Below are 57,671 nucleotides of genomic sequence, written 5' to 3'. Positions count from 1 at the left end.
GGCCGTGGTCGGGGTCATGGACCTGCAGCACCTGGCGCTCGTTGCGCAGCACGGCCAGGGGTTCCAGGGGCTGGGCCTCGAGCAGACCCGAGATCAGCTGGCGCATCTGCGCCGGCAGCCGGTCGGCCGTGCGCAGCAGCGGCACGTGGACCTCGTGCTTGACGCCGTCGGCGCGGAACTTCAGGTGCCACCCCTCATCCGGGCCGCCGCGACGACGGCGCAGGGCCAGTCCGAAGTCGGCCAGGCTGCCTGCGGCGGTGTCGTAGTACGTGGCTTCCAGGGAGCGGACGGTCGGCTCCGGCTCGACGCGCAGGCGCGGCAGGTCCGCCCACACGGGTTCGGCTCCTGCGGGCACCTCGTACTTGCGCTCGATCTCGGGCTGGGTGCTGGGGGTCATCGCCGGATCTCCTCTCGGGAGGTCGTGGAGGTGCTGAGGCTTCGGTGGCGGGAGGACGCAATGTCAGCGGCCGCCTCGCTCGATGGCGATGCGGCCGATGACGTCCTCGAAGGTGTGCTGGGCGGCGATCAGGCTCGGCGACGCGACAGGACGTCGTCGAGATCGATCGAGGCGGCAGGGCGCTCGGTCTGCGGCTGCGGGGCCTGGGCGGCCTCGCGCAGAGGGCGCCCGGAGGACTTGGGTGCGACCGGGGCCTGCATGGGCTCGACGCTCGGACGCGGTGCCACGGCGACGCGGGTGTAGGTGGGCTTGGGCACCGCGACGGGCTCCCAGGTCTGCCCGCGACCCTGCGAGGACTCCTCGGCCACGCGACGGGCGACGGCACGCAGCTCCTCGTGCGTGGGCACGAGCGGGTCAGATGCCGCGGTGCGCACGCCCGCCGGACGGTCCGCGGGGCGCTGCTGCGGCGCGCGCGGCGGGACGTACGCAGCGGCCGCGGCCGGGCGGACAGCCGCCTGGCGGGACTGCTCCTCGTCCTCGAAGCGCAGGTCCTCCAGGAACTCCTGGTCCTCGGGAAGATCCAGATCCTGGCGATCCGCACGCACGCGGCGCTCGGTCTCCCGGGCCACGTGCTGCTCGTTGTCGAACAGGGCGAGGTCGCCAGCGGCGGCCTGATCCGACGGGGTCTCGTGCGCGGCCCGGGCGGCGACCCGGCGGTCACCGCCGTGGGCCGTCGCTGCGGAGGCAGGCGCGGCGGCGCGCTCCTGATCCGCGACGTAGACGAGCGCTGCGATGCTGCCCGCGCCCAGCAGGAGCAGGAAGACCGGCCAGGGCCAGGCCACGGCGGTGAAGGGGCTGAGAATCCCCAGCACGACAGCCAGGGTCAGGGTCACGACGCCCAGGAGGAACACGGAGGTGCGATCCCACCTGATCTCCAGGCCGTCGAAGACGCCGCCTGAAGGCTGGGTGTCGCTGCTCGGCATCTTCCGGGCTCCTCGGCTCACTGGTGCTGTAGCGGTTCATCTGGCGCCGATTCCGCTGCATGGCGACGCGGTCGGACGGCACTGCCAGGTGCTGCGGACCATGGTCCCATACTCCGCCCGGAATGTGTCGCAGCGAAGCGCCGTGCCAGACAGCTTCAGCTCTCCACGACCAGCGGCTGGGCGGTGCCGGTGAAGCGCCCCACCAGGCCCTCCGACGCGAGCTCCGGAGCCGTCAGCGCGAAGCTGCGGTGGTCGCTCCACCGCCCTGCGATGTGCAGGTAGTCCCGGCGCAGCCCCTCGTCGCGGAAGCCGAGCTTCTCCACGATGCGCAGCGATGCCGCGTTCTGCGGCCGGATGTTGATTTCGACGCGATGGAGTCGGCGGTGCTGGAAGCAGTAGTCCACCGCCATCGCGACCGCCATGGGCGCGATCCCGCGGCCCGCGCACGAGCCGTCCACCCAGTAGCCGATCGAGGCGCTTCGAGCCGCTCCGCCCGTGATCGACGAGACGGCGAGCTGGCCCACGAGAGGCCAGGTGCCGTCGGGGCGCCGCTCCGTGATGACCCACGGAAGGCTGCGCCCCGCCCGTGCCTCCCGATCCTGCTCTCGCACGAAGCGCCGGAACGACGGCAGCGGCTGCGAGGGATCCGGGCTCGTGGCCTCCCACGGCTCCAGCCAGTCCTTGTTCTCCCAGCGCACGGCGTCCCACTCGCCGCGATCCCGCCTCAGGAGCGGGCGCACGCGCAGGTCGCCCCAGCGCAGCCGCACGGGCCATTGAACCCGTGAGCTCACGCCCGGTCGGCGTCGTTGCCCTCGAGGCCCTTGGCGAACTCGATCAGCCATGCGCGCAGGTCCGGGCCGAGGTCCTCGCGCTCCGAGGCGATGGTGACATTGGCCTTGAGGTAGGACAGCTTGTCGCCGGTGTCGTAGCGGCGCCCGCGGAAGACGACGCCGTACACGCCGCCGCCCTCGCCCTCCTGGGTGGCCAGCTCGGCGAGGGCGTCGGTCAGCTGGATCTCGTCGCCGCGGCCGGGCTCCGTGTGCTCGAGCACCTCGAAGACGCCCTGGTGCAGGACGTAGCGCCCGATGATCGCGAGGTTCGACGGCGCCTCGGAGGGCTCCGGCTTCTCGACCAGGCCGTTGACCCGGACGTAGTCCTCGCCCTCGACCGCGGTGACATCGGCGCAGCCGTAGGCTCCGATGCTCTCCTGCGGGACCTCGAGCAGGGCCACGACGGAGCCGCCGGTGCGCTGCTGGACCTCGATCATCTCGGAGAGCAGGTCCTCCTTCTCGTCGATGAGGTCATCGCCGAGCAGCACCGCGAACGGCTCGTCGCCCACGTGGGTCTTGGCGCGCAGCACGGCGTGGCCCAGGCCCTTGGGATCGCCCTGGCGCAGGTAGTGCAGATCGCCGAGCTCTGAGGCGTGCTCGACGGCTTCGAGCAGCTCGTCCTTGCCGGACTCTTTGAGCTGAGCCTCCAGCGCCGGGATGCGATCGAAGTGGTCCTCGAGAGCGCGCTTGGACCGGCCCGTGATCACGAGCAGGTCACTCAGCCCGGCGTCGACGGCCTCCTGCACGACGTACTGGATCGCGGGGCGATCCACGACGGGCAGCATCTCCTTGGGAGTGGCCTTCGTGGCGGGCAGGAAGCGGGTTCCCAGCCCGGCGGCGGGCAGGACGGCCTTGCGAACGGTGGGCTTGGGGTTCTCGGTGCTCATGCAGGAAGGCTACCGGAACGGCGTACGCAGGCCTCGGGTGGGCAGCATCACCCCGAACGACGTGTCCGCCGCCCGGTGTCCCCAACGACGGGGTTCAGCGCTCCCACCTGGGGCAGCCGCGCCCCCGCCTCCTGTGTCACCCCGCGCCCGAGGCGGCGCCCCGGCAGTCAGCTCCATATCGGATTTCATGGAGGTCGGCCCCAGAGTGTGGACACGAACGAGGACTTCATGAACTGCCATGATGAGCCCATGACCGGCTCCGTCACTGCTCAGGCGAGCGACAGCGCAGCCCGCGAGGCCAAGCGCGCGCTGCGCCGACGGCTGCGCGAGGACCGTGCCGCGACCTCGCAGCTCACGCGCGACCACCAGGCCGCCGGGTTCGCCGCGGCGCTCGATCGGCTGCTCTCCCTGCACCCCGAGGGCCCCGTGCTCGCCTTCCTGCCGCTCCCCCACGAGCCCCCGCTGACGGAGGCCCTGCGCGAGCTGATGACGCGTCGCAGCGTGCTGCTGCCGGTGACCCAGCCGGAGCGCAGCATGCTGTGGACTCGGTGGCTTCCCGCCACGTCGTTCGCCCGCTCCGGCCCCGGAGGCCTGCCCGAACCCGTGGGTCCGATGGCGCAGCCTCCCGCCGATCTCGGCCTGGTCCTGGTTCCGGCTCTGGCCGTCGATGCCGGCGGCCTGCGTCTGGGCATGGGCGGCGGCTTCTACGACACCTTCCTGCAGCGCCTCGGCCCTGAGGTGCCCGCCGCGGCCTGCGTCTTCGCCCGCGAGGTCCTGCCCCTGGGCTCGGTCCCCGTGCAGCCATGGGATGCCCGGCTCCCGCTGGCTCTGACCGAGACCGGACTGATCGAGCTGAAGGGCCCACGCGGCGGCGAGGACGGCGCGGGCACATAGAATCGAGGCCGATCCGAGGCCGCAGCAGCCCTCTGAGCGGCCGTCGCTGCGGTCCGCGCCCTCGGCACGCACCGTGCCCCACTCCGTCCGGAAGGTCTTCCCATGCCCGTCTATGCCTACAAGTGCAAGAGCTGCGGCCACCAGCTCGAGGTCCGCCAGTCCTTCTCGGACGCCCCGCTGAGCGAGTGCCCGCAGTGCGGCGGCGAGCTGCGCAAGCAGTTCAACTCGGTGGGCGTCGTGTTCAAGGGATCGGGCTTCTACCGCAACGACTCCCGCTCCGGCGGATCGTCGCCCTCGGCCACCTCCGGGTCGGGCTCCGCCGGCTCCAGCTCGTCGGGATCGGGCTCCGCCGGATCCGGCTCCTCGGGATCGGGTTCGTCGGGGTCGGGCTCCTCGGACTGAGCCCTGAGCGGATCTGGACTTCGCGCTGCCGGTTCCACCAGCCGCGGGGGCTCCACAGCCTGCGCATCGCAGCCCGGGTCCGGTCGGCGGTGCACGAGCACCGCAGCGGTCGCCGCGCTGAAGACGAGGCACCGCCTACCGTGCCGGCATGACGACTCGACGGGGCACGGCCCCCTCCCCCGTCCGCCGCGCCCGAGGCGGCGGACGCGCCACGGCGCGGACACGGCCCCGTGCGATTCCACGGCGGGCGCGCTATCCGCTGGGCGTCACGGTGCGCACGGCGCTGTCGCGCCGTCGGCGCCTGATCGCCGCGGTGCTGTTGAGCGTCGCCGCAGCCATCGCGGTGCTGCAGCTCAGCCCCGCCTCCGAGCGCACCGCGCCCACGATCGTGGCGGCTCGTGCCCTGGGGGCCGGCACCGTCCTGTCTGCCGATGACCTCCGCGTGGCCGACTACCCGGTCGCGCTGGTCCCGGGGGGCTCCTCGGCAGAGCTTTCGGAGACCGGACTCGCCGCGGCCGACGACACCCTGGACTCCGCCGGGACCGACCAGCCCGGCGCGCTCGCCTCACCCGTCGAGACGACGGTCCAGGAGCCGGCGGAGGCGCACCAGCAGATCGAGGCATGGGTCGGGCGCACGCTGGCCGTCGCCGTCGTCGAAGGACAGCCGCTGACCGGTCCGTCGGTGCTGGGACCGGACCTGCTCTCCGGCCAGCCGCCCGGCACCACCGCCGTCACGATCCGCGTGGCCGATCCCGCTGCGCTGACCCATGTGCGCCCGGGCCAGCACGTGGACCTCATCCGCTCGGACTCCGATCCGCTGGCCATCCAGCCGAACGCCTCCGGCGACGAGGACAGAGACGCCGACCGGACCGACGACGACCCGGCCGGGGCAGCTGGTCGCGCAGCCGAGGAGCCCGAGCAGACCGATGCCGGCGAGAGCACCCTGCGGGTGGCCGCGCAGCTGCCGGTGCTGTGGGTGGCCGATCCGGCAGCCCCGGCCGAGGGCCTGCTCGCCTCGACCCCTCAGGTGCAGGACGACCTGCTGGTCGTGGGCGCAGACCCTGCCACGGCCGAGCGCCTCGCTGCGGCCGGGGAGGGCCAGCTCGTGCCCGTGCTCGTGGCTGCCCCCTCTCAGGCGGCGCCGCTCAGCCCCAGTGAGGAGGCCGCTGAGCGCTGAGCCAGTCCTCGCGCCGGGCGTCGTCCGAGACCTCGTCCGGGGTCTCGGGAGTGGGCTCCGGCGCTCGGAAGGACGAGGCGCCGCGCTGCTGCGGGCCGCCGCTGCCGGAGTCCTGCCCGTGCACCGGGCTGCCGCCGACCGCCCGGCGTGTGCCGCGCGCTCGGCGCTGCGGAGGCTGCTGTCGACTCACGGCCGAGCTGCGGGCCCGGAGCCGGTGGAGCCGTCCGACCCGGAGGCGCCTGAGGTGTCGTCGCCGGCCGGCAGCCCCAGATAGCGGCAGATCAGCCCGGCCACGGCATCCGGCTGGGTGAAGACCTCGATGGTCCACAGGGTCAGGTGGTTCCAGCCGCTGCGCTCGAGCTGCTGCGGGCGCAGCCGCGAGCGCTCGCGCACGGACATGCGGGCCACCTGCTCGGTGCCGTCGGAGACCACGGCCACGGGGATGCGCACCGGATCGCCGCTCGGGCGCTGCCCCACGACCGCACCGGCCGACAGCGATTCCGAGGTCTCGGACCAGGCGACCAGGTCGATCGCGTCCTCATGGTGGTGGCGCACCGCCGCACCGCGCTGCACCAGGCGCCGGGAGAGGTCCTGGACCAGGGCGTCCTCGTGGACGGCGGCATCGGCCAGCTCCATGGGATCGTGCACCAGGACCGGCTGTGCTGCGGGCTCGCCCGCCGCCGCGCCGTCCTCCTCGGCACCGGAGGTCTCGGTGTGGTCGTCCCTGCGGGAGGGCTCGGCGGCCCCCACGAGCGAGAGGTGCGGGCGCTGGGGACGATCCTGCACCTGCTGCGAGGACTCGTCCGCAGCAGCGCTGCGCGGCTCGTCGTCCGACTCGGTCGAGTCCGTTCCGGGCTCCTGGCGACCCGAGTCCGCCGGGGAAGCTTCCTCCGCCTGGGCCTTCTGGGCGAGCAGCGGCTCGTCGGCCGCGCCGACGCGGACGTGTCCCGCCTCCTCGATCCGCAGCAGCAGGCGGTGCAGATCGCGGGCGCCGTGGTGCAGCGCACTGGGTTCGAGCTCCTCGGGGCGGATGGAGGAGACCACGATCGTGTTCAGCCGCGAGCGCGTCAGGCCCAGCACGAAGCCCCGGCGGCCGTCGCGGTCCGAGAGCTGCCCCAGGTAGGGCAGCACGCGATCATGATCGGTGCGCCCGAAGCCCAAGCTGAAGATCACGGTGTCGCGCTGCAGCCCCACGGCCCGGTGCAGATCCACCACGCGGAAGGACTCGGGCCCCGGGCGGAAGAACCCCGCGAGCTCGGGGCGCTGACCCAGCACGGCGCTCACGCCCTGGGCGACCCGCGCGGCATGGCGGGCGCTCGGGGTCACCACGGCCAGCGAGCGCTGCGGGTGCAGGCGAGCATGGCGGATCACGAGCTGGACCACGCGGCGCACCTCGGCGTTCGGGGACTGCACGCCCTCGTGCCCGGCTGCCAGCTCCCCGTAGCCGTCGGCGACGTACTCGACCTCCAGCCGGGAATCGCCCTCGGTGAGCGCACCGCCGGCCGGCAGGCGCGTGAGCCGGCCCTCGTAGAAGTCCTCGTTGAGCTGATCGAACAGGCGGGCATCCATGTCGCGGTAGAGCACCCGCAGCTGACGGCGATCGACGACCCGCGAGAGCGCGTCGAAGGCGGAGTCCACCTCGGCCACCGGCCCGGAGGCCTCCCCCGTCATGGGGGCCACCGTGAAGGGCTGCGGTCTCCCCAGCGCGGGATCGCCGAAGACGATCACCTGGCTGGCCCGCGTCACCGCGGGCAGCACGGCGGCCAGCGGGGTGGACTCCCCGTCCAGGACCACGACGGCGTCGATCTCGAGGTCATCGGGAAGCGCTGCCGAGAGCACGAGCGGGCTGGCCGTCCACACCGGGGCCAGTGCCCGAGTGAGGTCCCCGCAGGCCTTGAGCAGCTGCGGCAGAGGGGCGCTGCCCTGGCGCAGCATGTCGCGCAGCTGCCCGGCTGCCTCCGGCTGCTCCTGCAGCAGGGCTCGCCAGCGCTGGGCCTGCGCCCAGATCAGGCGCTGCGGCCCGGAGGAGATGTGCGCCGAGTCGGCCCGGCGGAAGTCCTGCTCCGCCCGGCGCAGGCTCGAGCCGTCGGTCATGGGCAGCAGGCCGTCGTCGGCGGCCATGGCCTCCAGCGAGGACTGCCACCAGGCCAGGTCGAACTCCTCGGCCACCCGGTGCCCGGGCACCCGCCGCGAGGTCAGGTCCTCGACGAACTCTCCGAGGCCGCGATCGCGCAGCCCCTCGAGCAGAAGGGTCCGCTCGGGAATGGTCTCCAGGTTGGCCTCGTCGTCGATCAGCGCGGTGAGCACCTCACGCAGCTCGGCGACGTCGAGGTCCATCAGCCCGGCACCGGTGCGCGAGCCCTCCAGGGCGATCATCAGGCCCTCGAGATCCTCGAGGAAGCGCTGCTGGATCTCGGCGACGTCGTCGACCGCATCCGAGACCTCGGGCTCGTCGATCGTGGTGGACCAGGAGCGCCAGCGGTCGCGCTCGGACTGGACCTTCACCAGCGAGGCGTGCAGGTCCGAGAGGTGGACTCCCGGCCGGATGTACTCCTTGGCCGCCTTGCGCAGCCGCGAGCGCTGAAGCCCGGACATCTCGATCGCGTGGTCGCGGCGCCAGGACGAGGCCGCCGTGGCCGCGATCAGATCAGTCACGGGCCGGTCGAAGATATCGGGGGTGAAGGAGCGCAGGGAGGACTGGATCTCCTGCAGCAGTCGCAGCTGCTGGCCCCACTCGGGGATCGTGGCCCCGGCGCGCATGCCGGAGACAGAGAGCACCGTGCGCATACCGGTCTCCAGGGTGGTCAGCTCGAGCAGCAGCGATTGGGCCAGGTGCCGGGCCTGGCGGGTCTCCTCGTCGTTGACCAGGCGCGCGCCCTCCCAGGGCCCGTCGAGGGTCGCAGCGTCGAAGGCCCCGAGCTCGGCGGCGCGCTCGAGCTGGCGGGTGATCTCGGCGCGGTGGGCGGCGGCGTCGAGCACGCCGCGGGAGAACCGCACCCGGGTCGTGGGCCCGTCCGGGCGCGAGGTGAGCTCGGCCAGTGCCTGCATGGCCTGATACGCCGAGGCCTCCACGCGCGGGCGCTGGCGGTGCAGGGCCTCCATGTGCCCGGCCAGCAGGTCGCGCACGGAGCGCAGCCGGTTGTGCAGGGCCCGCAGGTCCGGCTCCTGGGCGCGCTCGGCGCGGGTGATCGACTCGACCAGCTGCTCGGCGACATCCTGGCCCGTCAGGTGCGAGCCCAGCTGCAGCACTGACGACGACAGCCCGAGCATCTCGAAGCCGCGGTGGAAATCGGCCAGCGCGGCTCGTCGCTCCCCCAGCACGAGCACGGAGCGACCCTGGGCCACGAGCGCGCCGACCGTGTTCACGGCGGTCGCGATCTGGCCGGTGCCGGGTGCCGCAGTGACCACGAAGGAGTCGCCCTGCGTGGCCAGGTCCACGACCTCCTGCTGCGAGCTGTCCGCATCGAGCAGCAGCAGCTCGGAGTCGGGGTCGCGCTGATCCAGCGGCGCGGAGCGGTTGTGCAGCGGCCGCGGCTGCGGGATCTTGCCCACGGCGGTGGACTTCAGCCGCGCCAGATCGCGGATCACCTCCGTGCGCACCGGCACGTGCTCATCGGCGGGACGGTCGTGCAGGTCCGCGAACGTGGAGACCAGCAGGCGGTGCTCCACATGCATCCCCGGGACCTCCGAGGCGACCATGCGCAGAGACTCGAGCACCGGCGCCGGATCCAGGCGGCGCGTGCCGTAGGCCAGCCGGGAGATCTCCCCGGTGGACAGGTCCACCCCGTGATCGGCCAGCAGCCGCCGGACCATGGCCGGATTCAGCTGGGCCGGCCCGACGAGCTGCAGGTCGAAGTCATCGCCGTCCGCGCGCGGGCGGATGGTCACCGGGGCCAGCAGGACCGGGGCGATGAACCGCCGCTGGCTCGCCTGCCGATCACCGTGGCCGCGCTCGCCCGTCTCATGCGCGCCGTGGGCCTCCTCCGCGCGCTGGCGCGGCTCGGCCTGCAGCCAGGACGCGGTGCCCGCGGCCAGGTAGGCGGCATCGAGTCCGTGCTGGGCGGAGAGCTCGTGGATCTTGGTGCGCAGGATCCGCGCGGCGCGCGAGGCCCGCTGCAGCCCCGCTGACTCGCGCATGATCGTGGACAGGCGCGTGGGCCGGCCCATCATCAGCTGCGCCTGCCCGGAGGAGTTGGCCTCGGTGAGGTCGATGCAGACATTGTCGACCTGATTGAAGTCCAGCAGCGTGTCCGGACCCGTGTAGGCATCCATCTGCCGCGTCCAGGCCTGCAGCGAGACGGTCTGCTGGTCGCTGCGGGGGGAGGCTGCGGAGCCGTGCGGACCGGGGGCTCCGGACTCGGACGAGGGGGACATGCTTCTCCTAGTGGATGACCGCCGCGGCCCGGACGGGCCGCGGCGTCAGGGGACTGCTCAGCCGACGCGGGAGACACCGGCTGCGGGGGTCGGCAGGACCGGTGCGGTCCCGCCGCTCACTCCCACTCGATGGTTCCCGGCGGCTTGGACGTCACGTCCAGCACCACGCGGTTGATCTCCTGGACCTCGTTGGTGATCCGGTTGGAGATCCGCGCCAGCAGGTCCTCGGGGAGGCGGGACCAGTCGGCGGTCATGGCGTCCTCGCTGGAGACCGGGCGCAGCACGATCGGGTGGCCGTAGGTGCGGCCGTCGCCCTGCACGCCCACCGAGCGGACCTCGGCCAGCAGGACGACCGGCATCTGCCAGACCTCGGCGTCCAGGCCGGAGGCGGTGAGCTCCTCGCGGGCGATCGCATCCGCGCGGCGCAGGATCTCCAGGCGCTCGGCGGTGACCTCGCCGATGATGCGGATGCCCAGGCCCGGACCGGGGAACGGCTGGCGCCCCACGACCGACTCGGGCAGCCCGAGCTGGCGGCCGACCTCGCGGACCTCGTCCTTGAACAGCTCGCGCAGCGGCTCGACGAGCTCGAACTCGAGATCCTCGGGCAGCCCGCCGACATTGTGGTGCGACTTGATGGTGGCTGCGCCCTCGCCGCCGCCGGACTCGACGACATCCGGGTAGAGCGTCCCCTGGACCAGGTGGCTGACCTTGGCGCCCTCGTCGGCGGCGGCCACGAGCACCGCCTCCTCGGCGGCCTCGAACGCGCGGATGAACTCGCGGCCGATGATCTTGCGCTTGGTCTCGGGGTCGCTGACGCCCGACAGGGCATCGAGGAAGCGATCGGCTTCGCGCGCCACGTGCAGGTTGATGCCGGTGGAGGCCACGTACTCGGTCTCGACCTGCTCGACCTCGTCCTGGCGCATCAGCCCGTGGTCCACGAGCACGCACGTGAGGCGGTCCCCGATCGCACGCTGCACGAGCGCCGCTGCCACGGCCGAGTCCACTCCGCCGGAGAGCCCGCAGATGGCGCGGCCGTCGCCGACCTGCTCGCGGATGCGCTCGACCTGGGCGTCGATGATGTTGGCGGTGGACCACGTGGGCTTCAGCCCGGCGATCTCGAAGAGGAAGTGCTCGAGCGTGGCCTGGCCGTGCTCGGTGTGACGGACCTCCGGGTGCCACTGCACACCGGCCAGGCGCCGCTGCTCGTCCACGAACGCCGCCACCGGAGCACCGCCGGAGGAGGCCAGCACGCGAAAGCCCTGGGGGGCCTCGGTCACGGAGTCCCCGTGGCTCATCCAGACCTTCTGCAGGCGCGGGGAGCCGGTGAGGATCGAATCCGGTCCCGGCACGTCCTGGCCCTCGGGCGCGGTGTCCGCGACGCCCAGCGAGGCGTCGACGATCGTGGCGCCGTACTCGCGCGCGCCCGTCTTGGCCACCGTCCCGCCCAGGGCGTTGGCCATCACCTGGAAGCCGTAGCAGATGCCGAAGATCGGGATGCCGGCCTCGAAGAGCTCGGCATCGCGAACCGGGGCGCCCTCGGCCCACACGGACGACGGCCCGCCGGAGAGGATCAGCGCGGACGGATTGCGCTGCAGGATCTCCTGGGTGGACAGCGTGTGCGGGATGATCTCCGAGTAGACGTCGGCCTCGCGCACGCGGCGGGCGATGAGCTGGGCGTACTGGGCTCCGTAGTCGACGACCAGGACCGGGCCCTGAGGACCGTGGGCTGCGTCGACGGCGTCGGATGCGGACGTGGTGCTGGGCTGTGATGTCACGGCCGACAGTCTAGGTCACCGCAGCGCCCGGGCCGGTCGACGGCTCAGTACCGCCTGGCCGCCTTGGGGAACGAGGCCAGCTCCTGAGCGGTCGAGCGGTGGATCTTGCGCTCCACGATGAAGGACAGGAACGGCACCACACCGCCCAGGGCCATCACGATGAACTGCGGGAAGGGCCAGCGCATGAGCATCCACAGGCGGAAGCACGAGAACAGGTAGACCACGTAGAACCACCCGTGCACGATCAGCACCCAGGTGGAGATGTTGACGCCGCCGTCGATGTCCATCAGCTCGTTGTCCCGCAGGCCCAGGGCCACGGACTCCCCCGTGGCCGCCATGGTGCCGCCGGCGATGACGTCGAAGCCCAGTCCGTAGCGCAGGATCATCTCCGCCACGAGCAGCAGCAGGAACGTGCCCGAGATCCAGGCCCAGACCATGTAGAAGTTCAGCCACCACCGGATCTGGGACTCGGTGCCGCCGAAGCGACGGCGCGTGCGCAGCGCCGAGTACTGCGGCAGCTGGCCCGGCTCGCGGGCCTTCGACGGGTCCGCCCCCTCCGGCGCCGTGACGCGCACGCCGTCAGTGCGCTGCCTGGGCCGGGGTGCGCCCTCCTGAGGTGCTCCCTGGGTCATCGCTGCTCTCCGCTCTGCGGGTCGGCAGACCCGCGGTCCTGCGTGTGGTCATCGGAGCCAGCCGGAGCCGAATGGTCCGCGGCCGGCTGGTCGTCGAAGTAGAAGTACTCCCCGGCCACCGGATCGTAGTAGTAGAAGCGCTGAGCCTCCTGATCCCAGGCATAGGCCAGGGACTCGCCATCGAGCTCGAACCAGGCCGCGGGATCCTGCCTGCGGCGGTGGTCATCGCGCACGGAGGAGTACCAGATCCACAGCGCGAAGCCCGCGAAGACCACCCACTCCACCGCGTAGAAGATGTTCAGCGGATCCAGCGAGGTGTCCGTGGGCTGCTGATCGACCGAGACGGCCTCCAGGTCCGAGGACATCAGGCTGGCCGGCTCCGGCAGCGTGGCATCGTCGTCGGCCAGTCCGGTCGACCCGTCCTGGGGCGCGGGCTGGGCGGCAGGGGCCTCGGCCACGGCCGTGACGAATCCGGAGTAGATCGGCACGTCCCACACGTTGGACAGCTGGGCCGGAGACAGGCTGGCATAGCGACCCGGCTCCTGGTCCTGGGTGGAGACCGGGGCCTCCTGCGGCAGCAGTCGCCCGACCACGGAGATCTCTCCCTCGGGCAGCTGCGGGATCTGCTCCGGGTCATCGGACCAGCCGCGCACCACGGGCAGCACGAGGTCTGCGTCCGCATCCCCGTCCGCCCACTGCTGCTGGGTGCCCGGGATCTGCAGGCCGGCCACGACCCACCAGCCAGTGCGTCCGTCCTGCAGGCGGTTCTCGATCAGCACCGTGGAATCCGGCAGGTAGGTCCCGGTGGCCTCCACGGCGGTGTCGACCTGCTCGAGGGTCGAGACGGTGCCGGGATCCAGGGTCTCGTCCAGGGGACGGACGATCTCCTTGCCGGGGTCGTAGACGGTCTGCGCGTCCCGGCTGGATTCGAGCTGCCAGCGGCTGAGCAGGACGAAGACGAGGGCGACGCCCAGGCAGAGCGCCAGCACGAGCAGCGATCTGGGTCTGAGGGCGGTCCGAAGCACCGCTTCAGTCTAATGACGCACTGGGACGCCGCCGAATCGCGCTCGGGAGGATCGAAGGGGCGCGCACCGCAGCGGTGCGCGCCCCTTCCCTCGGGTCTCGGCGGGCTCAGCCGTGGACGACGACCTCTGTGCGCTGGAAGGACTTCAGGTCCGTGTAGCCGGTGGTCGACATGGCCCGACGCAGCGCGCCGACCAGGTTGGAGCTGCCGTCGACCTGGCTCGAGGGACCGTGCAGGACCTCCTGCAGCGGGCCCGCGGTGCCCACGCGCGTGCGCACGCCGCGCGGGACCTCCCCGTGATGGGCCTCCGCACCCCAGTGCCAGCCGCGCCCGGGGGCCTCCTCGGCCCGGGCCAGCGCGGTGCCCAGCATCACGGCGTCGGCGCCCATGGCCAGGGCCTTGACGATGGTCCCGGAGGTGCCCACGCCGCCGTCGGCGATGACGTGGACGTAGCGTCCGCCGGACTCATCCAGGTAGTCCCGACGAGCCGCCGCCACGTCCGAGATGGCCGAGGCGCCGGCGGCGTGGATGCCCAGCACCTGCTCGGTGCGCATGGAGGCCCCGCCGCCGAAGCCCACGAGCACGCCTGCGGCGCCGGTGCGCATCAGGTGCAGGGCCGGGGTGTAGCCGGCCGCCCCGCCGACGATCACGGGGACGTCGAGGTCGTAGATGAAGCGCTTGAGGTCCAGCGGCTCCTCCGCCTGGGACACGTGCTCGGCCGAGACCGTGGTCCCGCGGATCACGAACAGGTCCACGCCCGCCTCGAGCACGGTGCGGTAGTGCTCCTGCGTGCGCTGCGGGGTCAGGGCCCCGGCCACGATCACACCGGCCTCGCGGATCTCCCCCAGGCGCTGGGTGATCAGCTCGGGGCGGATCGGGGCGCGGTAGATCTCCTGCATGCGTCGGGTGGCGGCCGGAAGGTCCTCGCCGGACAGGGAGGCGATCTCCTCGAGCAGCGGCTCGGGATCCTCATAGCGGGTCCACAGGCCCTCGAGGTTCAGAACCCCCAGGGCGCCCATGCGCCCCAGCGCGATCGCGGTGGCCGGGGAGGTCACCGAGTCCATGGGCGCACCCAGGAACGGGGTCTCGAACGTGTAGGCGTCGATCCGCCAATCGGTCGAGACCTCCCGAGGATCGCGCGTGCGCCGCGAAGGCACCAGGGCGACCTCGTCGAGCGAGTAGGTCCGACGGGCCCGCTTGGCGCGGCCGATCTCGATGTCGTAGTTCTGGTTCACGTCAGCGTCCTTGTCTTCGGCGCCAGGTCGGGCGGATCAGCGCTTGTAGTTGGGGGCCTCGACGGTCATCGAGATGTCGTGCGGGTGCGACTCCTTGAGCCCGGCGGAGGTGATCCGCACGAAGCGGCCCTTGTGCTTGATCTCCTCGATCGAGCGGGCCCCGGTGTAGAACATGGTCTGGCGCAGGCCGCCCTCGAGCTGGTGGATCACCGAGGACAGCGGTCCGCGGTACGGCACCTGGCCCTCGATGCCCTCCGGGATCAGCTTCTCGTTCGATCCCACGTCCGCCTGGAAGTAGCGGTCCTTGGAGAACGACGTGTTCCCGGCCCGGGTCTGCATGGCCCCCAGCGAGCCCATGCCGCGGTAGGCCTTGAACTGCTTGCCGTTGATGAAGATCAGATCGCCCGGGGACTCGTCGGTCCCGGCCAGCAGCGAGCCGACCATCACCGAGTCCGCACCGGCCACGAGCGCCTTGCCGATCTCGCCGGAGTGCTGGAGGCCGCCGTCGGCGATCAGCGGCACGCCGGCCGGGATCGCGGCCTTGGCGGATTCGTTGATCGCGGTGATCTGCGGGACGCCCACGCCGGCGATGACGCGCGTGGTGCAGATCGAGCCCGGTCCCACGCCGACCTTGATGCCGTCGGCACCGGCGTCGATCAGCGACTGGGCGCCCTGGCGGGTGGCGGCCTGGCCGCCGATCACGTCCACGTGGGCGGCCGACGGCTCGGCCTTGAGCCGGGCGATCATGTCCAGCACGCCCTGGGAATGCCCGTTGGCGGTGTCGATGAACAGGGCGTCCACGCCGGCCTCGACGAGCGTCATGGCCCGCTCCCAGCCGTCGCCGAAGAAGCCGACGGCCGCACCGACCCGCAGGCGGCCCTCGTCGTCCTTGGTGGCGCGCGGGTACTGCTCCGCCTTGGTGAAGTCCTTGATGGTGATCAGCCCGCTCAGCGCGCCCTGATCATCCACGAGGGGCAGCTTCTCGAGCTTGTTGGAGGCCAGCAGCTGGAAGGCCTCCTCCTTGGGCATGCCCACGCGCCCGGTGACCAGAGGCATGGGAGTCATGACCTCGCGCACGGTGCGGGTGTCGAAGTCCGACTCCGGCAGGTAGCGGGTGTCGCGGTTGGTGATGATGCCGACCAGGCGGGTGCCGTCCTCGACCACCGGCAGGCCCGAGACCTTGTAGTAGCCGCAGAGGCGGTCGAGCTCGCGCAGGGTGGCCTCCGGGCCGACCGTCACGGGATCGGTGATCATGCCGGACTCGCTGCGCTTGACCAGGTCCACGTTCTCGGCCTGATCGGCGATCGACAGGTTGCGGTGCATGACGCCCATGCCGCCCAGGCGGGCCATCTGGATCGCCATCTTGGCGGTGGTCACCGTGTCCATGGCGGCGGAGATGATGGGCGTCTCGAGCTCGATGCGCCGCGACAGGCGCGTGCTCGTGGAGGCCTCCGACGGGATGACATCCGTGCTGCCCGGCAGCAGGAGGACGTCGTCGTAGGTGAGTCCGACGAAGCCGAACGGATCCTCAGACAGGGCGGTCGGGACGGGGGCTTCTGACACGGGGAGGACCTTTCCATCGACGGCACGGCCGACGCCCCGGCGGCTCCCGGGCGCGGTGCGGTTTCGAGAGGACAGTCTAGGACCCTTCACGCGACCTCGGCCCCTCCGCCTGCCGAGGCAGTCCTCACTGCAGCTGCGGCAGAGCGGGCTGGTTCTCCACGGCCACGCCGTCCTCGGCCAGGGCTGCGGCCAGGCGGTCGCCGAAGGTCCAGGCCAGCGAGCGCGAGTAGGGAATGGACAGGTGCCCCATGTCCCACTGCACGTACATGTTGCCGATCACCGGCGGGCAGACGCCATCCGGGCAGATCTGATCGGTCATGTCCATCTCGGCGTACAGCGGCAGCTCCTCGGCCAGCGGCTGCATGGGATCGGGCTGTCCGAGCATCGGATGGGTCTTCTGGCACTGCGGAGCCTGCGCGGAGCCCTCCTCCATGACGCATTCCGGCGGGGCCTGATCGAAGCGCGGGATGTCGCGCACTCCCAGGACGCGGTAGCCCTCGCCCGTGACCTCGCGCACGCGCTGGTCGTAGTCCGGCTTGTAGTACTCGCCCTCGGCGTTGGTGAAGGTCGACTGGGTGATGATCAGGTCCGGGTCGATCTGATGCACCAGGGGCATGGAGCCGTCGAGCCAGGGGCCGCACTCGCCATCGAGCTGGTCCTCGTGGCTCGTCCAGTAGCAGCCGGGCCTGATGTAGCTGACCACCCGCCAGCCGTTCGTCTCGGCCACCGGCCGCAGGGCGTCGAGCCAGTGCTCGGAGTGAGAGTTGCCGATCAGCAGCACGGTCTGCGACGGGTCCTCCGCGGGCACCGATTCGCGGCACCACTGCTGCGATCCGACGGGGACGTCCCACTCGCTCGGGCACGCCGCGCCCCGGTCCGGCGCCTGGTCGTCGAGCTGGGCCGCCAGCGGAATCGTCGGGGCGTCGGGATCAGGCGCGGTCTGCACGTCGTCGCGCAGCACGAGCGCACCCGGGTTCGAGGCCGTGGGGCCGTCCGGGGCCTCGGCGACGTCCGCGCGCAGGCTCTGCTGCCAGGCCAGGACCGGCCCCAGGCCGACCGCCAGGCACACGACAACCGCTCCGGCCAGGCGCAGATTGGTGGCTTCGGGCCACTTCCAGCTCTTCAGCGGCGCCTCGATGAGCTTGGTCGCCAGGATCGCCAGAGCGAGCGAGACCAGGATCAGCACGACGCCGGAACGGGGACCGGCCTCCGGGCGGTCGCGGACCACCAGGTAGGTGATCAGCAGGGGCCAGTGCACGAGGTAGAGCGCGTAGGAGGAGTCCCCCATGCGCACCAGCGGCTTGGCGGCGAAGATCCGGTCCAGACCGACGCGTGAGTCCGTCTGCCCGGCGACCATGATGGCGGCCGCCGAGAGCAGGGGCCACAGGGCGATCCAACCGGGGAAGGCTCCCTGCACATCGACCAGCAGGCCCACCAGCACCATCGAGACGAACCCCGCCCACCCCAGCACCACGCGCAGCCACCGCGGGAGTCGGATGTAGGGCAGCGCGAGGGCCAGCAGCGAGCCCAGGGCGAACTCCCACAGCCGGGTGCGGGTATCGAAGTAGGCGAACTCCTGCTGGGTGGCGGTCGTGACGATCGAGAACACGAGCGAGGCGGCGAAGATGGCGCTGAACAGCACCGCGAGCACAGGCACGGGCCGCAGGCGGGACCGGCCGCGGGTCAGCAGCCAGGTCAGCCCGAACAGCAGCGGCCACAGCAGGAAGACCTGGCCCTGGACGGACAGGGACCAGAAGTGCTGGAACGGGCTGGCCGTGGAGCGATCGGCGGCGTAGTAGTCCACCGAGGTGAGAGCCAGGACCCAGTTCTCGGTGTAGGTCAGGGTCGCCGCTGCCTGACGCAGGGCCTCCTCGACACGGTAGGCCGGGAAGAACAGGGCGACCAGCGCGAGCGTGCCCAGCACCGTGAGCACCGCCAGCGGCAGCAGCCGCTTGAAGGTGTGCAGCCAGTACCGTCCGATCCGCAGCGGGCGCCCGCCCTCGAGCTTGCGCACGAACGACAGCGTCATGAAGAACGCCGAGATCAGCAGGAAGATGTCCACGCCGCCCGAGACCCGCCCGAGGAAGACGTGGTAGAGCACGACCATGATCACGGCCACGGCGCGCAGCCCCTGGATCTCCGGGCGGAAGCCGGAGTACCTGGCCACGGACTCCCGGCGGCGGGCGTCGTCTGCGGCGCCGCCTGTCTCCTGCTGCTCGGTCATGCTTCTCCTCCGTGCTGCGGCCAGGGCAGCGGGTCATGCGGGAGCCTGCATGCCTGCGCGGCCTCCGGGGAAGTACGGGCGGCAACCTACCAGCGCTGGCTGTCAGCCCGCGGCATCGTCCGGGGCGCGCAGAAGGCCCGGCTCCCGCCGCGAGTGCGACGGGAGCCGGGCCTGTCCTCGGCCTGCTGCGGCCGTTGTCAGCGCCGCAGCGTCCGGATCAGTGCTGGTGGCCGTGGCCGTCCTGATCGTCCTCCGCGGGCTTGTCGGTGACCAGGGTCTCGGTGGTCAGCACCAGGGCCGCGATTGAGGCCGCGTTCTGCAGCGCCGAGCGGGTCACCTTGACGGGATCGATGATGCCCGCCGCCAGCAGATCGGTGTACTGATCGGCCTTGGCGTCGTAGCCGTGCCCGAGCTCCATCTGCTCCACGCGCGAGACCACGACCCAGCCGTCCTGGCCGGCGTTCTGCGCGATCCAGCGCAGCGGCTGGCGCAGGGCTCGGCGCACGATGTCCGCGGCCACGGCGGCGTCGCCGTCGAGCTGGGTCTTCACGTCGTCGATCGCCGCGGAGGCGTGGACCAGCGACGAGCCGCCGCCGCCCACGATGCCCTGCTCGAGGGCCGCGCGGGTCGAGGAGACGGCGTCCTCGATGCGATGCTTGCGCTCCTTGGCCTCGACCTCGGTGGCCGCGCCGACCTTGATCACGGACACGCCGCCGGCCAGGCGCGCCAGGCGCTCCTGCAGCTTCTCGCGGTCCCACTCGGAATCGGTGCGCTCGACCTGCCCGCGGATGTAGTCCACGCGCTCGGAGATCGCCTCGGCGGTGCCGCCGCCGTCGATGATCGTGGTCTCGTTCTTGGTCACGGTGACCGTGCGGGCCGAGCCCAGCTGCTCGAGCGAGACCTGGTCCAGGGCGATGCCCAGCTCCGAGGTCACGACCGTGCCACCGGTGAGCACCGCGAGGTCCTCCATGATCGCCTTGCGGCGGTCGCCGAAGCCCGGGGCCTTCAGCGCCACGACGTCCAGCGTGCCGCGCAGCTTGTTGACGACCAGGGTGGACAGGGCCTCGCCCTCGACGTCCTCGGCGATGATCGTCAGCGGCTTCTTGGTCTGCACGACCTTCTCGAGCACGGGCATGAGCTCCTGCGCGGAGGAGATCTTGCCCTGGTAGAGCAGGACCAGGCCGTCGGACATGACGGCCTCCTGGCGCTCGGCGTCCTTGACGAACGACGGCGACAGGTAGCCCTTGTCGAACTGCATGCCCTCGGTGACCTCGAGCTCGATCTCCGTGGAGGAGCCGTCCTCGATGGTGATCACACCGTCCTTGCCGACGACCTCGAAGGCCCGGGAGATGAGCTCGCCGATCTCCTCCGACTGGGAGGAGATGGCCGCGACCTTGGCGACCTCGTCGCCGGAGACCTCGCGGGCGTCCTCGAGCAGGCGATCGGCGACCGCCTGGACGGCGACCTCGATGCCCCTCTTGATCTGGCCCGGAGCAGCGCCTGCGGCCACGTTGCGCAGGCCTTCCTCCACGAGGGCCTGCGCCAGCACGGTGGCGGTGGTGGTGCCGTCGCCGGCGACGTCGTTGGTCTTGGTCGCCACCTCCTTGGCGAGCTGAGCGCCCAGGTTCTGGTAGGCGTCCTCGAGCTCGACCTCACGGGCGATCGTGACGCCGTCGTTGGTGATGACGGGGGCGCCCCACTTCTTGTCCAGGACCACGTTGCGGCCCCGCGGACCGAGGGTGACCTTGACGGTGTCGGCCAGGCGGTCGACACCCTCCTTCAACTGATTGCGTGCGTCCTCGCGGAACAGCAGCTGCTTGGCCATGGGCCGGATTCTCCTTCGGGATCGACGGGCGCGGGCCCGTCGGGATGACTGGGGTCTTGATCGACGAGAGAGGGCGCCGGCCATGCGGACCCGCGCAACCGCGGGGCACGCGGCGGGCGCCCTCTGCTCGGACCGCCTGAGGTGATCAGGCGGTCGTCAGGCTCACTTCTCGACGACGGCCAGCACGTCGCGCGCCGGCAGGACGAGGAACTCCTCGCCGCTGTACTTGACCTCGGTGCCGCCGTACTTGGAGAAGATCACGAGATCGCCCTCCTTGACGTCGACCGGGATGCGGTTGCCGGAGTCGTCGACGCGGCCCGGGCCCACGGCCATGACCTTGCCCTCCTGGGGCTTCTCCTTGGCGGTGTCCGGGATGACCAGGCCGGAGGCGGTGGTCTGCTCGGCCTCGACGACCTGGACGACGATGCGGTCTTCAAGCGGCTTGATGGAGATCGACACGATGTCTCCTTCTCTCATGGATTCGAAGTGTTGCGGAAGCTGTCACGGCGCCCCGCCGAGGTGCTGCTCCCCGCTGCTGCGAGGACCCCGGTGCTGGTGCGCCAGAGGATCTGCCAACCGTCGTCGCGGTGCCGATCGGCCCGAATCCCTTAGCACCCCCCGAGGGCGAGTGCTAACGCCACCTTAGAGACGGCGCTGGCAGTCGGTCAAGGCGAGTGCCAGCCCTGGGAAAGCCCCGGCAACCGCTGACAGCTCCCCCCGAAGTCGCTGGTAAGGTAATCCTGACCTACTCAAGGTGAGCCTCACCTTGTGCACCCGCTGCTCCGTCGACAGACAAGAGGACCCTCCCATGCCTGCACCCAGCCGCCGCTCCGGCGCCGCCCTGGCCGCCCTGCCCCTGGCTCTGGCTCTCGGACTGACGGCCTGCGGATCCGACGAGGACGCGGACTCGAGCACCTCCGACGGCAGCACCGTCGAGGTCGAGGACAACTTCGGCACGCAGGAGGTCCCCTCACCGGCCGACAGCGTCGTCGCCACCGACAACCGCACCTTCGAGACCCTGTGCGACTGGGACATCGACCTGGCCGCTGCGCCCAAGCCCCTCATCCCGGAGACCATCGAGTGCTGGCAGGGCGAGGACACCATCGACATCGGCAACCACCGCGAGCCGGACCTCGAGGCCCTGGCCGGCGCACAGCCCGACCTGGTGGTCAACGGCCAGCGCTTCGCCGATCATCGCAGCGACATCGAGGAGCTCGTCCCGGAGGCTGCGCTCGTGGAGTTCGAGCCGCGCGAGGGCGAGGACTTCTTCGACGAGCTCCAGCGCCAGACCACGGGGATGGGCACGGTCTTCGGCCATGAGGACGACGCCGAGCAGCTCAACAGCGCCCTGGACGACGCCTCGCAGCGCGTGAGCGAGACCTACCAGGAGGGCGATACCGTCATGGCCGTGAACGTCTCCGGCGGAGAGATCGGCTACATCGCCCCGGGCCTCGGGCGCACCTTCGGGCCGCTGTTCGACGAGTTCGGCTTCACCCCCGCGCTCGAGATCGAGGGCTCGAGCGATGACCACCAGGGCGACGACGTCTCCGTCGAGGCCATCGCGGAGGCCGATCCGGACTGGATCATCGTCCTGGACCGCGACGCAGCCGTCGAGGAGGACTCCTCCCCGGCCGAGGAGATCATCTCCGGCTCCGAGGCCCTGCAGAACACCACGGCGGTGAAGGAGGGCCAGGTCTACTACGCTCCGGCCGACACCTACACGAACGAGAGCATCCAGACCTACACCGAGATCTTCGACGGCCTGGCCGATGCGTTCGAGGGCGCCAAGAGCTGAAGCTGCGCTGACGTGCCGCGGAAGCGGTGACGCCCACATCGGCACCGCCGCTTCCGCGCTGTCCTGGAACGGGCCCGCACCGACCGATCGACGAAGCAGGGGACATGAGCAAGACCAGCACCGGCTCCACCGCCGCGCGCACCCGATCCGGCACGCTCTCGGCCGCCTTCCGCGACGGGAAGCTGTGGCTGGCCGTGCTGGCCGTGGCGGGGCTGCTGGTGCTGTCCCTGTTCACCGGCGCCTACGACATCTCCGGTGAGCACGGGGCGCAGATGTTCGCCATCACCCGCATCCCCCGCACGGTGGCCCTCGTGCTGGCCGGCGCCGCCATGGCCATGTCCGGGCTGGTCATGCAGCTGCTGACCCAGAACCGCTTCGTCGAGCCCACCACCACCGGCACCACCGAGTGGGCCGGGCTCGGCCTGCTCACCGTGATGCTGCTGATCCCGTCGGCCACCCTCATGCAGCGCATGGTCGGAGCCGTCGTCTTCGCCTTCATCGGCACTATGGTCTTCTTCCTGTTCCTGCGCCGCGTGTCCCTGCGCTCGTCGCTGATCGTGCCGATCGTGGGCATCATGCTCGGCGCGGTGGTGGGCTCCGTCTCGACCTTCGTGGCGCTGCAGACCGACATGCTCCAGCAGCTGGGGGTGTGGTTCGCCGGCTCCTTCACCTCGGTGCTGCGCGGGCAGTACGAGGTGCTGTGGATCGTGGCGGTCGTCGTGGTCGTCGTGTTCATCGTGGCCGACCGCCTCACGGCGGCCGGACTCGGCGAGGACATCGCCACGAGCATCGGACTGAACTACGGCCGGATCATCCTCTTCGGCACGGCCCTGATCGCGGTGGCCACCGGCGTGGTCACCGTGGTGGTCGGGAACCTGCCGTTCCTGGGACTGATCGTGCCGAACATCGTGTCCATGATCCGCGGCGACGACCTGCGCTCGAACCTGCCGTGGGTATGCCTGCTGGGCATCGCCATCGTCACGGTCTGCGATCTGATCGGGCGGACCCTGATCATGCCGTTCGAGATCCCGGTCTCCGTGATCCTGGGCATCGTGGGCGCCGTCGTGTTCGTCGCCATTCTGCTGCGTCAGCGCAGGAGCGAGTGAGGCAGGAGGGCGCATGAGCACCGCACAGATCGCCTCCCGGACCGAGAGCGCGCCCGTCTCGCAGGGCAGCGCCGGGGCCTTCCCCACGGCTGCGGCCCGTCGCCGCTACTGGATCGTGCTCACTATCCTGGTGATCGCCTCCGTGGCCTTCGCCGGCGGACTGCTCGTGTGGGACAACCCGCTGCCCTTCGGCACGGCGGGCTTCTGGCGCATCGCCGAGCTGCGCGTCGAGAACGTGGTCGTCATGGGGATCGTGGCGTTCTGCCAGGCCATGGCCACCGTGAGCTTCCAGACCGCCACGAACAACCGCATCCTCACCCCGTCGATCATGGGCTTCGAATCCCTCTACGTGGCGATCCAGACCGCAGTCGTCTACCTCGGCGGCACCGCCGGGCTGCTGGCCTTCTCCGGCCTCACGCAGTTCGCGGTCCAGGTCGCGCTGATGGTCGTGCTGGCCACCGTGCTCTACACCTGGCTGCTGTCCGGGCCCCGCGGCAGCATGCACGTCATGCTGCTCGTGGGCATCATCATCGGCGGCGGACTGGGCTCGGTCGCCACGTTCATGCAGCGCATGCTCACGCCCAGCGAGTTCGACCTGCTCAGCGCCCGGCTCTTCGGCTCCGTCACCAACGCCGATGACGCCCTGCTTCCCGTCGCCGTCCCGCTGTGCGCCGTCGCGGGCCTCGCCCTGTGGCTGAGCTCGCGTCGGCTCAATGTCGTGGCCATGGGGGCGGACGTCAGCCGCAACCTCGGGCTGAACCACCGCTGGGAGACCCTCCGGATCCTGTTCCTGATCTCGATCCTCATAGCCGTGTCCACCGCCCTGGTGGGGCCCATGACCTTCCTCGGTTTCCTGGTGGCCACGCTGGCCTACCAGTTCGCCGACACCTACGACCACCGCCGCATCTTCCCGATCGCCTGGCTCACGGGCTTCGTGGTGCTCACGGGCGCGTACTTCGTGATGAACCACGTCTTCTACGCCCAGGGCGTGGTCTCGATCATCATCGAGCTCGTGGGCGGGTCGGTCTTCCTCTTCGTCATCCTCCGAAAGGGGCGACTGTGATCACACTGCGCGATGTCCGGAAGGACTACACGGACGAGGTCCGCATCGGACCCGTCGACCTCGAGATCCCCACCGGCGGCATGACCGCCCTGGTGGGCCCCAACGGCGCCGGCAAGTCGACGCTGCTGACCATGATCGGGCGGCTGCTCTGCCTCGACGAGGGCACGATCCGCGTGGCCGGCATGGACGTGGCCACCACCAAGTCCAAGGACCTGGCCAAGATCCTGTCGATCCTACGGCAGGAGAACCACTACGTCACCCGCCTGACGGTGCGCCAGCTCGTGGGCTTCGGGCGCTTCCCCTACTCCGGGGGACGGCTGAACGTGGAGGACGAGCGGATCATCTCGAAGTACCTGGACTTCCTGCACCTCACCGAACTGCAGAACCGGTACCTGGACGAGCTCTCCGGCGGTCAGCGCCAGCGCGCCTACGTGGCCATGGTCCTGGCCCAGGAGACCGATCACGTGCTGCTCGACGAGCCGCTGAACAACCTGGACATGAAGCACTCGGTGCAGATGATGCAGTTCCTGCGCTCCGCCTGCCGGGAACTGGGGCGCACGATCATCATCGTGCTGCACGACATCAACTTCGCCGCGCACTACGCCGATCACATCTGCGCGGTGAAGGACGGGCAGATCGCCCGCTTCGGCACGCCGGAGGAGATCCTCACGGACGAGGTCCTCACCGAGGTCTTCGACACCCCCATCACCGTGATCGACGGCCCCAACGGCCGGCTCGCCTCCTGCTACTGATCCTCGCGTCGCCGCGCAGGTCCGTCGATCGCCGTCTGCTCAGGGGCTAGGGTCGAGGACGTGGAAGAGACCCCGTCCCCCGGCACTGACGCCGATCCCCTGGCCGCGCTGCTCACCCCCGAGGGCATGCGGTTGCTCGACGCGCTGGGCCCCTATCGGGAGGACGAGGTCCTCCAGCAGATCTCGCGGCTGCGCGCCGAGGGGTTCGCCCCCGAGCTGATCTCCGCGGCCATGACCCAGTCCCGGCTGCGCACCGCGGCAGTCGCCAAGTTCGGCGAGTTCGCCCAGCACATGCTCTTCACCCAGGACGGCCTCGAGCAGGCCACCCGGCTGAGCGTCTCGGCCGTCCACGCCAGCCGGTACGTCCAGGCCGGTGTGCGCCGCGTGGCTGATCTGGGCTGCGGGATCGGCGCCGACGCCATGACCCTGGCCTCCGCCGGGCTCGACGTCACCGCCGTGGAGCTCGATGAGACCACCGCGGCCGTGGCGACGGTGAACCTCACGCCGTTCCCCGAAACCCGCGTGGTCCAGGCCGACGTCCAGAGCCTCGACCTCGACGGCCTGCCCGGCGGACGCCCCGAGGCGCTGTGGCTCGATCCGGCCCGCCGCGAGACCGCCGGAGCCTCCCGGCGGATCTTCGATCCGGAAGCCTTCTCCCCTCCTCTGTCCTTCGTCCAGGCGCTGGCCGATTCCGGGATGCCGGTGGGCGTGAAGATGGGTCCGGGCCTGCCGCACGAGGCCGTGCCGGAGGGGTGCGAGGCGCAGTGGATCTCCCACCGACGAGACGTGGTCGAGGTCGTGCTGTGGTTCGGAGCACTGGCCCGCCCCGGGATCCGCCGCGCCGCCCTGGTCATGGGCGAGCAGGGCCACCACGAGCTGATCTCCTCGGAGCCGTTCCCAGACCCCGACGACGCACCCCTGACGGTCTCCGAGGACAGCGACGACGCCGTCCCGCCGATCGCCGCCGGCGACGTCGTCTGGGAGCCCGACGGAGCCGTGATCCGCGCCGGACTGGTGCAGGACCTGGGCGATAGTCTGGGTGCACGCCTGGTCCATCCCCGCATCGCCTACCTGACGGCCTCCGACGTCCAGGACCCGTCGACCCCGTTCGCCCGCGCCTACCGCGTGCGCGAGGTCCTGCCCCACACCGTCAAGGTGCTCAAGTCCTGGGTGAAGCAGAACCGGATCGGCACCCTGGAGATCAAGAAGCGCGGCACCGACGTCAGGCCCGAGCAGCTGCGCCGGCAGCTCAAGCCGTCCGGGCCGAATCGCGCCACGCTGATCGTCACGCGGCTGTGGGACAGCGACGATGAGGGCCGCACCGGCGAGCGCCGTGCGGTCCTGGTCGTCGAGCCGCTGGGCTGAGGCCGCACCACCGCCTCCGCTCAGCGCTGATGCGCAGCCGATCTGCGGCCTCAGTGCACAGGCCCGTCGCCGATCTGCCTCAGAGGTAACGTCGCGTCGCCTCTCTCAAAGCCTCCCGATAATCGTAGATCTCCGTGAGGCTCGCGATAGGGTTACGAGTCTCCTTCTTATTCTCGTCGAACGTCCCCAGGTACCACTGGGAGCGATTGAACCACAGGCGGGCAATGGGCTGACGATTGTTGTCATCGAGAATGATGGCACAATAGCTCTTGGCGTCTCTCATGGCGACGCGATTGAGATCAACGATATCGCCGAGCATCGCACGGATGATGAGGTGGCCCTGAATCTCATCTTCCGTAGTCTCCACCGCACCATCTATCGGCATCGATTCCGAATCAACCTGTGCGACGACCGCCTCGGCGACCATAGGTGTCGCACCAGTGGCCAGGACGGATTGCGAATGCTCGCCGTTCAGAAGCGCTCGCTGCAGCCGCTCATTCACCTGATCCCGAACGAACTGTTGAATTCCCGACTGGATGATAGGCGTCATCTGCTCGCGAACCTTCGCCGACACCCTACCGGAGTAGATACGAGAGATGAAGAGGTTCGCAAAGTCAGCTTCGATCTCCTTGAGCTGCGCAGCCATGACCTTTTTTACTGCTGAAACATACTTCAACTCCTCTGCAGCATTCAGCACAGAGTCGAGATCGAAATCGGACTTTGAATGCTTTTCAACCTGTGGAATAAGCAGGGGGTCGACGTCGAGCAGGTCCAACTCCATGAACGGCTTCGAGTCCATCTTATTGGGAGTATCCAGATCAGTATAGAATTGCCAATGGCGTCCATTGGTGAGTATGGCAATCCGTGCAGACGTCACATGGAAGTATCTGAAGAGCTGCGAAGCGTTATTCACATTCAGCGACTGTCCGACCTTCTTGCACTCCACCAATATGGAGACCGCATCGTCATGCAGAATCGCATAGTCGATCTTCTCGCCCTTCTTCAGGCCGACGTCCGCGATGAATTCTGGCACCACTTCATCAATGTCGAATACATTGTATCCGAGAACATCCTGGATGAACGGCATGACAAGAGCCGTCTTGGTGGCCTCCTCGGTCTGAATCTGATCCTTCGTCTGCGCCACCTTAGCGGCCATGCGCTCGAGACTTTCCGAAATACTCACTGTGCACCTGTTCCTTCAATGACTTTTGATCGAGACAATGTGCGGACAGTATGCTTGCCACCAAGCTCCTCGTGCTGCAGCCTCGCCGCGAGTCCTGGACCCGTCCACTTCATGACAAGGCCGGCGCAGAGGGCTCAGCTCTCGAAGCGCGCCGCCAGCTCCCGGTGGGAGCCCGGCTCGGCAGGCTCGACCGGCGCCGAGTCCCGATACTGGTCATAGCTCATCTGCATGGCCACCACCCGGGTGGCGGCCTCGTCCAGGCGCTGCTGCGGGATGGCCCCGGACTCCACGGCCTGCACGATGTCCGCGTGCGCTGCGGCCTCGTCCTCGGGCATCACCAGCAGGTCGGCACCAGCCTGGAGGGCCGCACCGGCAGGTGTGCTCACGCCGGTGTCGACGGGTCGGCCCGGGCCCACGACGTCCTTCAGAGCCCCCATGTCGAGGGCGTCAGTGACGACCGCCCCCTGGAAGCCCAGGTCCTCGCGCAGCGCCTCGTAGGCCTTCGGCTCGAGCGAGGCGGGGACCTCAGCGCTCCACTGGCTCACGGCGATGTGGCCCATCATGATCGACGGGGCGCCGGCGTCGATCACGGCCTGGAACGGAAGCCACTCCGACTCGGCCAGCGTCTCGAGCGAGGCCTCCTGGACGGGCAGCCCCACGTGGGAGTCGGTGCTCACCGAGCCGTGGCCCGGGAAGTGCTTGGGCGAGGAGATCATGCCGGCGTCGGTGAGCCCGCCCACGGCGGCCACCGCCTGCTCGGAGACGACCTCCGGATCGTCGCTGTAGGCGCGGTCCCGGATGACGGCATCCGACGGGGTCGTCACATCTGCCACGGGCGCGTGGTCCATGGTGAAGCCGAGCCCGGCGAGCTCAGCGCCCATCCCGGCAGCCGCCTGGCGGGTCAGCCCAGGATCGTCAGCGGCACCGACCGTCTGCGCGGCAGGCCACACGGTCAGCGGCTCGGCCAGGCGGGCGACGGAGCCGCCCTCCTGATCGACCCCGATGATCCCGGACCAGCTGCGCTCCTCGGGGCTCAGGGCCGCACCGACCCTCTCGTTCTGCGAGCGCATGGCCTCCACGTCGACGTCCGAGGCGCCGCCGCCGGCACCGGCCTCCTCGGTGGTCCCCTGGCCGTCGGCGGTGGGGACGTTGGCGCCCATGACGATCACACCGCCCAGATGCAGATCCTCGATCTGGCTGATCTGGGCATCGACCGAGGCGGGATCGGCCCCGCTCCACGTGGCAAGGAGGACCTGCCCGGCCTTCTCCTCGAGCGTCATCTCGGACACGGCTTCCTCGGCCGCGGCACGGGTCTGCTCATCGGGCAGCAGTCCGGCGGCCTGCTGGCCTGAGCCGGCCTCGGAGCGGGCGGAGGATTCCGACGGGCTCGCGGCACTCGCCCCGTCCGAGGCGGCCCCGGAGGCCGTCGTCCCTTCCGACGGCGCCTGCTGGCTTCCGCAGGCGCTCAGCGCGAGCCCTCCGGCGAGGACGAGGCCGAGCCCGGCGCGACGGGTGCGAAAGCGGGCACGGACAGCTACGGAGTCCGGCAGAGCGGGGGTGCGACGGTCGACGGGGGGCAGTTCATGACGCGGCATGCCGACCAGGGTAGCGATCCGCACCGCGAGGGCTGTGCGCTGTTCTACAGTGGGATCCGCTCGGATGCCGCCGAGCGGATCCCCGGACGTCCTGCCTGCGAGGTGCCATGAACATCGAATTCAGCTCATCGCCGCAGTCGACACTGGGCATCGAATGGGAGGTCGCGCTCGTCGACGCCCAGACCGGCGCGCTCGTGCCCCGGGCCGAGGAGATCCTCGCGGCCGTGCACAGCCAGGTCCCCGAGCGCGCCGAGGACGGCGATCACCCCGTGCTGACCGGTGAGTTCCTGAACAACACCGTGGAGATGGTCACGGGGGTGTGCCGCAGCGTCGGAGAGGCCGTGGGCCAGCTCGAGCAGATGCTCGGCGAGATCCGTGAGGTGACCGACCCCCAGGGCATCGAGATCTACCCCGCGGGAACTCATCCGTTCTCCCGCTGGCAGGATCAGTCGGTCGTGGAGAAGGACCGCTACTTCACCGTCCTGGACCGCGCTCAGTACTGGGGGCGGCAGATGGTGATCTTCGGCATGCACGTCCACGTGGGCGTCGACTCGCAGGACAAGGCCCTGCCGGTCCAGGACCACCTGTTGGCCCATTACGCCCACCTGCTGGCGCTGTCGGCCAACTCGCCGTACTGGAACGGCTTCGACACCGGCTACGCCTCCCACCGCGCCCAGCTCTTCCAGCAGCTGCCGACCGCGGGCATCCCCTACTCGTTCCAGACCTGGTCGGACTTCGAGCTGTGCGTCTCGGATCTGCTGGCCACCGGCGTGATCGACGACATCAGCGAATCCCGCCTCGATGTCCGCCCCGTGCCCAAGTACGGCACGGTCGAGATGCGCTTCTGCGACTCCCCCACCTCCGTGCGGGATCTGAGTGCGATCGCAGCGCTCACCCAGTGCCTGGCCGAGGAGGCCTCGCGGATCGTGGACTCGGGACGCAAGGTCGAGCAGATGCGCCCGTGGCTGATCCGCGAGAACAAGTGGCGCGCCGCTCGCTACGGGCTGGAGGCGATCATCATCCGGGACAACGCCCTGGAGGAGCTGCTCGTCACCGACGACCTGGCAGCCATGCTCGAGCGCCTGCAGCCGATCGCTGTGGACCTGGGCTGCGTCGAGGAGCTCGCCGGGGTGGCCCGGATCATCGCCGAGGGCACCGGCTCCACGCATCAGCGCACCGCCGTGGCCGCCCACGACGGCGACCTGCGCTCCGCCGCCCTGGACGTGGTGCGGCGGGCCAGGCAGGGCTGAGCTCCCGCACCCTCCGCACGACGACGGCGCCCGAGCTCTCCCGACAGGGAGGACTCGGGCGCCGTCGGTCCTGCTCAGGCCTGCAGCGCGAGCCCGGGGATGGACACCGTGGCCACGGGCAGCCCGGGATCGGCGGTGAACTCGAGCCCCGTGGGCTCGATCCCTGCCGTCACCAGCCGCGATCCCAGGGCGGCCACCATGGCGCCGTTGTCCGTGCACAGGCTCAGCGGCGGGACCACCAGGCGGATGCCGTTCTCGGTGCAGCGCTGGGCGGCCAATGCCCGCAGCCGGGAGTTCGCCGCGACTCCCCCGCCCAGCAGCACGGTGGACAGCCCGTGCTCACGCGCGGCCAGCACGGCCTTGGACGTGATGACATCTGCCACCGATTCCTGGAAGGAGGCGGCCACATCGGCGACCGGGACCTCCTGGCCCTCGGCCTCGAAGGCCTCGACCACCCGGGCCACCGCGGTCTTGAGACCGGAGAACGAGAAGTCGTAGCGGTGCGGGCCAGGCGCCTCCGCGCTGCCCATGTACTTGCCGGCGGCCAGACCGCGCGGGAAGCGGAAGGCCTTCGGATCCCCCTCGGTGGCGGCGCGGTCGATCACGGGGCCGCCCGGGTAGCCGAGTCCGAGCAGGCGGGCGACCTTGTCGTAGGCCTCTCCGGCGGCGTCATCGATGGTCGAGCCGAGCATCTCGACGTCCTCGGCGATCTCCCGCACGGCCAGGATCTCGGTGTGCCCGCCGGAGACCAGCAGCGCACCCAGACCGGGCACCAGGGAGCCGTCCTCCGCGATCAGGGTCGGGGCGCCGTCGTCGTCGGGATCCAGCAGGCCCACCGAGACGTGGGCGACCAGGTGGTTCACGGCGTACAGCGGCTTGCCCGTGGCCAGCGCGAGCGCCTTGGCGGCGGAGACGCCCACCATCAACGCGCCGGCCAGCCCGGGGCCTGCGGTCACGGCGATCGCATCGAGATCCTCCAGGCGCACTCCTGCGGTGCGCAGCGCCTCCTCGATCGTGGGCGTCATGGCCTCCAGGTGGGCGCGGGCGGCGATCTCGGGGATGACGCCGCCGAAGACGGCATGCTGGTCCATCGAGGAGGCCACGGCATTGGCCAGCAGGCGCCGCCCGCGCACGATGCCCACGCCGGTCTCATCGCACGAGGTCTCGATGCCCAGGACCAGGGGGCTGTCGGTCGTGGTCATCGCGGGTCCTCCCGGGGGTCGTCGTGCGCTGCGGCGGACAGGTCCATGTGGCTCGTCAGGTCGGTCGTGCTCGGCGGGCGCCGAGTGCCGACTGCCTCGGAAGCACCTCCGTCGGCGCTCAGCGGGGCGAGCATGATCACGGCCGTCTCCCCGTCCGGGTAGTAGCGCGGGCGCTGGGCGATCTCCGTGTAGCCGAAGCGCCGGTAGAGCGACTGCGCCGTCTCATTGGACTCGCGCACCTCCAGCAGGACCTCCTGCGCACCGCGCCGGCTCGCGATCTCGTGCAGCGCTTCCAGCAGGGCCGAGCCCAGGCCGCGCCCGCGCAGCTGCGGGATCACCGCGATGTTCTGCACGTCGGCGGTCTCCGCCACGACCATCACGCCGGCGTATCCCACGATCCGCTCGTCCTGCACCGCCACCAGGTAGCGGCGGGTCTCATGGGCGATCTCGGCGGCGAGCATGTCCTCGGACCAGGCATCGCCCGGGAACAGCTCGAGCTCTAGGCGGTGCAGCGCGGCGACGTCCTCGAGCGCGGCCGTGCGCAGCTGCCACGGCCCGCTCATGCTCCGGCCTTCTTGCGGGGACCGGGCACCTTGGCATCGGAGTCGCGCAGGTACAGCGGGGAGAGATCCTGCGAGAGCTGCTGGCCTGCGGCCAGCGCTTCGGCGGCGGCCAGCCCCAGCGACGCCGCGCTCGCCTGCCAGCCCGACGGCGCCTGCTGCGGGCCGCCCGGCACCGGCTCGACGACGGCCTGCGGCAGCTGCTCGGCGTAGAGACGGGCGCCGCGGCCGTAGACCGGCAGATCGGGCAGCTCCTGGGCGGGACCGACGCGGGGGCCGTCGACGAGCAGCGGCGCCCCCGTGCCCTGCAGTCGGTACTGCGCCCAGTAGACCTCACGGCGCCGGGCGTCGGCGGCCACGATGAACGACGACGGCGGCTGCGGGAGCGCTGCGACGTCATGGGCCAGCGCGGCCAGACTCGTCATCCCCCAGACCGGCAGGTCCCAGGCGTAGCCGAGCACCCGCGCGGTGACCAGGCCTGCGCGCAGGCCGGTGAAGGGCCCGGGGCCGGTGCCGACCAGGATTCCGGACAGGTCCTCGGGCGCCGTCCCGACCCGTTCCAGGACCTCTTGGACTGCCGGGGTCAGGACCTCCGCGTGGCTGCGGGTGTCCTCGGTCGACCACTCGGCCAGCACATGAGCATTCCCGGGCGAGGCGTCGTGGTCGCCGGAAGGGAGTCCTGGATCGTCGTCGATCTGCAGGAGCGCGACGGAGGCGGCGGAGGAGGAGTCGAGGCACAGCAGGAGCACCGGGTCAGTCTATGCCGCCGACTCACGTCCCCGCTCAGCGCGCGAACAGGCCCAGAGCGTCCCAGGCCACCCAGCCGCCCTCGGCGAGGACGAACTCGACGGTGTTCTCACCGGCGCGCAGGGCCCCGGCCGGGAGCTCGAGCTCGTGGCGCGAGCGCTTGAGCGGCGAGCCGGTCGCCGTGGCATCGCCCTGCCGCGAGCCCTTGTTCGACCCCCGCGGCAGCTCGATGCCGCGCACCGGCGTCCCGTTGACGGCGATGTCCAGCCTCCCGCCCAGCGAGGTCGTGTCCACGAGCCACAGCGCCAGATCAGTCGTGCCCGGGGCCTCGTCGAGCTCCACGACCCAGCGGGCCCGATAGGACTTCCGGCCCGCCCAGGCGTCGCCGGGGCCGGGCAGCAGGTACGGCCAGGCCTGACGGGGCTCGTCGTCGCCCTGGCGGAACTCGATGAGCGTCTGCGGGTAGGCCTTCGGGATCTTCGCGTAGTCCTTCGGTGCGAACTGCAGCTCGTGGGTCCTCCCGTCGAAGGAGCCGATCGCGGCCAGCTCCGTGCCGGTCTCGGTGACCGAGGCCTGCGAGGCTGCGATCAGCGGCCGGCTGGACAGGGACAGGCGCCCCGCATCGCTCACGGCGATGACCGTGAGGCTGTGCTGCTCCCCAGCGGGGTCCAGCCCGTCCAGCACGAAGCGCGGGAAGATGGTCCGGCCCACCAGGTGCTCCGGGTCCGGCTCACGCCCCCTGTCCCGGGGTGCTCCCGAGTAGATCCGGTAGTGATCGATCAGCGGCTCCCAGGGCAGCGCCTGCCACCGCAGCTCGAGGCGGCCGATCCCCGCCTCGGCCTCGAGGCCCTGGACGGTCTGCGGGCGCGGGCTCATGCTCGGTCCTCTCCGGCCGGGGCGAGTCCCGGCTCTCCTGCGCGGGTGCTGAAGCGCGCCGAGAGCTCCTTGGGCGCTGTGTCATCGGCCTCGATCCAGGGCACGACCCAGAAGCTCGAGGTCATCTCCTGCGGGGTCAGCCGGACGTGGACGTAGCCGCGGCGCCCGTCGTAGTGGCGCACGTAGGGGTGGCGGGTCCAGTCCGCGGTGTAGGCATCGGTCTCGGATCCGTCCCCGTCGGAGGCCACCGACGTGCAGACCAGCTCGACGCCGATCGTCTCGGAGGACGGATCCGCGAAGTCCTCCTTGAGCTCGGCGGCCACGTGCTTGTGGATGTCACCGGTGAGCATGACCGGGTTGGAGACCTCGGACATGGCCGCCATCAGGCGTCGGCGGGCTGCCGGATAGCCGTCCCACATGTCGGTGCGGTCCTCGGAGACGGCCGTGAGCACGACCCCGTTGGCCAGCACGTCCCAGGTGGCAGTGCTCTGCGAAAGGCGGCCCTCGATCCAGGACTCCTGCTGGGCTCCCAGGATCGTTCGCTGCTCCCGGTTCTGCTCCTGGGCATCGGCAGGCTCCGGATCGCGGAACTGCCGCGAGTCCAGGAGGCTGAAGCGCGCCAGCGTGCCCACGTCGAAGCCGCTCGTGATGTCCGCGTCCGGGCCGGTGGGCAGGGCCTCGAGGTCCAGGGGCATGTTCTCGTAGAACGCCCGGTAGGCCACCGCGATCTGATGCTCGAAGTCCTCCGGGGACACGTCCTTGCCGGAGACCGCCGCGGCGTAGTTGTTCTGGACCTCGTGGTCGTCCCACACCGCCACGGCCGCCGCCCGAGCATGCACGGCCTGCAGGTGCGCATCCGACTTGAAGAGGCTGTAGCGCAGCCGGTACTGCTCGAGGGTCTCGATCTCCACCTCGTGCGCCGGCGCGACGCTCGCGCCCTGGCGCCACAGGTTGTCCGCTGTGATCCCGTACTCGTAGATGTAGTCCCCCACGAAGACCACGAGGTCCAGGTCCTCCTCCTGGGCCAAGTGGCGGTGCGCGGTGAAGTGCCCGTGGTACCAGGCCTGGCAGGAGACCAGGCCGAAGGAGAACGCGTCGGCCTGCTGTCCCGGGGCCGGCAGGGTCCGGAACCGCCCCACCGGGCTGACCTCCTGGCCGGATCGGAACCGGTACCAGTACTGCGTGTCCGGAGCCAGCCCCTTCACGCGAGGATGCACGGAATGTGCCAGCTCGGGCTGGGCCAGGGCATTGCCCCGCCGATCCACGCGGGTGAACTCCGGGTCCCGGGAAACCTCCCAGCGCACCGGCGCCGGCCGCAGCGGCATCCCTCCGTGCCCGTCCTCGGCCAGCGGGTCCGGGGCCAGACGCGTCCACAGCACGGCGCCGTCGGGGCGCGGTGCGCCGCTGGCGACTCCCAGCCCGAACGTCGCCCCGGCTGCCTCCCCGGACTCGCTCGCCTCGGCAGGGGCGCTGATGCCCAGGGCGAGCGCGGTGCCGGTCAGGCCTCCGAGCTCCAGGAGCCGTCGTCGGTTCAGGGTGTGCGGGGCCGTGGTGGGTGACATGGGTCCTTCGTGGGGAGCGGGTTGCGGGGGAAGGCCCCACCGTCCCCGCCTCAGGTTTCCCGTACCCGAACTGGCGCTGAATGCCCCTGGACCTGCCGGTCACGAGTGGTTGAAGACGTCGGCGCATCGGCTGGGGCCGATCAGATTGTGCGGGTCCCCGGGTCGTCCGCGCCTGCGCAGTGCCGGCGGCCGATCAGAGATTCCTCCGCCCGGACGCTCGAGGCCGCACCTTCGCATCCCCTCAGTGCTGAGGGACTGCGAAGCTGCGGCCTCGTCGGAGAGCGGGTCAGCCCAGCCAGGCCAGCGCGGCCGCCAGGTGCGCCTTGGTGCCGGACTCGAGGGTCGGATCGATGTCCGGGTAGAAGTACGGCGAGTGGTTGGGGGCGATCTGGTCCGCGGGATCGTCGCTGGACGCGGCCCTCTCGAGGCGGCCCTTCGAGACGCCGCCGACCGTGCAGTAGGTGTAGGGGACGCCGAAGGCGCTCGGCACGATGCTGAAGTCCTCCGAGGCGGTCTGCGGAGCCTGCTCGAACACGGCCTCCCCGAACTGGGCGCGCAGGGCCTCGGTGACCTTGGCGCTGACGTCGTCGTCCTTGTCGGTGAGCGGGTACTGGTCGTCGTAGCGGAACTCGGGCTCCTGGGGGCAGCCGGCCGCCTCGCACTCGCCGCGCACGATCCGCTCCATGGCGGTGATCATGGTGGAGCGGACGTCCTCGTCGTAGGTGCGCATGTTCAGCAGGAGCGTGGCCGTGGAGGATGATGTTGGACTTGGACCCGACCTGGATCGAGCCCACGGTCAGCACCGCGAACGACGACGGCGGGATCTCCCGGGACACCACCGTCTGCAGTCGCATCACGATCGTGGAGGCGAGCACCACCGGATCCACGCTCAGGTGCGGCATGGAGCCGTGGGCGCCGGAGCCGTGCAGGGTGATCTCGATCGAATCGCCCGCCGAGAGGATGGGTCCCGCCTTGGTGCCGATGGTGCCGGCCTCATGGGTCATGACGTGCTGGCCCAGCACCACCTCGGGGGCGGGGACCTTCTCGGTCAGGCCGCCATCGCACTGGCAGCGCCCAGCAGCGCGGCCACATGCATGTCATGGCCGCAGGCGTGCATCAGCGGAACGGTGCGGCCGTCCTCGCCGGGGGGGTCGTCTCGGTGGAGGCGTAGTCCAGCCCTGTCCTCTCCTCGACCGGCAGGGCGTCGAAGTCCGCCCGGTTCATCACCACGGGGCCCTGACCGTTGGCGAGCACGCCCACCACGCCGCCGCCGAGGCGCTGGACCTCGAAACCGAAGCCCTCCAGGCGCTCGGCGATGATGCCGCTGGTGCGGGTCTCGTGCATGGACAGCTCGGGGTGGGCGTGGAGGTCGATGTAGACCTCGCGCTGCCCTTCAAGCTGCTCCTGCACGGCGTCGAAGACGCCCGCCGGAGCACTCGCCCCGCGCACGGGCAGCGTGAGCTCAGCCCTGGTCGGCGAAGTCGTGCAGCGCTTTCGGCACACGGTCCCAGCGTGGGCCGATGCCGCGCAGCCGCAGCGTCCGCGGCTCGTCGACGGCCGCAGCTTCGTCCTCGTCGTGGTCCGCGGCGAACTCCGCCAGCACGTCCGACAGCGAGCGCTGCCCTCCCTGCGGCCGCTCGATCTCGATCTCCAGCCGAGAGTCGCTGAGCCCCTCGACTTTGCCGCGCCCCCACTCGATGACCGTCACCCACTCGGCGAGAGTCTCCTCGAGGTCGATGTCCTCGACCTGGGCCGCATCGGCCAGCCGGTACGCGTCCACGTGCACGAGCCCCGGGGCGCCGGGACGGGGGCCGTGGGCGTCGTTCGGGTGGCGACGGGCCAGCACGAACGTGGGCGAGATGATCCCCTCCACCGCTCCCAGGCCGCGACCCAGGCCCTGCGTGAAGGTCGTCTTGCCGGCCCCGAGGGGACCGTCCAGCAGGATCAGGTCACCGGCTCGCAGCTCGCGTCCCAGCCGCTCGGCCAGGCGCTGGGTCTCGATCGCCGAGCCGACCTGCACGGTGCGCTCCCAGCGCGGCGCGCTGGCCTCTGGCTCAGCCATCGGCAGGCTCTCCCTCGGCGCGGGCCTGGGCCGCACGCTCCTGCGCCACGCGGTCGAAGGCCAGATCCGCACGCGTGTCCACGTGCACGCGCTGCACCCGCGGGGAGATCCGGGTGATGATCTCGTAGTCGATCGTCCCGGCGGCCTCGGACCACTCGCGCACCGAGGGGGCGCCCTCGCCGCCGAAGAGGACCGCCTCCGCACCCAGCAGATGGCTCATGTCCTCCGTGGTCCGCAGGTCAACAACCATCTGGTCCATGGCGATCCGCCCGACGACCGGGTAGGTGCGGCCCTCGATCATGACCGGGGCCCCGGTGGCCACGCGCGGCACACCGTCGCCGTAGCCCATGGGGATCAGCGCGAGGGTGGTCGCCTCGGAGGTGCGGTAGCTCAGACCATAGGAGACCCCCTGGCCCGAGGGGACCCGCTTGATGTTGGCCACTGAGGTCCGCAGGGTCATGGCAGGCAGCAGCCCGAGCTCCTGGGCGCTGCGATCGGCGAACGGCGAGACGCCGTAGAGCCCCACGCCGGTGCGCACGATGTCCCCGCGCATGGTCTGCGGATCCGCGAGCGCACCCGGCTGCCCGAGCGACAGGGTCGCCGGCGTGTTCGCCAGGTGGGTGAACCGCGGGGCGAGCCCCGCCTCCCGTGCCTGCCGCACGGCGGCGGTGAAGGCCGCGACCTGCTCATCGGTCTCCGGGCACTCGGGCTCATCGGCGACGGCCAGGTGGGAGAAGATCCCGTCGACGCGCAGCGCACCGCCTCGCTCCAGCCCGCGGACGGTCTCGAGGACCTGCGGCCACTGCGACAGCGCGAAGCCGTTGCGGCCCAGGCCGGTGTCGACCTTGAGGTGGATCCGAGCCGTGCGCCCGATCCGCTGGGCCGTCGCGGCGATCTCGAAGAGCTCCGCACCGGAGACCCCCAGGGCGATGTCCCGCTGCAGCGCGGTCTCGAAGTCGGTGTCCGCGGTGTGCAACCAGGCCAGGATCGGGGCGCGGATCCCGGCCTCGCGCAGCTCGAGGGCCTCGCGCACATGCGCCACGCCCAGCCCGTGCGCCCCGGCGACCAGCGCCGCACGGGCCACCGGCACCGCGCCGTGGCCGTAGGCGTCGGCCTTCACCACGGCCATCAGGGCTGCCGGGTGGGCGAGCTCGGCCAGCAGCCGCACGTTGTGGCGGATCGCGGCGAGGTCCACGACGGCGCTGCGCTCGGCAGCCGCGCCTGGGCGATGGACGTCTTGGGCGACGAAAGCCGCGGCAGGCGGCTGGCTGCGGGGGTCGGGGGCCTGGGTATCGGTGCTCACCGGACCATTGTGGCACCGTAGTCGCGCGCCTAGCGGCCCTAGAGTGTTCGCGTGCTCACCTTGGAAGATCCCTGCGCCGCTCCGACCGGTCCGTCGCAGAAGTGCCGACGCATCGCGATGCTGTGCCTGCACACCTCTCCCCTGCGCCAGCCCGGCCAGGGAGATGCGGGCGGGATGAATGTCTACGTCCGGCAGCTGGCGAGCGAGCTGGCCCGGCTCGGCCATGCGGTGGACCTGATCACTCTGTGGCGCGACGGCGAGCACCCCGGGCAGGTCCGACCGGTGGAGACCGTCACGGCCCAGCCCGTAGGCGAGCCGCCGGGGCTGCGGCTGGTGAGCGTGACTCTGCCCGAGACCGCGAGCGCGACCAAGGACGAGCTGCCGCGGCACCTGCCCGCCGTCGCCACGGCTCTGCAGGCCGCCGCTGCGCAGCTGCTGCCCCGCCCCGATGTCCTCCACGGGCACTACTGGCTCTCCGGGGAGGTCGGCCGGGATCTGGCGCAGGACTGGGACATCCCGCTCGCGCTGACCCTGCACACCAGTGCCCGCGGCAAGAACGCGCAGGCGGCCGCCGGGGAGCCCCTCGAGCCGGAGGTCCGCGAGCGCGCCGAGCAGCGCCTGATCCGCGAGACCTCGGCCCTGGTGGTCAACACCGCCGCCGAGGCCGAGCAGATGCGCGAGCTCTACGACGCCGACCCCGCCCGGACTCACGTGATCGCCCCGGGCGTGGACCTCGAGGTGTTCCGCCCGGACGGCCCGCAGCCTCCCGAGGCTCCATCCTCCTCCGAGCCGCAGTCCGCTGCCCGCCAGGACCACGAGCCGGTGATCGGCTTCGCGGGGCGCCTCCAGCCGCTCAAGGGCCCGCAGATCCTCCTGAAGGCGATGGGCCTGCTGGCCGCCGATCCGAAGACCCCGGTTCCCCACCTGCTACTGGCAGGGGTGGGCGACGACGCCTTCACCGACTCCCTGCACCAGCAGGCCCGGACTCTGGGCATCGAGGACCGGATCGAGTGGCTCGGCTCGATGCCCGTGACCGAGCTGGCCGCCGCCATGCGCCGGGCGGATCTCTGGGCGGTGCCGTCGTCGTCCGAGACCTTCGGGCTGGTGGCCCTGGAGGCGCAGGCCTGCGGGACCCCGGTGCTCGCCTCGGATGCGGGCGGGCTGCGCTCGGCGGTCGACGACGGCCGCACCGGCTGGCTCGTCGGCCACCGCACGCCGGAGGCCTGGGCCGAAGCCCTGCGGTCTGCCTTGGGAGATCCCGCCGAGCTGGCTCGGCGAGGCCGGGCCGCCGCTGATCGCGCCCGCGGCTTCTCCTGGGCGGCCGCAGCACGGGCCCACGTCGAGCAGGTCTATGCCCCGTCGCAGAGGGGGATCACGCCCGGACCTACAGTGGCAGCCATGACGACTTCAGCGCTGAGCCCCCAGGACCTGGCAGATCACCTCGACCGTTTCCACGCGACCGGCCCGGTGGCCACGCCCCGGCAGGCCAATCTGGCGAACATCCAGGGCTTCCTGGACTCCTCCGAGCACCAGTACATGGGCGTCACCCCGACTCCGGGCACCACGTACGACGATGTCTTCCGCCTCATGGTCGAGCGCGTCGGCATCAGCGCCGACCCGTCCTTCACCGAGGGCGTGGACACGATCAGCGCCCAGCTGTGCGTGGCCGCGCTCGAGCGATACGCGGACGTGCTCGCCGACGCCGTGCGACCCGGCGCCACGATCTTCTTCGCCACGGCTCATCCCGCGGCCCTGCCTCCGATCTACTCCCGCCTGGCCGCGGCCGCCCGCGCGGCAGGTGCCGAGGTGCTGCACATGCACGGCGGCATCGCCTGGGACGACGGCCAGGTGCGGCAGGTCTCGGACGTGATGATGGTCGAGCAGTACGGCGGGCTGCGGCACACGCACCGCCCGGAGCCGATGGAACTGGCTCTCGACCGGCTCGCCGAGCAGGCGGGCGATCCCTCGTTCCTGCCCGATCTGGTGGTCTCCGATCACGGCATGGCCGGGGCCGCCGGCTCCCGCGGTGCGCGCGTCATCGCAATCGCCGACTGCAACGACCCCGCGCCCTTCGTCGGCGAGCAGCAGGGCCTGATCGAGGTGGTCGTGCCGTTGGACGACAACATCCCGCCCGAGGCCTACGCCCCGCTGACCGACTTCGTGCTCGAGCGGGCCGGGCTGCCGATCCGCTGAGCGCTCGCCCGCAGCGCAGGGTGCGGGCACGACGAAGGGGACGCTTCCACTCGGAGGCGTCCCCTTCGTGCTGCCTAGCCGCCGACCGGCAGGCGGCCCCTCAGCGGTCCAAGCTCAGTCCTTGGTGGACTCGGTGGCCTTGGCCCAGATGTTCACCCCGGCGTCGCGAGCGAGCTCGTCGATGCGGGAGAGCTCGTCCTGGGAGAACTCGAGGTTCTCCACGGCCTTGGCGCTGTCGGCGATCTGCCGGGCCGAGGAGGCTCCCACCAGCGCGGAGGTGACCTGCCCGCCGTCCTGCGGGCGCAGGGTCCAGGCGATCGCCATCTGGGCCAGGGTCTGACCGCGCTGTTGAGCGATCTCGTTCAGCCCGCGGATGCGCTCGATGTTCTCGTCCGTGAGCCATTCGGGGTTCAGGGACTTGGAGGCCGCGGCGCGCGAGTCCTCCGGGATGCCGTTCAGGTACTTGTCCGTGAGCATGCCCTGGGCCAGCGGCGTGAACACGATCGAGCCCATGCCGGCCTCCCCCAGCACCTGCACCAGGTTCTTGCCGCCGGCCGGGCCGTCCGCGTTCTCGGAGGGCTTCTCGATCCAGCGGTTGAGCAGCGAGTACGACGGCTGGTGGATGACCAGCGGGGTGCCGAGCTCGCGCATGATCTGCTGTGCCTGGGCGGTGTCGTCGGCGCTGTAGGAGGAGATGCCCACGTGCAGCGCCCGGCCCGAGCGCACGATGCGGTCCAGGGTGCGCATGGTGTCCTCGATCGGGGTCTCCGGATCCGGGCGGTGGTGGTAGAAGATGTCCACCCGGTCCAGGCCCATGCGCTCGAGCGACTGATCGAGCGAGTCGATGAGGTACTTGCGCGAGCCGCCGAAGCCGTAGGGGCCCGGCCACATGTCCCAGCCGGCCTTGGAGGAGATCACGATCTCCTGGCGCAGATCGGCGAAGTCCTCCTTGAGCACGCGCCCGAAGTTCAGCTCGGCCGAGCCGTTGGGCGGGCCGTAGTTGTTGGCCAGGTCGAAGTGGGTGATGCCCGAGTCGAAGGCCTGACGCAGGATCTGCTTCTGCGTGGCCATGGGCTTGTCATCGCCGAAGTTGTGCCACAGCCCCAGCGAGATCGCGGGCAGCTTCAGGCCCGAGGTCCCGAGCGTGCGGTAGGGCATGGACTCGTAGCGGTCCTCGGCGGGCGTCCAGCGGGTGTCATCTCCGTAGATCAGCATGTGCCCATCCTTCCACCGGCCGACGACAGCGCAACGGGGACAGCACGACGCGCCGCCTCTGAGCCGAAGCGGCCCCCGCTCCCGTGAGGAAGCGAGGGCCTCTTCGGCTCAATGCGGGCCGCTCAGCCCGCCGGCACAGCAGCTCAGGCCTTCAGCACCGCCGCGCCGCTGCCCTGGAGTCGGATCGACTCCCCGGCCGGCTCCTCGGCGCCGTGGCTCCACAGCACCGACGCCGCGGCACCGCCCATCGGCACGTCCACGGCGTCGTCGCCGAAGTTGAAGGCTGCGGACACCGGGCCGCGGTGCAGCACGAGCCAGCGGCCGTCCTCGTCGAACTCGGTGCGGATCGTCTCGAAGCCGCCGCGCAGCTCGGGGGTGCGTCGGCGCAGGTCGATCAGTTCCCGGTAGGCGGCGAGCACCTTCGCGTGATCGCCCTGCTCGCGCTCATCCCACTTCAGGATCGCCGAGTCGAAGGTCTCCTGCGCCTGGGGATCCGGGACAGAGTCCTCGTCCCAGCCCATGCGCGCGAACTCGGCCTTGCGGCCGCTGCGCACGGCATCGGCCAGCTCGGGCTCCGGATGCGCGGTGAAGAACGGCCACGGGGTCGAGGCCGCCCACTCCTCGCCCTGGAAGATCATGGGCGTGTACGGCTGGGTCAGCAGCAGGGCCGCGGCCAGGATCAGGCGATCCGTGGACAGCGTCTGCGAGAAGCGGTCGCCGGTGGCCCGGTTGCCCACCTGATCGTGGTTCTGCGTGTAGGTCACGAACTGCCACGGCTTCTGCCGCTGCGGGTCGACGGGCCCCCCGTGGGAGCGGCCGCGGAAGGACGAGAACGAGCCGTCGTGGAAGAACGCGCCCTCCATGGACTTGGCCAGCGCCCCCAGTGAGGTGAAGTCCGAGTAGTAGCCCTGCGACTCCCCCGACAGCGCCCAGTGCGCGCCGTGGTGCCAGTCGTCGAGCCACTGTCCGCTCATCCCCAGGCCGTTGCGCTGCGTGTCCTCGACCATGCGGACGTCGTTGAGGTCCGACTCCGCGACCGTGAACGCACGACGACGGGTGCGCTGCGAGGTCTCCGCCACACGGTCCGAGATCTGCTGGAGGATGTGGCGGGCGCGGGAGTCCTTCAGCGCGTGCACGGCATCGATGCGGAAGCCGTCGATGTGGAAGTCCTCCAGCCACATGCGCACATTGTCGAGGATGTGATCGCGCACCCCGTCGGAGCCGAAGTCGTCCAGGTTGATCTGCTCGCCCCACGAGGAGGCACCGGCGGTGAAGACCTCGAAGAACTCGGGCAGGTAGTTCCCGGACGGGCCCAGGTGGTTGTAGACGACGTCCAGCACGACGGCCAGGTTGCGCTCGTGGCAGGCGTCCACGAAGCGCTGCAGGCCGATCGGCCCGCCGTACTCCTCCTGGGTCGTGTACCAGGCCACGCCGTCGTAGCCCCAATTGCGCGAGCCGTTGAACCCGTTGACGGGCAGGACCTCGACGGCGTCGATGCCGAGTTCGGCCAGCGCATCCAGGTGCTCGATCGCGGCCTCGAACGTGCCCTCCGGGGTGAAGGTGCCGATGTGCATCTCGTAGAGCACGGTGTCCTCGAGATCGGCCCCGCCCCAGTCGTGATCGGTCCACTCGAAGTCAGCGGGGTCGTACGTGCATGACAGCTCGTGCACGCCCTGCGGCTGGCGCATGGAGCGGGGATCCGGCAGCACGGCCGATTCGATCGTGCGCTCCTCGGACGTGCCCGGGTCCAGGACCTTGGAGAGGATGTAGCCGTAGCGCACCGTGGTCGACGGCACGGACTCGGCGGCCTCGTCCGGCAGCGTCCACCAGCCCATGGGGCTGTGCTCGCCGGAGGCGTACTCGGGAGCCGGCTCCAGCCCGCGCGGGCTGTGCCCCGGCAGGTCGAGGGCCTTGATCATCTCGTGGTCCTGCCCGTCGATGCGCACGACGACCCCCGCGGCATGCGGGGCGAAGACGTCGAAGCGATCGAGGTGTGCGCGGCCGTTTCCTGCCGAGTAGGACATGTCGGTGCTCCGATCTGGGAGGGCGATCCGCAGGCTGCGCTCAGCGCCGCCTGCGGATCGATGCTGGTCGAATGATCGTTCTGTCGTCTGGGTCCCGCTGCGGGGCGGTTCAGTGGCGCGTCAGGAGCGCCACGGGCAGCAGGTCGAGCACGTCCCCGACCCGCACGGTCCCGCTGAAGCTGCCGCCGCCGGTGAGGGCATCCTTCCACTGCCCGTCGGGCAGCACCAGGCTTGTCTCGCCCCAACCGCCGGCAGCCTCCAGCCCCACGGGAAGCCGCGTCGCCAGGGTCAGCGCACCGCCGCGGTCGAAAGCGAACACGTGTTCTGCCTGCTCGCCCTCCGCCTGCAGCGGTGCATAGTCCGAGAACAGCTCCGGGCTGTCGCGGCGCAGACGCAGCGCGCGCGAGGTCACCAGCAGCTTGGCATCGCCGGTCTCGTCCACCGCGGGCACGGAATGCTCGCGCGCCACCGAGGGATCGTCGCGGCGCTCGTCGAGGGCGGCCAGTCGCTGCGCGATCTCGGCGTGGTCCACCGGGCGGCGGTTGTCCGGATCCACGAGCGCAGGAGCCCACTGCTCGGAGCCCTGGTAGACGTCCGGCACGCCGGGCACGGTGAGCTGGATCAGCTTCTGCGACAGCGCGTTCGACCAGCCCGGTGCCTGGACACGACGCACGATGCCCTCCACGGTGCCGCGCACGGCCGGGTCCTCCAGCACCAGGTCGATCAGCCCGCTGAGATCTGCCTCGAAGGCCTCGTCGCCGTCGACCCATGCGGTCGCGGTCCCGGACTCGCGGGCCGCCTTCAGCGCGTAGTCCACCGCGCGCTCCCGGCTGATGGGCCATGCCCCCACCATGGCCTGCAGCACCAGGTTCACCAGCGTCCGATCGGCCAGCGGACCGACGCCCCTGGCTTGGGCATCGCGCTCCACGGCGGCCAGCGCCGCGGCCCACTCCTCCCCGATCTCGGCGAGCACGCTGATCCGCGCGCGCACCGACTCCGAGCGCTTGGTGTCGTGGGTGGACAGGGTCGTCATGGCCAGCGGCTCGTCGCGGTGACGACGCGCGAACTCGTCGTGGGCCTCCTGAGCGGACAGAGAGAACGAGGACGGATCCCCGCCCACCTCGGTGAGCGAGGTGAGCCGCGAGTACCGGTAGAAGGCGCTGTCCTCCACGCCCTTGGCCATGACCATCCCGGAGGTCTGCTGGAAGCGCCGGGCCACCGGGGTCAGCTCGGCCTCGTCCCGCACGTCCAGTCCCAGGACCGGGCCCAGGGCGGTGATGGCCTCGGCCAGATCGGGCCGGGAAGCCTGCGCGGCCTCGAGCGCCTCGGCCAGGTGCTCCGAGCCCCACGGCAGGTAGGTGCGATAGACGCCGAAGCAGCTGAGGACCTCGCTCAGGGCGTCCACCAGGGCCTCGTGCGAGACGCCCTCCAGGGCGGGCTCGACGGAGGCCTCGCGGGCCAGGCGCTCGACCTCGGCATGCAGGGACCCGTCCGTCACGGCCCGCTTGGTCCCGTGGATCATCCGCTCCCAGTCGCCCTCCTGAGCCTGCTCGGCGCTCGAGCCGGCACGCAGGGAGGCGTCCAGAGCGGTCAGCGGGTACTCCCCGTCCGGGTCCACGAGCAGCCGGTCGATCACACCCAGGGCGTCGTAGCCCGTGGTGCCGGCCGTCAGGCCCTGCTCCAGCCATTCGCGCGGCAGCAGCTCCCCGGGCTCCAGGATCTTCTCGATCAGGGTGTAGCGCCCGCCGGTGAGCTCGGCCAGCCAGCCGAGGTACTGCGCGGGATCGCGCACCCCGTCCGGGTGATCGATGCGCAGCCCGTCCACCAGGCCCTCGTCGATCCAGCGACGGACCTCCACGTGCGAGTCCTCGAATACCTGGCGGTCCTCGACCCTGATCCCCGCCAGGGTAGCGATCGTGAAGAAGCGGCGGTAGTTCAGGGCAGCATCCCCGCGGCGCCAGTTGACCAGCTGGTAATTCTGCCGCTCGTGGATCATCCGGGCAGGCTCCGTGGCCCGGCCGTCGTCATCGAACGTCGCCGTGCCCTCGGCCACCGGGTAGACGTTGTCGAAGTAGGTCAGCACCGGCTGCCCGTCGCGCAGCTCGACCCCGAGCTGCTCCAGCGCCTGGTCGGCCCGACCCGGGCGCGGAGTGCCGTCTTCGTCGGCGTCGTCGCCCAGCACCGGGATCATCACCCGGTCGCCGAAGGACTCCCAGTCGACGTCGAAGGCCTGCGCGTGCTCGGAGCCGCGTCCGTCGCGCAGCAGCGACCACCACCACGGGTTCTCCGGCGGGGCGGCGACGCCCTGGTGGTTCGGCACGATGTCCACCAGCACGCCCAGGTCCAGCTCGTGCGCCGTGCGGCAGAAGCGGTCGAAGGCCTCCCTGCCCCCGCGGGCCGGGTCGACCTCGGTGGGATCGGCCACGTCGTAGCCGTGGTCCGAGCCGCCCACGGAGCGCAGGACCGGCGAGAGGTAGACCCAGTCCGCGCCGAGCGCCTGCAGGCGCTCGAGCTGCTCGGCTGCTGCGGTGAGGTCGAAGTCGGGGGTGATCTGGAGTCGGTAGGTCGAGGCGGGAATGCGCACGTGGTCTCCTCGTGTGCTGGTGCAGGAGCACCTCTCCTGCTGCGGATCCTTAGGTGGGGCGGGCCGGTCCCGACAGCTCGGGACCGGCCCCTTGACTGGGGCGACCGGGGCGACCCGGCCGCCGGCTCACTCGTCCGGCTGTGCCTGGGAGGCGTAGGCGGCGACGGAGGCGGCCACCGAGGTGTCCGGCTCCTCCTCGGGCTCGTCCCACTGTCGCAGCACCACCATGGACTTGGCCTTGAGCACGAACTCCGTCGAGTGCGTGAGCACCGAGCCGTTGCCGTGCTCGCCGGCGGTGTCCAGCAGCTCCTCCCACGTGGATCCGTACTCGGCGGGCGGGAGGGTGCACGTGATGTCCTCCGGGGAGGAGTTGAACCACACCAGGAAGTCGACGTCGGTGATCTGGCGACCGCGGGCGTCCTTGCCTGCGATGCCATGGCCGTTGAGCCACATCCCGAGCGTGCGGGCCAGGGGCTCGTCCCAGTCGGCCGGCGTCATGGCCGAGCCGTCGGTGCTGATCCAGGCGATGTCCGGCATGGGATCCTCGTCCGTGCGCTCGTCCATCTCGACCGGACGGCCGTCGAAGAACTGCGCGCGGCGGAACGTGGGGTGGTCCCGGCGCAGGTGGATCAGCGCGGAGGTGAACTCCATCAGCGGGGCGTCGGCGGCGTCCCAGTCGATCCAGGAGATCTCGTTGTCCTGGCAGTACGTGTTGTTGTTGCCGCCCTGGCTGCGTCCGAGCTCGTCGCCGTGCAGAAGCATGGGGGTGCCCTGGGAGAGCATCAGCGTGGCGATGAAGTTGCGCTGCTGCCGTGCGCGCAGCGACAGGACGTCGGCGTCGTCCGTGGGGCCTTCCACACCGCAGTTCCAGGAGCGGTTGTGCGACTCGCCGTCGTTGTTGTCCTCGCCGTTGGCCTCGTTGTGCTTCTCGTTGTAGGACACGAGGTCGCGCAGCGTGAAGCCGTCGTGGGCCGTGACGAAGTTGATCGAGGCGAACGGACGGCGTCCGCTGTTCTCGTACAGGTCCGCCGAGCCCGTGATGCGGGAGGCGAACTCGCCCAGGGTCGAGGGCTCGCCGCGCCAGAAGTCCCGCACGGTGTCGCGGTACATGCCGTTCCACTCGGTCCACTGAGGCGGGAAGTTGCCCACCTGGTAGCCGCCGGGGCCGACGTCCCACGGCTCGGCGATCAGCTTGACCTGGGAGACGATCGGATCCTGCTGCACGAGCTCGAAGAAGGTCGAGAGCTTGTCGACGTCGTAGAACTCGCGAGCCAGGGTCGAGGCCAGATCGAAGCGGAAGCCGTCGACGTGCATGTCGGTGACCCAGTAGCGCAGCGAGTCCATCATCAGCTGCAGCGCATGGGGGTGGCGCACGTTGAGCGAGTTACCGGTGCCCGTGTAGTCCATGTAGAACTTCGGGTCGTCCTCGACGGTGCGGTAGTAGGCGTTGTTGTCCACCCCGCGCATGGACAGCGTGGGCCCCAGGTGGTTGCCCTCCGCCGTGTGGTTGTAGACCACGTCCAGGATGACCTCGATGTTCGCCCGGTGCAGGGCGCGGACCATGGCCTTGAACTCCTGGACCTGCCCGCCGAGGGTCGAGGTCGAGCAGTAGTCGTGGTGCGGGGCGAAGAACGCGATGGTGTTGTAGCCCCAGTAGTTGCGCAGGCCCTTCTCCAGCAGCGTGGAGTCCTGCACGAACTCGTGCACCGGCATGAGCTCGATCGCGGTGATGCCGAGCTTCTTCAGATGCGAGATGGTCGCCGGGTGGGCCACGCCGGCGTAGGTGCCGCGCTCGTTCTCCGGGATCTCGTCGAGCTGCTCCGTGAGCCCCTTGACGTGGGCCTCGTAGATCACGGACCTGTGGTAGTCGCGCTTGGGCGGGCGGTCGCCCTGCCACTCGAAGAACGGGTTGATCACCACGCCCTTCATCATCAGCTCGGCCGAGTCCTCGTCGTTGAAGGAGTCCTCGTCACCGAACTCGTAGGAGAACAGCGGCTGGCCCCACTCGCGCACGAAGCCGTCCACGGCCTTGGCGTAGGGATCCAGCAGCAGCTTGGAGGGGTTGCAGCGCAGGCCCTGCGACGGGTCCCACGGGCCGTGCACGCGGTAGCCGTAGCGCTGACCGGGCTCGACGTTGGGCAGGAAGCAGTGCCAGACATAGCCGTCGACGGCCTCGACCTCGATGCGCTCCTCGGTGCCCTGGTCGTCGAACAGGCACAGCTCGACCTTCTCGGCGACCTCGGAGAACAGAGCGAAGTTGGTGCCCGTTCCGTCGAAGGTCGCCCCGAGGGGGTATGCGGTTCCGGGCCAGACTTCGGTCACGACGATGAGCTCCTGAGGTATCGGGGACTTCGGCGGCAGCCGCGGGATCATCGGACGCGTTGATGCGCCCGGTGCAGCGGCGCACCCCGTCAGCCTACCCTCAGCCTGCGACGCGGGTCAGAGCGGCTCGGATGTCCTCCGGTCGGCACGGCTGCGGGCCCTCTCCTCTCACGTGCGAGGCTCGCGCCTGCAGCACCGTCGCCAGTCCTGCCAGCAGCGCCCAGCGGGCATCCCTGCCCAACGCATCGGCTAGCGGCTCGAGCGCCTGCTCGGGCACCGCGCTCTCGCGCAGCCAGGCAGGCAGGCGGTCCGCCAGGTGCTGCGGCTGCGCGGCGTCGTGGGCGAGCAGCGTGCCCAGCACGCCCGCGAGCGTGTCCCCGGACCCAGCTGTGGCCAGCCACGGGCTGGCTCCTCCGACGGTGAGCACGGGGGCTTCGGCCTCCGCGCCCACGGGGGCTGCGATCGTCGTGGTGGCGCCCTTGAGCAGCACGGTGGCACCGGTGGCCTGCGCACCCACCTGCGCCCATCGAACCGGATCCGCCTCGATCTGCTCGCGCTCGGCAGCCGTGACGCCCTCCGGAAGCCGGCCCCAGGCCTCGCACCAACGCACCAGCTCGGCCAGCTCGCCTGCGTGCGGGGTGAGCACGATCCACGGCCGCAGCCGCGTGTCGGCCAGGCTGCGCCCGGCGATCTCCAGGGCTCCAGCATCGAGCACCGCAGGGATCCTGCGCTGCAGCGCTTCGGCCAGCGCCTGCTCGCAGCGCTGCTGCTGCGCCTCGTCGACGGCGCCCGGGCCGGCGATCCAGGCCTGCACGTGCTCGTCGGCGGGGGCGCCATCCGAGACCACGGCCTCGGGGCTCGTCAGGTTGACCATCCTGCGCGTGGACTCATCGCCCAGGTACCGGACCATGCCGGTCCCGGCGGCCAGCGCCGAGCGCACCGTCAGCAGAGCGGCCCCCGGGTACTCCTCGGACCCGGCCACGATCCCGACGACGCCGCGGGTGTACTTGTGGTCCGAGCCGACCGGGCGCGGCCACAGCGCCTCGAGATCGCGATCCTCGAGCCGCAGGACGTCCGGGGATCGCAGGTGCGCCTCGATGCCGATCGGCACGACCTCCACACGGCCGCACAGCCGATCGCCGGGGGCGGTGAGCTGGGCCGTCTTGGCCGCGCCGAAGGTCACGGTGGAGGCGGCGGGAAGCACAGAACCCTCGAGCGCCCCGCCGTCGGCGCTGAGCCCGGAGGGGACGTCGACGGCCACGACGACGGGCCCTTGCTCCCCTGTCTCCTGCGAGCGCTGGTCGAAGGATCGCGCGAGCTCGGCCATGGCACCGCGCAGCCCGCCGGAGGCCCCGGTGCCGAGCACCGCGTCGATCACCAGGTCCGCGCCGAGCAGCAGGTCCAGGGCCTGCTCCAGGTGCTCGTCATCCAGCGCCCATGCGCTCACGACTCCGCCGGCCTGCCGCAGAGCGCGAGCGCCGTCCTCGTGCAGCGAGTCGGCCGTGGGGATCGCCGTCACCTCCACACCGGCGCGGCGCAGCGCAGCGGCCGCCCAGAGCCCGTCCCCGCCGTTGTTGCCCTTGCCCGCCAGGACCACGGCGCGGGATCCGGCGACCCGCCCCCGACGAGTGCGCAGGAGGCGCCGGCAGTGCAGCTGCAGGCCGTGCGCGGCCACCGCCATCAGCGCCGGGCCCCTGCCCTGCTCGAGCAGCGGCTGCTCGGCCGTGCGCACGGCCTCTCCCGAGAACCCCGGGCGCATCAGAGCACCGCCTCGGCGTCGTCGGGATCCGCCGAGCCGAGCGATTCCGGATCCGCTGAGCCCATCGATTCGGCGATCACGTAGGCCATGGCCAGGCCCCCGTCGTGGGACATGCTCAGGTGCCACCGGTCGATCCCCTGACGGGCCGCCTCCCGGGCCACCGTGCCCTCGGTGCGCAGGATCGGGGCGCCCCCTTCGGTCTTCTCGATCCAGCAGTGCTGCCAGATCATCCCGGGGGGAGCCTTCAGAGCCTTGGCGGCAGCCTCCTTGGCGGCAAAGCGCGCCGCAAGGGACTGCAGCGCCAGCCCCCGCTCGCTCGGCACGAACAGCCGCTCGCGCAGTCTGGGCGTGCGCTCGAGCTGCCGCTCGAACCGCTGGATGTCCACCACGTCGATGCCGCTGCCGATGATCATGCGGGCCAGCCTAATCCCGACGCGCTCGGCCCCGACGGTCGCGTGAAGTCATCCCGCGCCGCTCGGATCGGGGCGCGGTGTCGCGGAGGACTACGATGGCGCCGATGAGCACAGCCCCCGGATTCCACCGCCTGTCGCCGTTCGTCGAGCTCGACCGGCTGACCTGGTCGCGCCTGTCCGATGAGATCGAGCTGCCGCTGGACGAGGACGAGATCGAGAACCTGCGCGGACTCGGGGATCACCTGGACGCCGATGAGGTCCGCGAGGTCTACCTCCCGCTGTCTCGGCTGCTCACCCTCTACGACACCGCGGCCACGGCCCTGAACAACTCGACCAATCAGTTCCTGGGTCAGGAGCATGCGCGCACCCCGTTCGTCATCGGGATCGCAGGCTCCGTGGCCGCCGGCAAGTCCACGACCGCTCGCCTGCTGCGCGAGCTCATGGCCCGGTGGCCGTCCACGCCCAACGTCCAGCTGGTGACGACCGACGGCTTCCTGCACCCCAATGCCGAGCTCGAGCGCCGCGGCCTGATGCAGCGCAAGGGCTTCCCGGAGTCCTATGACCGCCGGGCGCTGCTGCGCTTCGTGGCAGAGATCAAGTCCGGGGCCCTCGAGGTGCGCGCTCCCAAGTACTCGCACGTCACCTACGACATCCTTCCGGACGAGGAGGTCGTGGTCACCGCCCCGGACGTGGTGATCATCGAGGGCCTCAATGTGCTGGCCCCGGCCAAGATCGGGCCCGACGACCGCGCTGCCCTGGCCCTGAGCGACTTCTTCGACGTCTCCATCTACGTCGACGCCCGCACCCAGGACATCGAGCGCTGGTACGTCGAGCGCTTCCAGGATCTGCGCCACGGCGCCTTCGCCGACCCGGACTCCTACTTCCACCGCTATGCCGGCCTCTCCGATGAGGAGGCCGAGCAGGTGGCCACCGACATCTGGCGTCGGATCAATGAGCCGAACCTGCTGCGCAATGTCCGTCCCACGCGCGGTCGGGCGCAGCTGATCCTCTCCAAGGACTCGGACCACTCGATCCGCCGCGTCCTGCTGCGCAAGAACTGAGCCTCGTCGCCGCCCGAACTGCACTTCCGAGCAACGGAGTCCCCTCATGAGCACCGCGCTCCCCCGCCGTCTGGCCGCCTCCGCCGCCCTGCTGAGCCTCCTGGGGCTGTCCGCCTGCGGCAACGAGCAGCCGGCGGGAGATCCCAGCGGCTCTACCTCCTCGCAGACGCCGCAGGACGGCAGCAATGATGCCGGCACCGACTCGAGCTCAGGCCCCGGCACGGCCGCGGCGGAGGCCGACGTCGACACCGCCTCCTCGACCGATGTGGTGGTCAACAAGGCACGTCCGCTGGATCCGCAGGACTATGCGCCGGAGCCGCTCGAGGACCTCGAAGGCCACCAGCTGCGCAAGGACGCAGCTGCAGCCGCGCAGCAGATGCTCTCGGACATGCGAGCGCAGGGCATCACCGTGAGCATCACCTCGGCATACCGCCCGTACGTCGAGCAGGTCTCCACGTATCAGCACTGGGTCGAGGTCAACGGCCAGGCGACGGCAGACACGATCTCGGCGCGGCCCGGGCACTCGGAGCACCAGACCGGCCTGGTCATGGATATCGCCGACGGCTCGGGCTGCGACCTGCAGGAGTGCTTCGCCGACACCGACGCGGCCCAGTGGGCCGCAGAGCATGCGCAGGACTACGGCTTCGTGCTGCGCTACCCGCGCGGCGGCGAGGACGTCACGGGCTACGCCTACGAGCCCTGGCACTACCGCTACATCGGCGAGCAGCGCGCCCGGGAGCTCTCCGAATCCGGGGCCGCCACCCTCGAGGAGTTCTACGGAACGGGCCCCGCTCCGGACTACTCCTAAAGCTCCAGGTCACGGCGGGGTCATGACCCGAGGGCAGTGTGACAGAAATCACCATCTGTGATCCGAGAAAAAGCTTCCCGGCAACAGGTTGACACGTCCTTCACCGCTACTGTTGCCCTCATGCTTCAGGGTTTCAAGGAATTCATCATGAAGGGCAACGTCATCGACCTTGCCGTCGCCGTCATCGTGGGCGGCGCGTTCGCCCCCGTCATCACCACGCTCGTGGACTCGGTCATCATGCCGCTGATCTCGGGCCTGATCGGGTTCCCCAACTTCGATCAGTTCCTGGCCATCCAGGTCAACGACACCGAGAACTACGTCCGCCTGGGCGCCTGGCTCACCGTCATCGTCAACTTCCTCATCATCGCCGCGGCCCTGTACTTCGTGGTCGTCATGCCGATGAACAAGATGATCGAGCGCCGCAACCTGCGCCTCGGCATCAACCCGGACGAGGAGGAGGTCGACCCGCAGGTCGCCCTGCTCACCGAGATCCGCGACGCCCTCGTCCCAGACGCGGGCCAGGACGAGACCGTCTCGCCCAAGGACACCCCGTCCGTCTGAGCCCTGCAGGCTCCACCACCCCCATTCATCACCTGATCTGAGAGCACAGCGCCGGGCGGCGCTGGGAGAGAGCTGAGGGCCCCTGCCGCGATCGCGGCAGGGGCCTTCTGCTGTGCAGACCACCCGGCGGAGATGAGGAAGCCCCGAGGACCGACTCCGACGGGGCTTCCTGTGCGCTGCCGCCGCCGAGTCGCCGCCGGGTGCCCGCGCAGCGACTCAGCGGCGGCAGCTCAGCCGAGAGCCAGGCGCTGGCGCACGACGCCGGCCAGCACAGCGGCTTCCCCGTCCGCCTGCTCCTGCGTGGCGGCCTCGACCATCACGCGCACGACAGGCTCGGTGCCGGAGGGACGCAGCAGCACGCGGCCGGTCTCCCCCAGTCGCTTCTCGGACTCCGCGACGGCCTCCGCCACGCCCTGATCGGTCGAGGCTCCCGAGCGGTCGACGCCCTTCACGTTGAGCAGGCGCTGGGGCAGACGGGTCATGACGGTGCCCAGCTCGGACAGCGGAAGACCGGTTCCGGCCACCTGCGAGGCCAGCATGAGCCCCGTGAGCAGGCCGTCGCCGGTCGTGGCCCAGTCCGCCATGATCACGTGCCCGGACTGCTCGCCGCCCAGGTTGAAGCCGTGCTCGACCATGGCCTCGAGGACGTAGCGGTCCCCGACCTTGGTCTCGACGATCCGGATGCCGCGCTCCTGCAGGGCGAGCTTGAGCCCCAGGTTCGACATCACGGTCACCACGAGGGTGTCGTCCTTGAGGCGGCCGGCCTCGTGCATGGCGACCGCCAGGATGGCCATGATCTGGTCGCCGTCGATCTCCCGCCCCTGCGCATCCACGGCCAGGCATCGATCGGCGTCGCCGTCGTGGGCGATGCCCAGGTCCGCGCCGTGCGCCACCACGGCCTCCTGGAGCGGGCCCAGGTGGGTCGAGCCCACGCCGTCGTTGATGTTGAGGCCATCGGGCTCGGCGCCGATCACCACCAGCTCCGCCCCGGCATCCCGGAAGGCGTCCGGCGACGGGCCGGAGGCCGCCCCGTGGGCGCAGTCCAGCACGATCTTCAGCCCTTCGAGACGGTGCGGGATGGCCCCGACCAGGTGCATCACATAGCGGTCCTCAGCATCCGTGAGCGTGCGGATGCGCCCGACACCGGCGCCGGTGGGGCGACGGAAGTCCTTGGCATCGTAGACGGCCTGGATGCGATCCTCGACGGTGTCCGGCAGCTTCTTGCCGCCGGCGGCCAGGAACTTGATCCCGTTGTCCGGAGCCGGATTGTGCGAGGCGGAGATCATCACGCCGAAGTCGGCCTCGGTATCGCCCACCAGGTAAGCCAGCGCCGGTGTCGGCACCGTGCCGGCGTCCTCGACGTCGACCCCTGAGGCCGCGAGCCCGGCAGCCACGGCGGCGCCCAGGAACTCGCCCGAGGCACGGCCGTCCCGGGCCAGCACGGCCCTGGGGCGGCGGCCATCAGCCGCATGGTCATGGCCCAGCACGATGGCCGCTGCCTGAGAGAGGTCCAGGGCCATGTCTGCCGTGAGCAGCTCATTGGCCAGACCGCGTACGCCGTCGGTTCCGAAGATTCGTGTCATCGATCCAACATCCTAGGCCCGTCTGCCGCGCTGACGCATACCATCCGTCGCATGTGGCGTCGCGGCCCGATCTGCGAGGACGCGGGAGGAACCTGCGCCCCCAGCTCCCGGAGGCGCCCGTGGACGCTCTGCGCGCCGCCCACCGTCCGTGCGCAGGAGGACTCCTCGGGGCGTCTCAGCGGAGACGACAGCGCCCCGTCGCTTGACGGACGAGGTCCGTGAGCGACGGGGCGCTGTGGCAGGCAGGCCCGATCAGGCGGGCGCTGCGCAGCGGCGCTGGATCAGCGCTTGGAGTACTGCGGGGCCTTGCGGGCCTTCTTGAGGCCGGCCTTCTTGGACTCGATGACGCGGGCGTCACGGGTCAGGAAGCCTGCCTTCTTGAGGGTCGGGCGGTTATGCTCCGCGTCGATCTCATTGAGCGCACGGGCCACACCCAGGCGCATGGCCCCGGCCTGGCCGGAGGGGCCGCCGCCGTGCACGAGCGCGACGACGTCGTAGGCGCCCTTCAGCTCCAGCAGCGTGAAGGGGTCGTTGACCTCCTGCTGGTGCAGCTTGTTGGGGAAGTACTCCTCCAGCGTGCGACCGTTGATCGTCCACTGGCCGGAGCCGGGGATCAGGCGGACTCGGGCGACAGCCTCCTTGCGGCGACCGGTGCCCTGGCCGGGCACGGTCAGCGCCGGGCGCTCGGTGGCGACGGCGGACTCGGCGGCGGCGCCGGTGGACTCGGAGGTGTAGGAGGTCAGCTCCTCACCGTCCTGCGCGAACTGCTCATCAGTATTCTGAGCCACGATGTTCTCCTTGTGTCAGTCGTTCTCGTAGGCCCGGATTACTGGGCGACCTGGTTGAACTCGAAGGTCTTGGGCTTGTTGGCACCGTGCGGGTGCTCCGGGCCGGCGTAGACCTTGAGCTTGGACAGCTGCGCAGCTGCCAGCTTGTTCTTGGGGAGCATGCCCTTGATGGCCTTCTCGACCGCACGCTCGGGGCTCTTGGCGAGCAGCTCGGCGTAGGTGGTCGCGGTGAGGCCGCCGGGGTGGTTCGAGTGGCGGTACGCGATCTTCTTCTGCAGCTTGTCGCCGGTGAGGGCGACCTTGTCCGCGTTGACGACGATCACGAAGTCGCCGGTGTCGACGTGGGGGGCGTAGGTGGCCTTGTGCTTGCCGCGCAGCAGGACTGCCGCGTGGCTGGCCAGACGGCCCAGGACGACGTCGGTCGCGTCGATGACGTACCAGTCACGCTGGACGTCACCGGGCTTCGGGGTATACGTGCGCACGTTGATCTGCCTTCGTTCGATGAAGTGTGGCCCTGAGTTGGGGTCAGGAGCCGGTTTCCGTGTGCCTCCGGGGCTCGGGTGAGGGCCGAGCAGCATCCGGGTCCCCAGAACCCCGGCGCACCAGATCGCCCTGTGCCCTGCAACTGGACGGCGGATCCGGGTACACGTGAACCGAGGCGGGACACGCACAACAGCAGGCCACCATACCTGAAGCCGTCGTCCGTTTCCACCGGCAGCCTCCGCACTCAGGCCTCGCCCCGCCGCGCCCTCGTGAGCTGGGCGCGCTGCGCCAGCTGCCCGTCCTCCGGGTAGAGGACCTCCTCCAGCACCAGCCCCTGCGCCGGAGCCAGCAGGGTCTCGGAGGAGCGGGTGCGCTCCTGGAGCCTGCCCCGCAGCCAGGAGGCCTGCCGCTCCCCCTTGCCCACCCGGACCATCGAGCCCACGATCGCCCGGACCATCGAATGGCAGAAGGCGTCGGCGAGCAGCTCGACCTCGAGCAGACCGGTCTCCGTGCGCCGCACGGTGATCTCCTGCAGCTCGCGGATCGTGGTGGCCCCGGGGCGGGGACGGCAGAAGCTCAGGAAGTCGTGCAGACCCGGCAAGGGCTCGACGGCCTCCTGCATGGCCGTCACATCCAGGGCCCGGTCCACCGCCCAGGTGGATATCCGGGTCAGCGGATCATGGCCGGCTGCGCCGTCGTCGATCCGGTAGACGTACCGGCGGGCGATCGCCGAGAAGCGCGCATCGAAGCCCTCGGGCGCGGGCCTGGCCCGCCGCACGACGATCGCCCCCGGGACCTCCGCGAGCCCCCGCCGGCGCCTGTCCGAGCCGAGGATCCTGCTCAGCCCGCCGGTCAGCCGCCGCTCGAGACCGTCCGGGCGCGGCCCCTCCCGACCGGTGAGCACCCGCCGAGCCTGCTCCGGGGCCAGGTCGGCGTGGGCCACCTGCCCGCGGGCATGGACTCCGGCATCGGTGCGCCCTGCGACCACGAGTCGGACGGGGGCGCGCACGACCAGCTCCAGGGCGGCCTCCAGGCTCCCCTGGACCGTCTCGAGGCCGGGCTGAACCGCCCAGCCGGAGAACGGGCTGCCGTCATAGGCCACATCCAGGCGGATGCGCACCGATTCGGGATGCTCCCGGCAGGCCACTGCCTGAGCTCCCTGCGCGTCCTCGCTCATCGACTCGTCTCCATCCTTCGTCATCGCACCTGTCGGTGGTGCCGGGCATGCGAAAGC

The 57,671-nt window shown here is 70.8% G+C and carries 48 protein-coding genes (1 of these 48 running past the window's edge); 13 read left to right on the top strand and 35 right to left on the bottom strand.

Annotation, left to right across the window (positions count from 1 at the left end; all coding sequences use genetic code 11):
- From M3E84_RS02655 to galU, 4 genes are all read right to left on the bottom strand, one after another.
- Window positions 1–397, bottom strand: the beginning of a protein-coding gene (locus M3E84_RS02655; RefSeq protein WP_259894456.1) for a CYTH and CHAD domain-containing protein. 1,349 nt of this gene lie to the left of the window's left edge; only the first 397 of its 1,746 coding nucleotides appear in the window; it begins with the start codon at window positions 395–397; its stop codon lies off the left edge, out of view.
- A gap of 128 nt (window positions 398–525) precedes the next feature.
- A complete protein-coding gene (locus M3E84_RS02650; protein ID WP_259894455.1) occupies window positions 526–1,380 on the bottom strand; it encodes a hypothetical protein in 855 nt (284 codons plus the stop codon).
- 155 nt (window positions 1,381–1,535) lie between these two features.
- Window positions 1,536–2,171: a GNAT family N-acetyltransferase gene (locus tag M3E84_RS02645; RefSeq protein WP_259894454.1), complete on the bottom strand. Its 636-nt coding sequence runs from the start codon at window positions 2,169–2,171 to the stop codon at window positions 1,536–1,538.
- Window positions 2,168–3,097: a UTP--glucose-1-phosphate uridylyltransferase GalU gene (gene galU / locus M3E84_RS02640; RefSeq protein WP_259894453.1), complete on the bottom strand. Its 930-nt coding sequence runs from the start codon at window positions 3,095–3,097 to the stop codon at window positions 2,168–2,170. The genes M3E84_RS02645 and galU overlap by 4 nt, the downstream gene beginning before the upstream one ends.
- A gap of 207 nt (window positions 3,098–3,304) precedes the next feature.
- Between galU and M3E84_RS02635 the strand changes: the two genes are divergently transcribed.
- The 3 genes from M3E84_RS02635 to M3E84_RS02625 all read left to right on the top strand — a co-directional run bounded on the left by M3E84_RS02635 (window position 3,305) and on the right by M3E84_RS02625 (window position 5,570).
- Window positions 3,305–3,991 (top strand): 5-formyltetrahydrofolate cyclo-ligase, encoded by a 687-nt coding sequence (locus M3E84_RS02635; protein ID WP_259894452.1) that lies wholly within the window; start codon window positions 3,305–3,307, stop codon window positions 3,989–3,991.
- Between the two features lie 102 nt (window positions 3,992–4,093).
- On the top strand, window positions 4,094–4,393 hold the full coding sequence (locus tag M3E84_RS02630) for an FmdB family zinc ribbon protein (RefSeq protein ID WP_259894451.1): 300 nt from the start codon (window positions 4,094–4,096) through the stop codon (window positions 4,391–4,393).
- Between the two features lie 148 nt (window positions 4,394–4,541).
- Entirely contained in the window at window positions 4,542–5,570 is a 1,029-nt protein-coding gene (locus M3E84_RS02625) for an SAF domain-containing protein (RefSeq protein WP_259894450.1), read from the top strand.
- Here the strand turns inward: M3E84_RS02625 and M3E84_RS02620 are convergent.
- From M3E84_RS02620 to groES, 10 genes are all read right to left on the bottom strand, one after another.
- Window positions 5,539–5,760, bottom strand: coding sequence for a hypothetical protein (locus M3E84_RS02620; protein ID WP_259894449.1), 222 nt, complete (start codon window positions 5,758–5,760; stop codon window positions 5,539–5,541). The two genes, M3E84_RS02625 and M3E84_RS02620, sit on opposite strands and share 32 nt — an antisense overlap.
- The gene (locus M3E84_RS02615) at window positions 5,757–9,944 is read right to left on the bottom strand and encodes a hypothetical protein (RefSeq protein WP_259894448.1); all 4,188 of its coding nucleotides are present in this window, start codon (window positions 9,942–9,944) and stop codon (window positions 5,757–5,759) included. Before M3E84_RS02615 ends, M3E84_RS02620 begins: the two co-directional genes overlap by 4 nt.
- A gap of 116 nt (window positions 9,945–10,060) precedes the next feature.
- Window positions 10,061–11,719 (bottom strand): glutamine-hydrolyzing GMP synthase, encoded by a 1,659-nt coding sequence (gene guaA / locus M3E84_RS02610; protein ID WP_396415545.1) that lies wholly within the window; start codon window positions 11,717–11,719, stop codon window positions 10,061–10,063.
- A 44-nt stretch (window positions 11,720–11,763) separates the two neighbouring features.
- A complete protein-coding gene (locus M3E84_RS02605; protein ID WP_259894447.1) occupies window positions 11,764–12,351 on the bottom strand; it encodes a DUF3817 domain-containing protein in 588 nt (195 codons plus the stop codon).
- Complete coding sequence (locus M3E84_RS02600) at window positions 12,348–13,376, bottom strand: SURF1 family protein (protein WP_259894446.1); 1,029 nt, start codon at window positions 13,374–13,376, stop codon at window positions 12,348–12,350. The genes M3E84_RS02605 and M3E84_RS02600 overlap by 4 nt, the downstream gene beginning before the upstream one ends.
- 106 nt (window positions 13,377–13,482) lie before the next feature.
- The gene (locus tag M3E84_RS02595; RefSeq protein WP_259894445.1) at window positions 13,483–14,610 is read right to left on the bottom strand and encodes a GuaB3 family IMP dehydrogenase-related protein; all 1,128 of its coding nucleotides are present in this window, start codon (window positions 14,608–14,610) and stop codon (window positions 13,483–13,485) included.
- A gap of 36 nt (window positions 14,611–14,646) precedes the next feature.
- Window positions 14,647–16,173 carry an IMP dehydrogenase gene (gene guaB / locus M3E84_RS02590; protein WP_259894444.1) on the bottom strand — a complete coding sequence of 509 codons (1,527 nt, stop codon included), beginning with the start codon at window positions 16,171–16,173 and terminating at the stop codon, window positions 14,647–14,649.
- A gap of 124 nt (window positions 16,174–16,297) precedes the next feature.
- Complete coding sequence (locus M3E84_RS02585) at window positions 16,298–18,397, bottom strand: acyltransferase family protein (protein WP_259894443.1); 2,100 nt, start codon at window positions 18,395–18,397, stop codon at window positions 16,298–16,300.
- 217 nt (window positions 18,398–18,614) lie between these two features.
- Window positions 18,615–20,222, bottom strand: coding sequence for a chaperonin GroEL (gene groL, locus M3E84_RS02580; protein ID WP_259894442.1), 1,608 nt, complete (start codon window positions 20,220–20,222; stop codon window positions 18,615–18,617).
- A gap of 162 nt (window positions 20,223–20,384) precedes the next feature.
- A complete protein-coding gene (groES, locus tag M3E84_RS02575) occupies window positions 20,385–20,681 on the bottom strand; it encodes a co-chaperone GroES (RefSeq protein WP_006213446.1) in 297 nt (98 codons plus the stop codon).
- A gap of 349 nt (window positions 20,682–21,030) precedes the next feature.
- Here groES and M3E84_RS02570 point away from each other — a divergent pair, with 349 nt between their 5' ends.
- The 5 genes from M3E84_RS02570 to M3E84_RS02550 all read left to right on the top strand — a co-directional run bounded on the left by M3E84_RS02570 (window position 21,031) and on the right by M3E84_RS02550 (window position 26,303).
- Window positions 21,031–22,017, top strand: coding sequence for a siderophore ABC transporter substrate-binding protein (locus M3E84_RS02570; protein ID WP_259894441.1), 987 nt, complete (start codon window positions 21,031–21,033; stop codon window positions 22,015–22,017).
- 104 nt (window positions 22,018–22,121) lie between these two features.
- Window positions 22,122–23,123 carry an ABC transporter permease gene (locus M3E84_RS02565; RefSeq protein WP_259894440.1) on the top strand — a complete coding sequence of 334 codons (1,002 nt, stop codon included), beginning with the start codon at window positions 22,122–22,124 and terminating at the stop codon, window positions 23,121–23,123.
- 13 nt (window positions 23,124–23,136) lie between these two features.
- Complete coding sequence (locus M3E84_RS02560) at window positions 23,137–24,186, top strand: iron chelate uptake ABC transporter family permease subunit (protein WP_259894439.1); 1,050 nt, start codon at window positions 23,137–23,139, stop codon at window positions 24,184–24,186.
- The gene (locus tag M3E84_RS02555) at window positions 24,183–24,938 is read left to right on the top strand and encodes an ABC transporter ATP-binding protein (protein ID WP_259894438.1); all 756 of its coding nucleotides are present in this window, start codon (window positions 24,183–24,185) and stop codon (window positions 24,936–24,938) included. The genes M3E84_RS02560 and M3E84_RS02555 overlap by 4 nt, the downstream gene beginning before the upstream one ends.
- Before the next feature lie 60 nt (window positions 24,939–24,998).
- Window positions 24,999–26,303, top strand: coding sequence for a class I SAM-dependent methyltransferase (locus M3E84_RS02550; RefSeq protein WP_259894437.1), 1,305 nt, complete (start codon window positions 24,999–25,001; stop codon window positions 26,301–26,303).
- A gap of 79 nt (window positions 26,304–26,382) precedes the next feature.
- On the opposite strand, the gene M3E84_RS02545 is transcribed toward M3E84_RS02550, so the two are convergent.
- Window positions 26,383–27,459, bottom strand: coding sequence for a type I restriction endonuclease (locus M3E84_RS02545; RefSeq protein WP_259894436.1), 1,077 nt, complete (start codon window positions 27,457–27,459; stop codon window positions 26,383–26,385).
- Between the two features lie 161 nt (window positions 27,460–27,620).
- Window positions 27,621–29,081 carry a glycoside hydrolase family 3 protein gene (locus tag M3E84_RS02540; RefSeq protein WP_259894435.1) on the bottom strand — a complete coding sequence of 487 codons (1,461 nt, stop codon included), beginning with the start codon at window positions 29,079–29,081 and terminating at the stop codon, window positions 27,621–27,623.
- Window positions 29,082–29,188: 107 nt separating this feature from the next.
- On the opposite strand from M3E84_RS02540, the gene M3E84_RS02535 reads away from it, so the two are divergent.
- Window positions 29,189–30,331: a glutamate--cysteine ligase gene (locus tag M3E84_RS02535; protein WP_259894434.1), complete on the top strand. Its 1,143-nt coding sequence runs from the start codon at window positions 29,189–29,191 to the stop codon at window positions 30,329–30,331.
- Window positions 30,332–30,405: 74 nt separating this feature from the next.
- Here the strand turns inward: M3E84_RS02535 and tsaD are convergent, their stop codons facing one another.
- From tsaD to alr, 9 genes are all read right to left on the bottom strand, one after another.
- Window positions 30,406–31,533 carry a tRNA (adenosine(37)-N6)-threonylcarbamoyltransferase complex transferase subunit TsaD gene (tsaD, locus tag M3E84_RS02530; protein WP_259894433.1) on the bottom strand — a complete coding sequence of 376 codons (1,128 nt, stop codon included), beginning with the start codon at window positions 31,531–31,533 and terminating at the stop codon, window positions 30,406–30,408.
- Window positions 31,530–32,096, bottom strand: a complete 567-nt coding sequence (gene rimI, locus M3E84_RS02525) for a ribosomal protein S18-alanine N-acetyltransferase (RefSeq protein ID WP_259894432.1) — start codon at window positions 32,094–32,096, stop codon at window positions 31,530–31,532. The genes tsaD and rimI overlap by 4 nt, the downstream gene beginning before the upstream one ends.
- Window positions 32,093–32,842 (bottom strand): tRNA (adenosine(37)-N6)-threonylcarbamoyltransferase complex dimerization subunit type 1 TsaB, encoded by a 750-nt coding sequence (gene tsaB, locus M3E84_RS02520; protein ID WP_259894431.1) that lies wholly within the window; start codon window positions 32,840–32,842, stop codon window positions 32,093–32,095. The genes rimI and tsaB overlap by 4 nt, the downstream gene beginning before the upstream one ends.
- Before the next feature lie 34 nt (window positions 32,843–32,876).
- Window positions 32,877–33,716 carry a polysaccharide lyase family protein gene (locus tag M3E84_RS02515; protein ID WP_259894430.1) on the bottom strand — a complete coding sequence of 280 codons (840 nt, stop codon included), beginning with the start codon at window positions 33,714–33,716 and terminating at the stop codon, window positions 32,877–32,879.
- A complete protein-coding gene (locus M3E84_RS02510) occupies window positions 33,713–35,278 on the bottom strand; it encodes an alkaline phosphatase (RefSeq protein WP_259894429.1) in 1,566 nt (521 codons plus the stop codon). The genes M3E84_RS02515 and M3E84_RS02510 overlap by 4 nt, the downstream gene beginning before the upstream one ends.
- Window positions 35,279–35,564: 286 nt before the next feature.
- Window positions 35,565–36,008: a hypothetical protein gene (locus tag M3E84_RS12370; protein WP_311200414.1), complete on the bottom strand. Its 444-nt coding sequence runs from the start codon at window positions 36,006–36,008 to the stop codon at window positions 35,565–35,567.
- Between the two features lie 386 nt (window positions 36,009–36,394).
- Window positions 36,395–36,727: a hypothetical protein gene (locus M3E84_RS12365; protein ID WP_311200413.1), complete on the bottom strand. Its 333-nt coding sequence runs from the start codon at window positions 36,725–36,727 to the stop codon at window positions 36,395–36,397.
- 13 nt (window positions 36,728–36,740) lie between these two features.
- On the bottom strand, window positions 36,741–37,340 hold the full coding sequence (gene tsaE / locus M3E84_RS02500) for a tRNA (adenosine(37)-N6)-threonylcarbamoyltransferase complex ATPase subunit type 1 TsaE (protein WP_259894428.1): 600 nt from the start codon (window positions 37,338–37,340) through the stop codon (window positions 36,741–36,743).
- On the bottom strand, window positions 37,333–38,535 hold the full coding sequence (gene alr, locus M3E84_RS02495; RefSeq protein ID WP_396415547.1) for an alanine racemase: 1,203 nt from the start codon (window positions 38,533–38,535) through the stop codon (window positions 37,333–37,335). The genes tsaE and alr overlap by 8 nt, the downstream gene beginning before the upstream one ends.
- A gap of 159 nt (window positions 38,536–38,694) precedes the next feature.
- Here alr and M3E84_RS02490 point away from each other — a divergent pair, with 159 nt between their 5' ends.
- Entirely contained in the window at window positions 38,695–40,836 is a 2,142-nt protein-coding gene (locus M3E84_RS02490; protein ID WP_259894426.1) for a phosphatase, read from the top strand.
- A 114-nt stretch (window positions 40,837–40,950) separates the two neighbouring features.
- Here M3E84_RS02490 and mgrA read toward each other — a convergent pair whose 3' ends face one another.
- From mgrA to M3E84_RS02460, 6 genes are all read right to left on the bottom strand, one after another.
- On the bottom strand, window positions 40,951–42,051 hold the full coding sequence (gene mgrA, locus M3E84_RS02485; protein ID WP_259894425.1) for an L-glyceraldehyde 3-phosphate reductase: 1,101 nt from the start codon (window positions 42,049–42,051) through the stop codon (window positions 40,951–40,953).
- A gap of 143 nt (window positions 42,052–42,194) precedes the next feature.
- The gene (gene treZ / locus M3E84_RS02480; RefSeq protein WP_259894424.1) at window positions 42,195–44,075 is read right to left on the bottom strand and encodes a malto-oligosyltrehalose trehalohydrolase; all 1,881 of its coding nucleotides are present in this window, start codon (window positions 44,073–44,075) and stop codon (window positions 42,195–42,197) included.
- Window positions 44,076–44,184: 109 nt separating this feature from the next.
- Window positions 44,185–46,659: a malto-oligosyltrehalose synthase gene (gene treY, locus M3E84_RS02475; protein ID WP_259894423.1), complete on the bottom strand. Its 2,475-nt coding sequence runs from the start codon at window positions 46,657–46,659 to the stop codon at window positions 44,185–44,187.
- Between the two features lie 126 nt (window positions 46,660–46,785).
- A complete protein-coding gene (gene glgX / locus M3E84_RS02470; RefSeq protein WP_259894422.1) occupies window positions 46,786–49,032 on the bottom strand; it encodes a glycogen debranching protein GlgX in 2,247 nt (748 codons plus the stop codon).
- Between the two features lie 49 nt (window positions 49,033–49,081).
- A complete protein-coding gene (locus M3E84_RS02465; RefSeq protein ID WP_259894421.1) occupies window positions 49,082–50,740 on the bottom strand; it encodes an NAD(P)H-hydrate epimerase in 1,659 nt (552 codons plus the stop codon).
- Window positions 50,740–51,153, bottom strand: a complete 414-nt coding sequence (locus tag M3E84_RS02460; RefSeq protein ID WP_259894420.1) for a holo-ACP synthase — start codon at window positions 51,151–51,153, stop codon at window positions 50,740–50,742. The genes M3E84_RS02465 and M3E84_RS02460 overlap by 1 nt, the downstream gene beginning before the upstream one ends.
- A gap of 104 nt (window positions 51,154–51,257) precedes the next feature.
- On the opposite strand from M3E84_RS02460, the gene coaA reads away from it, so the two are divergent.
- The 3 genes from coaA to mscL all read left to right on the top strand — a co-directional run bounded on the left by coaA (window position 51,258) and on the right by mscL (window position 53,583).
- A complete protein-coding gene (gene coaA, locus M3E84_RS02455; RefSeq protein WP_259894419.1) occupies window positions 51,258–52,214 on the top strand; it encodes a type I pantothenate kinase in 957 nt (318 codons plus the stop codon).
- Between the two features lie 46 nt (window positions 52,215–52,260).
- Window positions 52,261–53,022 (top strand): M15 family metallopeptidase, encoded by a 762-nt coding sequence (locus M3E84_RS02450; protein ID WP_259894418.1) that lies wholly within the window; start codon window positions 52,261–52,263, stop codon window positions 53,020–53,022.
- A gap of 120 nt (window positions 53,023–53,142) precedes the next feature.
- Window positions 53,143–53,583, top strand: coding sequence for a large conductance mechanosensitive channel protein MscL (gene mscL / locus M3E84_RS02445; protein WP_259894417.1), 441 nt, complete (start codon window positions 53,143–53,145; stop codon window positions 53,581–53,583).
- A 230-nt stretch (window positions 53,584–53,813) separates the two neighbouring features.
- Here the strand turns inward: mscL and glmM are convergent, their stop codons facing one another.
- The 4 genes from glmM to truA all read right to left on the bottom strand — a co-directional run bounded on the left by glmM (window position 53,814) and on the right by truA (window position 57,614).
- Window positions 53,814–55,166: a phosphoglucosamine mutase gene (gene glmM, locus M3E84_RS02440; protein ID WP_259894416.1), complete on the bottom strand. Its 1,353-nt coding sequence runs from the start codon at window positions 55,164–55,166 to the stop codon at window positions 53,814–53,816.
- Window positions 55,167–55,447: 281 nt separating this feature from the next.
- Window positions 55,448–55,954 carry a 30S ribosomal protein S9 gene (rpsI, locus tag M3E84_RS02435; RefSeq protein ID WP_259894415.1) on the bottom strand — a complete coding sequence of 169 codons (507 nt, stop codon included), beginning with the start codon at window positions 55,952–55,954 and terminating at the stop codon, window positions 55,448–55,450.
- 38 nt (window positions 55,955–55,992) lie between these two features.
- Window positions 55,993–56,436 carry a 50S ribosomal protein L13 gene (rplM, locus tag M3E84_RS02430; protein ID WP_259894414.1) on the bottom strand — a complete coding sequence of 148 codons (444 nt, stop codon included), beginning with the start codon at window positions 56,434–56,436 and terminating at the stop codon, window positions 55,993–55,995.
- A 245-nt stretch (window positions 56,437–56,681) separates the two neighbouring features.
- Window positions 56,682–57,614 (bottom strand): tRNA pseudouridine(38-40) synthase TruA, encoded by a 933-nt coding sequence (gene truA, locus M3E84_RS02425; protein ID WP_259894413.1) that lies wholly within the window; start codon window positions 57,612–57,614, stop codon window positions 56,682–56,684.
- Window positions 57,615–57,671: the final 57 nt, after the last annotated feature.

The organism is Kocuria sp. p3-SID1428, from assembly GCF_025149945.1.
GTDB lineage: Bacteria > Actinomycetota > Actinomycetes > Actinomycetales > Micrococcaceae > Kocuria.
The sequence above is the reverse complement of the archived record's forward strand: the minus strand, read 5'-3'. Positions and strand labels throughout refer to the sequence as shown.

Excerpts from the sequence above, each read along its gene's own strand:
- M3E84_RS02465 (WP_259894421.1), bottom strand. The coding sequence starts at position 50,740 with ATGCGCCCGGGGTTCTCGGGAGAGGCCGTGCGCACGGCCGAGCAGCCG.
- coaA (WP_259894419.1), top strand. The coding sequence starts at position 51,258 with ATGAGCACAGCCCCCGGATTCCACCGCCTGTCGCCGTTCGTCGAGCTC.
- M3E84_RS02650 (WP_259894455.1), bottom strand. The coding sequence starts at position 1,380 with ATGCCGAGCAGCGACACCCAGCCTTCAGGCGGCGTCTTCGACGGCCTG.
- glgX (WP_259894422.1), bottom strand. The coding sequence starts at position 49,032 with ATGATCCCGCGGCTGCCGCCGAAGTCCCCGATACCTCAGGAGCTCATC.
- M3E84_RS02510 (WP_259894429.1), bottom strand. The coding sequence starts at position 35,278 with ATGTCACCCACCACGGCCCCGCACACCCTGAACCGACGACGGCTCCTG.
- mscL (WP_259894417.1), top strand. The coding sequence starts at position 53,143 with ATGCTTCAGGGTTTCAAGGAATTCATCATGAAGGGCAACGTCATCGAC.
- treZ (WP_259894424.1), bottom strand. The coding sequence starts at position 44,075 with ATGTCCTACTCGGCAGGAAACGGCCGCGCACACCTCGATCGCTTCGAC.
- M3E84_RS02560 (WP_259894439.1), top strand. The coding sequence starts at position 23,137 with ATGAGCACCGCACAGATCGCCTCCCGGACCGAGAGCGCGCCCGTCTCG.
- M3E84_RS02585 (WP_259894443.1), bottom strand. The coding sequence starts at position 18,397 with ATGACCGAGCAGCAGGAGACAGGCGGCGCCGCAGACGACGCCCGCCGC.
- M3E84_RS02535 (WP_259894434.1), top strand. The coding sequence starts at position 29,189 with ATGAACATCGAATTCAGCTCATCGCCGCAGTCGACACTGGGCATCGAA.
- tsaD (WP_259894433.1), bottom strand. The coding sequence starts at position 31,533 with ATGACCACGACCGACAGCCCCCTGGTCCTGGGCATCGAGACCTCGTGC.
- truA (WP_259894413.1), bottom strand. The coding sequence starts at position 57,614 with ATGAGCGAGGACGCGCAGGGAGCTCAGGCAGTGGCCTGCCGGGAGCAT.
- tsaE (WP_259894428.1), bottom strand. The coding sequence starts at position 37,340 with ATGGCTGAGCCAGAGGCCAGCGCGCCGCGCTGGGAGCGCACCGTGCAG.
- M3E84_RS02605 (WP_259894447.1), bottom strand. The coding sequence starts at position 12,351 with ATGACCCAGGGAGCACCTCAGGAGGGCGCACCCCGGCCCAGGCAGCGC.
- groL (WP_259894442.1), bottom strand. The coding sequence starts at position 20,222 with ATGGCCAAGCAGCTGCTGTTCCGCGAGGACGCACGCAATCAGTTGAAG.
- M3E84_RS02460 (WP_259894420.1), bottom strand. The coding sequence starts at position 51,153 with ATGATCATCGGCAGCGGCATCGACGTGGTGGACATCCAGCGGTTCGAG.
- M3E84_RS02450 (WP_259894418.1), top strand. The coding sequence starts at position 52,261 with ATGAGCACCGCGCTCCCCCGCCGTCTGGCCGCCTCCGCCGCCCTGCTG.
- mgrA (WP_259894425.1), bottom strand. The coding sequence starts at position 42,051 with ATGCTGATCTACGGAGATGACACCCGCTGGACGCCCGCCGAGGACCGC.
- glmM (WP_259894416.1), bottom strand. The coding sequence starts at position 55,166 with ATGACACGAATCTTCGGAACCGACGGCGTACGCGGTCTGGCCAATGAG.
- M3E84_RS12370 (WP_311200414.1), bottom strand. The coding sequence starts at position 36,008 with ATGCGCACCTACGACGAGGACGTCCGCTCCACCATGATCACCGCCATG.
- M3E84_RS02540 (WP_259894435.1), bottom strand. The coding sequence starts at position 29,081 with ATGCCGCGTCATGAACTGCCCCCCGTCGACCGTCGCACCCCCGCTCTG.
- M3E84_RS02565 (WP_259894440.1), top strand. The coding sequence starts at position 22,122 with ATGAGCAAGACCAGCACCGGCTCCACCGCCGCGCGCACCCGATCCGGC.
- rimI (WP_259894432.1), bottom strand. The coding sequence starts at position 32,096 with ATGAGCGGGCCGTGGCAGCTGCGCACGGCCGCGCTCGAGGACGTCGCC.
- M3E84_RS02630 (WP_259894451.1), top strand. The coding sequence starts at position 4,094 with ATGCCCGTCTATGCCTACAAGTGCAAGAGCTGCGGCCACCAGCTCGAG.
- M3E84_RS02615 (WP_259894448.1), bottom strand. The coding sequence starts at position 9,944 with ATGTCCCCCTCGTCCGAGTCCGGAGCCCCCGGTCCGCACGGCTCCGCA.
- galU (WP_259894453.1), bottom strand. The coding sequence starts at position 3,097 with ATGAGCACCGAGAACCCCAAGCCCACCGTTCGCAAGGCCGTCCTGCCC.
- M3E84_RS02515 (WP_259894430.1), bottom strand. The coding sequence starts at position 33,716 with ATGAGCCCGCGCCCGCAGACCGTCCAGGGCCTCGAGGCCGAGGCGGGG.
- M3E84_RS02570 (WP_259894441.1), top strand. The coding sequence starts at position 21,031 with ATGCCTGCACCCAGCCGCCGCTCCGGCGCCGCCCTGGCCGCCCTGCCC.
- M3E84_RS02545 (WP_259894436.1), bottom strand. The coding sequence starts at position 27,459 with ATGGCCGCTAAGGTGGCGCAGACGAAGGATCAGATTCAGACCGAGGAG.
- M3E84_RS02625 (WP_259894450.1), top strand. The coding sequence starts at position 4,542 with ATGACGACTCGACGGGGCACGGCCCCCTCCCCCGTCCGCCGCGCCCGA.